Below are 57,671 nucleotides of genomic sequence, written 5' to 3' on the forward strand. Positions count from 1 at the left end.
ACCCATCCCGCCGAGACCCGCGGTCAGTGTGAGGGTGCCGGCCAGGGTGCCGCCGAATCGCTTGTCCGCCACCGCCGCGAACGTCTCGTAGGTGCCCTGCAGGATGCCCTGGGTGCCGATGTAGATCCACGAGCCCGCGGTCATCTGCCCGTACATGGTCAGGCCGAGCGATTCGAGCCTGCGGAACTCCGGCCAATTCGCCCAGTCACCAACGAGATTGGAGTTGGCGATCAGCACCCGCGGCGCCCACTCGTGCGTGCGGAACACCCCGACCGGCTTGCCCGACTGCACCAGCAGCGTCTCGTCGGTCTCCAGCGTGGTCAGCGACCGGGTGATCGCGTCGAAGCTGGCCCAGTTGCGGGCCGCCTTACCGGTGCCGCCGTACACCACCAGATCCTGGGGCCGCTCGGCCACCTCCGGATCAAGGTTGTTGTGCAGCATCCGCATTGCCGCCTCGGTCTGCCAATTCTTGGCAGTGAGCTGCGTGCCCCGCGCCGCCCGAACTATCCGACTCATAGAACCAACCTCCAATGAATTGCTACCGCGAACCAGACCCGGCCGCGGCAAAGTTCGACAAGCCCCGCTGTCACGATCCGTTGGACGAAACGAAATGGGGCGCGACCGCGCGGGTGAGCTCGCCGGAGCGGATGAGCGCCTCGGCGGCGGCGATTTCGGGAGCGAGATGACGATCGGAGCCGGGGCCCTCGACCTTGGTGCGCAGCAGGGCCAAGGCCGCGCCGGTGGCGGGCGCCGGACGCAACGGCGCGCGGAAGTCCAGTGCCCTTGCCGCCGTGAGGTATTCGACGGCGAGCACGGTGGTCAGGCCGTCCACCGCGGTGCGCAGCTTGCGGGCCGCGGACCAGCCCATCGACACGTGATCCTCCTGCATCGCACTGCTGGGGATCGAGTCCACCGACGCGGGCACGGCCAGCCGCTTGAGCTCGCTCACCACGGCGGCCTGGGTGTACTGGGCGATCATGTGCCCGGAGTCGACGCCGGGATCGGCGGCCAGGAACGCCGGAAGACCATGCGACCGTGCGACATCGAGCATCCGGTCGGTGCGGCGCTCCGCCATGCTCGCCACGTCGGCCACCGGGATGGCGAGGAAGTCGAGCACATAGGCGACGGGCGCACCGTGGAAGTTGCCGTTGGATTCCAGCCTGCCGTCGGCGAGCACCACGGGATTGTCTACGGCGGAAGCCAATTCGCGACCGGCCACCAGTTCCGCGTGCGCGACGGTGTCCCTGGCCGCGCCGTGCACCTGCGGCGCGCAACGCAACGAGTAGGCGTCCTGTACCCGATTGCAGTCCGGCCCACGGTGACTGGCCACGATCTCCGAGCCGGCCAGTGCGGCACTGATCCGCGCCGCCGAGCTGGCCTGGCCGGGATGCGGGCGCAAGGCCTGCAGGTCGGCGGCGAACACCCGGTCGGTGGCCAGCAGCGCCTCCACGCTCATGGCCGCGGTGAGGTCGGCGACGTCGAGCAGCATGTGCAGGTCGGCCAGCGCGAGCACCAGCATGCCGAGCATGCCGTCGGTGCCGTTGGTCAGCGCCAGGCCCTCCTTCTCGGCCAGCACGACCGGCTTGATTCCGTTAGCACTCAAGGCCGTTGCCGCGTCCGTCACGTTTCCGGCGGCGTCGGTGACCTCGCCCTCGCCCATCAGCGCCAAGGCCACCGCGGCCAGCGGCGCGAGGTCGCCGGAACAGCCGAGCGAGCCGTATTCGTGCACGATCGGGGTGATGTCGGCGTTGATCAGCGCGGCGAGCGTCGCCGCGGTCTCCGGCCGGATCCCGGTGTGGCCGGTCGCCAGGGTGCGCAGCCGCAGCACCATCAGCGCGCGCACCACCTCCCGCTCGACCGGGCGGCCCGCGCCCGCCGCGTGCGAGCGGATCAGCGAACGCTGCAGCGCGACCCGGCTCTCCTGCGGAATGTGGCGGGTCGCCAGCGCGCCGAAGCCGGTGGACACGCCGTAGGTCGGCACCGTCCCCGCGGCCAGCGCGTCGACGTGCGCGCGGGCCAGCGCCAGCCGGTCCTGCGTCGCCTCGCTGAGACGGACCTTGGCGCCGAGCCGCGCGACCGCGACGACCTGTTCCCCGGTCAACGGTCCGTCGAGTGCCACGGTGGGTAGCTGTGCAGTTTCGGGCATGGGGTCCATTCCACCGTCGCGGCGGGCAGTGGAGAATGAGGGTCGGTCCGAATCTGTCTGATATCCAAGACTTGCCGAGGAGATGGCATGGGAACGAGCAGTGACGTCCCGGCGTTGCGCCGAGGTTTGGCGGTGTTGCAGCTGCTCGCGGGGCGAGCCGGGCCCATCTCCGCCTCGACCATCGCGCGCGAGCTCGGCCTGCCCCGGTCTACCACCTATCACCTGCTCGGCGAGCTGGAGGCGGCCCGGTTCGTCACCCGACTACCCAGCGAGCGCCGCTACGGGCTCGGCATCGCCGCGTTCGAGCTCGGCTCGGCCTATCTGCGCCACGACCCGCTAGAGCGGCTTGCGGGGCCGTTGCTGCGCGAGTTGGTCGAGGGGGTCGGGCACAACGCGCACCTGGGCGTGCTGCACGGCAACGAGTTGCTGTACCTCATCAAGGAACGCCCGCTGCGCCCGGAAACCCTGGTCACCGGCGTCGGCGTGCGGCTGCCCGCGCATCTGACCGCCTGCGGCCGCGCGATCCTCGCCTACCTGCCCGCCGCACAGATCCGCGCGCTGTTCCCGTCGGCGGCCTCGTTCGTGCGCCGCACCGAGCGCGGCCCCCACTCGCTCGCGTCGCTGCGCACCATCCTGGCCACCGAGCGCACTCGCGGCTGGGCCTGCGAAGACGGCCACGTGACACCCGGCTTCGCCTCGGTCGCGTATCCCGTCTTCGACCACAATCAACGACCCATCGCGGCCATCAGCGTCACATTGCGGCATCACTGCGAGGCCACGCCGTGCCCCGCCGACTGGACGCCACTGGCCGGCCGGGTGCGGACGACCGCCGACAGCCTCACGCAGCGCATCGGCGGCCGGGCGACCTAGGGCTTGCGGCCGACGCCGCCCCACGCCGCGGAGGGTTCCTCGCTGGTGGATTCGGAGTCGGCCCGCCACTGGTTGACCGGCACGATGCCGGGCGGCACGAGCTCGAGATTCTTGAAGACCTCGCGGACCTGATCGACGCTGCGCACGTAGTACGGAACGGCACCGGTTTTGGAGTAGTAGTCCGACAACCGAACCAGCCGAGGGTCTTCGGTGGTTCCTTCGTACATCGCGAAATAACTTCCGGACGGAATGGCTTCCTGTAGCGCGCCGGTGATCCGGAGAACGTCGTCCCAGGTGCGCGCGTGACCGAGAACGCCCATGAACATTACGGCGATCGGCTTGTTGAAGTTCAAAATGTTGCGCGCTTCGGTGACCACCTGATCGGTATCGTGGAAATCCGCTTCGATTAGTGCGGTGACGCCTTCGTCGGTGGTATTGATCAGCAACGCGCGGGCGTGCGCGAGCACGAGCGGATCGTTGTCCACATAAACGATCTTGGCGTCCGGCGCGACGCCCTGCGCGACCTCGTGCGTGTTCTGCATGGTGGGCAAACCGGTGCCCACGTCGAGGAACTGCCGGATGCCCGCCTCCTCGGCGAGGTAGCGCACCACACGTATGAGGAACCTGCGCGATTGCCGGGCCATCGTGCCGATATCGGGATACACCGATATCCCCGACTCGCCGGCTATCCGATCGACTTCGTAAAAGTCCTGACCACCGAGCCAGTAATTCCAGATTCGTGCGGAATGGGGTACATCGGTGCGGATCAGCCGATCGCTTTCGCGGACCATGATGCGGCTCCTCGAGAGGTGGTACGTGCGGCTGACTGTACAAGCGTCCAACGGCCCGCGTCGGTGAATTCAGACATAAACACCGAAGAGTCAGATTGGACACGAGTCGCCTGTTCCGCGAAGGCACGGAAGTCGGTTCTCGCCAGCCCGGTGGGCTTCGACACTCTACATCCACCGACACCCCGGATTGTGACCGGGAACACCCAGTTGATCGGTTGTGCACAATATAGTTGCGGACTACGTTATTGGACATGACCGACCATCTGTCCCTCGATGAGCAGCTGTGCTTTCCGCTGTACGCGGCATCCCGGGCGATGACCGCGGTCTACCGGCCGAAACTGGAGCGGCTCGGGCTCACCTATCCGCAGTACTTGGTGATGCTCGCCCTGTGGGAGCGCGACGGGCGTAGCGTCGGCGAGGTGTGCCACGCCCTCGCGTTGGACTCCGGCACGCTGTCTCCGCTGCTCAAGCGGCTGGAGGCGGCGGGTCTCGTGCAGCGGCGCCGCGCGGCCGACGACGAACGACGCGTCGATATCCAGCTCACCGAACGCGGACAGGCGCTGCGCGAAGAGGCCCGCGGCATCCCGGCCGAAATGGCCGAGGCCTGCGGCCTTTCCGTCGGCGAATTCTTGGCGCTGCGGGCCACCCTGCGGCGATTGACCAGCGCACTCTCGGCACCACCGATCGAAGGAGAACAGTCATGAAGATCCTGTACACCGCGGAGGCCTTGGCGACCGGCGACGGCCGCAACGGGCACGCCCGCACCACCGACGGCAAGGTCGACGTCGACCTGGCCACCCCGCCGGAAATGGGCGGCAGCGGTGCGGGCACCAACCCCGAGCAGCTGTTCGCGGCCGGCTACGCGGCCTGTTTCCATTCGGCGCTGCGCCTCGTCGGCAAGCAGACCAAGGCGAACGTCGACGATTCCGCGGTCGGCGCGAAAGTCGGCATCGGCCCGAACGACGCAGGCGGCTTCGAACTCGCGGTCACCCTCGAGGTGTCGCTGCCGCACCTGTCCCGCGAGGACGCGCAGGCCCTCGCCGACAAGGCACACCAGGTGTGCCCGTACTCCAACGCCACCCGCGGCAACATCGACGTCAACGTCGTTGTCGCCGAAGACTGAACGAAGGAGCAAAGCATGCGTGCGGTAGTTATCGAAAGCTTCGGCGAACCGAAGAACGTACTGACCACGGCCGAACGGCCGCAACCCGAACCCGGCGAGGGTGAAGTGCGGGTCGAGCTGATCCTCGCGCCCATCCACAATCACGACCTCGCCATCGTTCGCGGCGTGTACGGATACAAGCCGCCGCTGCCCGCCATCCCGGGCACCGAGGGTGTCGGCCGGATCGACGCGCTCGGCGCCGGCGTGACCGGACTGACTGTCGGCCAACGGGTTACCGTCTCCGGCGCGCAGAATGTGTGGGCCGACTACTTCATCGCCAAGGCCGCTCAGGTGGTGCCGGTGCCGGACGCGGTGTCCGACGAGACCGCCGCCCAGTTGCTGGCCATGCCGCTCAGCGCGCTGATGCTGCTCGAGGATCTCCAGGTGGCCGAGGGCGACTGGATCGCGATCAACGCCGCCAACGGCGCGGTCGGCAGGCTGGTGAATGTGCTTGCGCGGCAACGCGGTGTCCACGTGCTGAACCTGGTGCGCGGGCCGAAATCGGTCGAGGCGCTGCACGCCGCGGGCTTCGAGCCGGTCTTCGACACCGAGGTCGAGGGCTGGCGGGACGCGGCCGTCGCCGCCACGTCGGGTGCGCCGATCGTGCGCGCCGTCGATCAGGTGGGCGGCCGCGCGGCCAGCGATGCGATGGCCTTGCTGGCGCCCAAGGGCGAGCTGATCTCCTTCGGTGCGCTGTCCGGCCAGCCGATGACGCTCAACCCGAGTGACCTCATCTTCAAACAGACTGTGGTCAAGGGCTTCTGGGGTTCCAAGCGGATCGAGGAGACCTCGCCCGAGGATCGCAGGCGGCTGATCGGCGAACTGGTGTCCGCGGCGGCGCAGGGCGTGCTGAGGCTCGACGTCGAGGCCGTCTACCCGCTGGACGCGGCGGCCGACGCGGCCGTGGCCACCGAAAGCCCCGGCCGCAGCGCGAAGGTCGTGCTGGCGCCGAAGGTCTGACGCGCTATAGGTCTGACGCGCTACGGGCGCGGTTCGAGTACGGCCATGGCGGCATTGTGACCCGGAATGCCGCTGACGCCGCCGCCTCGGACCGCGCCCGCGCCGCAGAGCAGGACATTGCGGTGCCCGGTCGCGACACCCCACCGTGCGGCCGGGTCTGTCTCGGAATCGTCCGTTCGATAGGGAAAAGCCAAGTCGCGATGGAAGATATGACCGCCCGGCAAACCCACTTCCTGTTCGAGGTCGAGCGGGGTCTTCGCCTCCAGGCACGGCTCGCCGTTCTCGTCCAGGGCGAGGCAATCGGCGATCGGCTCGGCGAGCACCGAATCCAGCTGGGCCATGGTCGCTTTCACGAGTTCGGCCTTCACCGCCGCCGGATCCTTGGCGAAAAGCTTTGCCGGTGTGTGTAATCCGAACAGGGTGAGGGTGTGTACGCCCTGCGCGGCCAGCTCCGGCGACAGGATCGACGGATCGGTCAGCGTGTGACAGTAGATCTCCGACGGCGGCGCGGACGGAATCCGGCCGATCGCCGCCTCGCCGTAGGCGCGGTCCAGCTGTGCGTACGACTCGCCGATATGGAAGGTCCCGGCGAACGCTTCGCGCGGATCGATAGAGGTATCGCGTAGCCGAGGCAGGCGATTCAGCAACATGTTGACTTTGAGTTGCGCGCCTTCGGGTTTCGCCTCCGACGTCTCGCCGAGCAGCCGCGCGAGCTCGTGCGGCGCGGCATTCACCAGCACATGGCCCGCACCCACCACACCACCCGAATAGCTCACTTCGGCTGCGCGACCATCGGTTTCGATCGCGGTGACCGTGCAATCGGTGACGATCTCGGCGCCCGCGGCGCGCGCGGCCTCGGCGAGTGCGTCCGTGAGCGCGCCCATACCGCCCACCGGCACATCCCAGTCCCCGGTGCCGCCGCCGACCACGTGATACAGAAAGCAGCGGTTCTGTCGCAGCGTCGAATCGTGCGCGTGCGTGAACGTTCCGATCAACGCGTCGGTCAGCACGACCCCACGCACCGTATCGTCGGCGAATTCCGACTCGACGATCTCCCCCAGCGGCCGCTCGAACAGGGCCGCCCAAGCAACCTCGTCGTCGATGATGCTCCGCAACTCCGGCCGCGACGGCAGCGGCTGCGTCAAGGTCGGGAACACGCGCTCGGCCAGCCGCCCGGTCATCGCGTAAAACCGTTGCCACGCAACGAAATCCCGATCTGATCCGGTCAATCGAACAAAACTCTCCCTGGTGCGCTCCGCGGAACCGGTATCCACCAGCAGCCCGCCCGCCCCGACCGGCGTATACGACGAAATCCGCCGACGCCGCGTCGCGAACGACAACCCCAACTCGTCGACGATCTGCCGAGGCAGCAAACTCACCAGATACGAATACCGCGACAACCGCGCGTCCACCCCGGCGAACACCCGCGCCGACACCGCCGCCCCACCGGTACCGGACTGCCGCTCCAGCACCGCCACCGACCGCCCGGCCCGCGCCAGATACGTGGCGGCCACCAATCCGTTGTGACCGCCACCCACAACCACCACGTCATACGACGACCGCGTCGGCTTCATCCGTCCTCGATAGCACGGATTCCTGCCGATCGACAGCCGAACAGGAACAAGACCCCGCCCGGTCGGGTAGACCGGACGGGGCCGAGTGTCCCCCAACGAACGCCGTTGGGATCTTCTCCACTACCTACTTGGCCGGGGGCGCCGGGGGCATAGGCGGCTGGGCGATAGTGGCGAAGTACTGAATGGCCGCACCGATGGCGACCGGGGCGGTCACCAGGATCTGGCCCGCGACGGTGCCCAGGGCGCCGACCGCGATGATGCCGCCGAGACAGCCGACAGCCGCGGCCGGGATGAACGGACCGAACATGCCGATGATGGTGGCAGCGGCGGCGGTGGCACCGAGGATGCCGCCGAGCACGCAACCGACGGCCGCGCCGCCGAGGCCACCGACGAGCGTGCCGATGGTGGCACCCATCGAGATGGTGCTCGTCATGCGGGTCCAGGCGGCCTGCTCACGGTCGTAGTCGGTCTTCCACGGCGCCTTGTCCTCGAACGGCAGAGCAACCGGCTTGTAGGTCGCCTTGTCCATCTCGAACTGCGGGGTCAGCGTCGCGGTGTGATCCGCGATATCGGCCACGATCGGGAACTCGAACTCGTCGACCCGGAACTTCAGCGGCGTGCCCGTGAGGGTGCTGCCGTTGGCGGCCTTGATCTTGAAGACACCGTCCTCGACGACCATCGAGCCGCCGTCGGTCTTGACGACGGTCTGGGTCGCGGTCGCGTTGGCGGTGAAATCGATCGCGTCCTCGCCGGCGGGCTGTGCCGCGGCCGTGCCGGCGGCGATGCCGACTGCGGCGGCCACTCCTGCAGCCACCGCAACGATTTTCCTCATCTATACCTTCTTCCTGTGGAGATTCGGCACGCCGAGCGTGCCGCATGCCGGTCGCGGATCGCGCCGACAAGTCAATGCCCGGCGGCCGGTGGCACACCGTGCGGACCGAGTCACAGATCCAGCACGAGCACATCCGATCTCGACCGCGAAACGCACAGCATCATGGTGTTGCCCCGCGCCCGCTCGTCGGCCGTGAGCAGCGAATCGCGGTGGTCGATATCGCCTGCGAGAACGGCTGTTTCGCAGGTGCCACACGTACCTTCGCGGCAGGAGGTGACGATACCGATGCCGGCCCGCTCCAGCACATCGGCGATGGACTGATTCGCGCCGACCTGGAAAGTTCTACCGCTGCTTGCCAATCGGACCTCGAAGGACTCGTTCGGCGCGAATTCCATTGGCCTGGGCACGAATCGCTCCAGGTGTACGGACAGCCCCTGCCTCGCCCCCTCGACCTCGACGGCGGCAAGCAACGGCTCCGGGCCACAGCAGTAGACCGCAGCATCGCTGTGCCCGGCCAGGATGTCGGCCAGCGGGAGCAGGCCGTGTTCGTCTTGCGGCAGCAACTCTGCGGCCGGGTACCTGTTCGCGAGGTCGTCGGCGAACGCCATGTGCGCGCGCGTGCGGCCGCCGTAGTACAGCGACCAGCGCGCGCCTGACGCATCGGCGGCGGCGAGCATGGGCAGGATCGGGGTGATCCCGATGCCGCCCGCCAAGAAAACATACCGCTCGCAATCAACCAGCTCGAAATTGTTGCGCGGCATCGACACTCGCAGCACAGTACCGGCAAGAGCGGTACTGTGCAGATGATGCGATCCGCCACGGCCGCTGGGCTCGTGTAAGACCGCGATGCGCCAGTGGCTCGACTGCGCCGGATCACCGCACAGCGAATACTGACGGACCCCCGCGGCACCCACAGCAACATCGATGTGCGCGCCCGGTGTCCAGCTAGGAAGCTCGCCGCCCGCCGCAGCGGCGAGCTCGAGAGAGAACACGCCCTCGGCTTCGTCACGGCGAGCCGACACCCGTACCGGAATTTCCGTCATCTCTGCCTTCTTTCGCGGGGTTGGTCGGGCCAGCTCACCGTCGCGGACATCCCCGGGCAACGCGCCAAGAGAAAGCGCAGTCGATTCGGGCGATCGACGTTGACTATCGCCCCGACTCAGACGGCCCCGCGGCCCCGAAACTGGCGCCATGACGACTGTGGGGCAATTGGTGGACAAAACCACCCAGTTCATTCGTGACCAGGTCGTTCCGGTGGAACGCGAGGTCATCGTCGACGGGCGGGTGATGGACGACGCGCTGCGCCTCGACCTGCAGAAGAAGGCCAAGGAGGCGGGCGTGTTCGGGCCGTTGTCGGACCCGAAGTACGGCGGGCTCGGCCTGGACACCCGCGCCCAAGCCCAGGTGCTGGAGGCGGCCGGCGCCAGCCTGCTCGGCCCGATCGCGGTCAACGCCTGGGCACCCGACGATGGCAATATCCATCTACTCGCCCACGTAGCCGATGCCGAGCAACAGGAGCGCTACCTCGCGCCGCTCGCGTCCGGTGAGGTGCGCTCGGCGATCGCCATGACCGAACCGGCACCCGGCGCGGGCTCCGATCCCGGCATGCTGCAGACGGTCGCCGAGGAGACCGACGACGGCTGGGTCATCAACGGCGCCAAGCATTTCACCACCGGTGCACAGGGTGCCGCGTTCACCATCTGCGTGGCCAGGACCGGTGACGGACCGACGATGTTCCTGGTCGACCAGGACAACCCAGGCCTGAAGGTCGGGCGCCGGATGCCGACCCTCGACCACACCAGCGCCCCCGGCGGACACTGCGAAGTCACCTTCGCCGACTGCGTCGTTCCTGATTCCGCCGTGCTCGGCGAGGTCGGCCAGGGACTGGTGCTGGCCCAGGTCCGGCTCGCCCCGTCCCGGCTGGTGTTCTGCATGAACTGGCTCGGGCTCGCGGTGCGCGCGCACCACCTCGCCATCGAACACATCAGCAGCCGAACCTCTTTCGGTGTGCCGATCGCCGAACACGGCCTGGCCCAGGGCATGGTCGCCGACAACGAGATCGACATCGCCGCCGCCCGCGGCGTCATCCGCACGGCGGCCGAGACCATCGACGCACAGGGACCCACGTCGTCGCAAGCACGCCACGACGCGTCGATCGCCAAAACCTTCGTCTCCGAGGCGGTGTGGCGGGTGCTCGACCGTGCGGTGCAGCTGCACGGCGGCCTGGGTGTCTGCGAGGACTACCTGGTGGCGCGGTTCTTGGTGGAGGCCAGGGCTTTCCGGATCTATGAGGGACCGTCCGAGGTCTTGCGCTGGTCGATCGCCCGGCGTGCGTTGCGGAATCGCTGAGGCCAGCATGCGCCACCGTGTCATCGCACCACCGCACCGCGCCGCCGCCTCGCCTCTCGTGAGAGCACCGCGACACCGCATTCCGACACAGCAGGGAGTACCGCAATGACCACGCGCGAGATCGCCGGCTTCGCCGCCGCCTACCCCGAACTCGACGGTGCCGCCGTCGACTACGAATACCTGCGGGCCGTGTCGCAGGACATGGTGCCGTTCGGCCGCCACGTCGGCACCCTGATCACCGAGATCGGCCCGGAGCGGGCCGTTGTCGAGATCCCCGCCGTCGACGGCGTCCGTAACCACATGGGCACCGTGCACGCGGGAGCGCTGTTCACCGCCGCCGATATCGGTGGCGCCGCGGCGTTCGTCGGTGCGGCCGCCCCGCGCCTGTCCACCATCGAGCGCCTGGTGCTGCGGGCGGGCACAGCGTCCTACCGCAAGCCCGCCATCGGCCGGATCCGCGCGATCGCCACGATCGACCGGCGCGAACTCGCCGAGGTGCTGAGCACCGGCGTGTCGAACCGATTCGAGTTGTCCGGCAAGGCTGCCCTGGTCGACGACGGCGATGTGGTCGTCGCCAAGTTCACCTTCGACTACGTCTGCGATGTGACGATTCCGGAGGCGGACCGGTGACCACCGCGGCACCCAAGAAGGGCTCGGAGTTCACCAGCCTCGAATCGACCACCGTGACGACCTCCGACGAGGTCACCTTCACCGTCCGCTTCCTGCCGGGCAAGAAGGCGGACGCGCCGGTGGTGCTGATCCTGCCCGCGATGGCGATGAAGGCGAAGAACTACCTGCAGCTCGCGAAAGAGCTTAACGCCCAGGGACTTTCGGTCGCCACCTGCGACCTGCGGGCGCACGGCGAGGCCAAGCCCGAGCTCGGGCTGCACCGCGACTTCGGCTATCGGGAGATGCTGGAAATCGACATGCCCGCGATCGTCACCGCTGTGCGGCAACGCTTTCCGGACGCGCCGATCCACCTGTTCGGGCACAGCCTCGGCGGGCAGGTGGCGCTGCTGTTCGCCGCCGCCGAGCCGGACCGTGTCGCCGGGGTCACCGTGATCGGCACCGGCACGGTGTTCTGGTGGGCGTTCGGCCCGCGGCGTTGGTTCGAGGCGCTGAGCCAGATCCAGTGGATCGGCCTTGTCGCACGCTGGAAGGGCCACTGGCCCGGCGGCGTGCTGATCCCCGCGCCGATGCCGGGCGGCGTCATGCGCGACTGGGCGATGCACTCGCTCACCAGCTACTACCGCCCCAAAGGCAGCGCGCGCCAGTACAACACGCTGCTGCGCACCATGACGGCGCCGGTGCTGGTCATCTCGCTGTCCGACGACGTGCTCGGCCCGAAGTCCAACGTCGACTTCCTGGTCGCCCGGATGCCGGAGGCACACGTCACCCAGTGGCACATCGACGAGGACTCGCCGGTCGAGCATCGCGATCACTTCACCTGGGTCAAGGATTCCCCGGCGATCGCGGCCCGCGTCGCGACCTGGATTGTCGCCGGCGAACTGCCCGGCTGAGGAGAACTGGTGGCAAGACTGCGAATTGACAAGGTGTCGAAGCAATTCGGCGCGACCTACGCAGTGCGCGAGGTGAGCCTGGACATCGCCGACGGCGAGTTCCTGGTGCTGCTCGGGCCGAGTGGGTGCGGCAAGTCCACGCTGCTGCGGATGATCGCGGGCCTGGAGGATCCGACCGGCGGCCTGATCCTGTTGGACGACAACGACATCACGCACCGGGCGCCGCAGCAGCGCGACCTGGCGATGGTGTTCCAGAGCTACGCGCTCTACCCGCATCTGACGGTGGCCAAGAACATCGGCTTCCCGCTGCGAGCCAGGCGCACGCCGCGCACGAAGATCGCCGAGCGAGTGACCGAGGTAGCAGGCATCCTCGGCCTCGGCGAACTGCTGCGTCGCAAGCCCGGCGCGCTGTCGGGCGGCCAGCGACAGCGAGTCGCGTTGGCCCGCGCCATGGTTCGCGATCCCGGCGCCTTCCTGATGGACGAGCCACTGTCGAACCTGGACGCCAAGCTCCGCAGCGCCACCCGCGCCGAGCTGATCGCGCTGCACCGCAGGCTGGGGGCGACGTTCCTCTACGTCACCCACGACCAGGTCGAGGCGATGACCATGGCCGACCGGATCGCGCTGCTCAACGAGGGGCAGGTGGAGCAGGTCGGCACGCCGACCGAGCTGTACGACCGGCCGCGCTCCACCTTCGTCGCCGGATTCCTCGGCGCTCCCCCGATGAACCTCTTCCCCGGCGTCGTCACCGAACGCGGCGGCAAGCTGTTCCTGGTGGCCGACGGCATCGACGTCGAATTGGCCATCACCGCTGCCGATTTCGGAGCCTCCGTAGACGTCATCGCCGGTATCCGCCCGGAGCAGCTTCGGCTCGACATCACCGCAGCCGACATCCGCGGCGAGGTGACCATGGTCGAAAACCTGGGCAGCGAGGAACTGATCCACTTCACCACCGGCGACCACACGCTCTGCGCCCGCGCACCACGGCCCGCCGAGGTGCACGCCGACGACAGCATCGGGCTGCGCGTCGATCCCGCCCACATCCACCTCTTCGACCCCGAATCCGGCCTGCGCATGACCTGGCAAGAGCCACAGCCGGATTCGCTACGCGAGGGCGCCGACGACGTCGTCGCCGTCGCCTGACTCGTGACAACGCTGTCCGACATCACCGAACAATGAGGAGAACACCGTGAACCGCACCGCGCCCATCTTGGGCATGGTGTTCGCAACCACCGTCGCGCTCAGCGCTTGCGGCGGACTCGGGAGCACCAGCACAGATTCGAACTCCAGCACCGCGCAGATCCCGGACTTGAAGCCGGATCAGCACGTGGCCATCGTGTTCGAGTCCTACAACTACGGACTCGCCGGAGCGTGGACCGATACCTTCAACACGCTCATCGGCGACTTCCGCAAGAAGTTCCCGAACATCACGGTGACCGCGCAGAAACCGCAGGGCAACAGCCCGAACCCGGCCACGGACACCATCTCCAGCATCCAGAACCAGACGGTCGCGGGCACCCCGCCGGACGTCGCCCAGCTCGGCTTCAGCGACCTCGACTACACCATCCATCAGCTCGGCGCCAAGCCACTGGACACGCTGGTCTCCAAGCAGGAGGTCCAGCGCAACTTCGACGGCGCCAAGTATCCGTTCGCGCCGAAGGCCCGCACCCTCGCCGATTGGGACGGCCACACCTACGGCGTGCCGTTCGTCTTCTCCACGCCGGTGCTGTATTTCAACGCCTCGCTGGTCACCGAGGCCGGGCTCGATCCGGCCAAGCCGCCGACCACCTGGCAGCAGGTCGCCGAAGCGTCCAGCGCGATCACCAGCAAGACCGGTAAGGGCGGTATCTACGTCGACTGCCTGACGAAGACCGCCAAGGACTGGTGCTTCCAGTCCTTGGTCCGGTCCAACGGCGGCCGGGTCATCTCCGAGGACCGCAAATCGCTCACCTTCGCCGACGCGCCCGTCGTCGAGGTCGCACGGCAGCAACAGCAGCTCGTCGAGTCGGGCAGCATGCCCAAGCTCAACCAGAAGCAGGGCTACGAGGCGTTCGCCCGCGGCGATATCGGCATGATCCTGGAGACCAGCTCGATCCAAGGCACCTTCACCACCGGCGCCAAGGACAAGTGGGACCTGCGGGCCGCGCCCATGCCGAGCTACGCCGGCAAGCCGACGGTACCGACGAATTCCGGTGCCTCCCTGCATATTCTGTCGAACGACCCGGCCAAGCAGCGAGCGTCCTGGGAGCTGATCAAGTTCCTCACCAGCGAAGACGCCTACACCAAGATCGCGCAGGGCATCGGCTACCTGCCGCTGCGCACCGGTCTGATGGATGACCCTGCCGGACTGAAGGATTGGTCCACGAAGAATCCGCTGCTGCAGCCGAATGTCGCCCAGCTGGCGAACATGGAGCCGTGGATCTCCATGCCGGGCACCAACTACCTGCAGATCCGCGACGGCATGATGGACGCGGTCGAGGCGATCGTGTTCCAGGGCAAGGACCCGCAGGCCACGTTGACCGAAGCGCGCGCGCAGGGCGCCAAACTGCTGCCCGCCTCATGAACGGACACAGCATGAACACGCCGGTCACGATCATCCAGCTGACCGACACCCACATCCGGCCCGCCGGAGAAAAGGTGCACGGCAAGGTCGACACCTACGAGAACCTCACCCACGTGCTGCAGCAGCTGCGGGCCTCGCAACAGCGGATCGACGCGCTGGTGCTGTCGGGAGACCTGACCGACAACGGGTCACCCGAGGCGTATCGGCGGCTGCGCGACGCGGTCGAGCCGGTGGCCGCCGAACTCGGCGCGCGGACGGTGTACGTGATGGGCAATCATGACGAGCGCGCGGCGTTCGGCACCGAGTTGTTCGGAAATGATGCCGCGGCAATCGATCCCGATATCACGCACGACAGTGTCACCGAGGTGGCCGGATTGCGGATCATCGCACTCGACAGCTCCACCCCCGGCCGGCACGACGGACGGCTGGAACCGGAACAGCTCGACTGGCTCGCCGAGGAACTGCGCCGGCCAGCGCAGCGCGGCACGCTGCTGGTGCTGCATCACCCGCCGATCCCGTCGCCGATCGCGACCACCGAGTACCTGAAGCTCGAACAGCCCGAGCTGCTCGACGAGGTGCTCTCCGGATCGGATGTGCGGCTGATCGTCTGCGGGCACAACCACCTGACCGGTGCGGCCGCGCTCGGCGGCATCCCGGTGTGGATCGGGCCCGCACTGTCGTATCGGATCGACCCGATCGCGCCGGTCGGCCGGCATCGCGGGCTGGTCGGATTCGGGTACAGCCGCATCGATCTGCTCGGATCGTCGCTGGTGGCCACGGCGATCGAGGCGACCCCCGCCGAAACCGTCTACGACAGAACGGAACAGGACGTGCTCGATCAGCTCGCCGCGTTGGCCGCGGCCGAGACCAGGTAGGTCGATGTTCGTCATCGAAACTCCGCGCGATGCCGAGGAAGTGGCCGAGCCGGTCACCTCCCCGGTGCCGCCGCCGCGCCGCCTCGCCCGGTTCCGCCGGGCGGGGCGGTTCGTGGTGCCGTACCTGTATCTGGCGCCCGCGCTGTTCCTGCTCGTGGTGTGGACCTACCGGCCGCTGGTGCAGGCGTTCGAATTGTCCACCTACTCCTGGAATCTGCTGCCGACCTCGCCGATGAAGCCGGTCGGTACCGGCAATTACGAACGGCTGATGGACCTTCCGGCGTTCTGGAATTCGATCGGCCGCACGGGTGCGCTGATACTGGGCATGCTGCCGTTCACCGTGGTGCTGCCGGTGCTCATCGCGCTGGCGAGCAAGCGGGTGCACGGGCGGGCCAGGACGATCTATCAGGCGTTCATCTTCGTGCCGTTCCTGGTGGCTCCCGTTGCGGCGGCGGCGGTTTGGCGATGGCTGCTGCATCCCGGCGCCGGGTTCATCGACCAGCTGCTCGGCTCGGATCGGAACTGGGTGTACGACGTGAGCACCGCGCACTTGGTGATCATCGCGATCACCGGCTGGCAGCTGCTCGGGTTCTCGGTGCTGGTGGTGTGGGCCGGATTGGCCGGTATCAGTGGCGATTACAACGAGGCGGCTCAGGTGGACGGCGCGAGTCCGGGGCAGATCCGGCGCTGGATCACGCTGCCGTTGCTGTCGCCCACCGTGATGTTCCTGGTGCTCACCACCGTATTGCTCAGTCCCGTGCTGACTTTCCCGCTCATCGACTCGATGACGCAGGGCGGTCCCGCACAGGCCACCACGAATATCTATTACCTGCTGTGGGACTACGCCTTCCACAGTTTCGATGCCGGGCTCAGCGCGGCCGCCGGAGTGCTGTTGTTCGCCGGATTCGGTGTGATCGCCGGGATCCTGGTGTGGATCTCGGAAAAGGTTGCCTTCCATGATGATTGATCGATTGCCCAAGACCGCGCAGCGACTGCAGAGCGCAGGCAGCCACGCTCTGCTCGCGGTGACGGCCGTGGTGTGTATTTTCCCGATCTACTGGCTGTTCGCCACCTCGCTGCGCAGGCCGGAGGACGTCACCTCGCTGTCGCCGATTCCGTGGCCGATCTCGTTCGCCAACTACACCGACGCGGCCGCGAAGGTCGACGTGGTCGGGCTGATCGGCAATACCTTCTTCATCGCGGCGCTGTCCGCGGTGGGGCAGCTGCTCGTCGCGCTGTTGGCGTCCTACGCGTTCGCGATGTACACGTTCCCGTTCCAGAAGATCCTGTATCTGGCGTTCGTCGGGACCTGGCTGGTGCCGTTCCAGGTGACCATGCTGCCGAACTATGTGCTGCTCACCCAGCTCGGATTGATCAACTCGCTGATCGGTGTCGTGCTGCCGACGCTGTGCTCGGCGCTGGCTGTGCTGCTGCTGCGTCAGCACATGGCGAGCTTCCCCAAGGAACTGGTCGCGGCCGCCAAGATCGACGGGCGGTCGTCGTGGTCGATCCTGTGGACCGTGGTCGTGCCCAATCTGCGGCCCGCACTGGCCGCGCTCGGCATCCTGCTGTTCATCAATGCCTGGAACGAGTATTTCTGGCCCGCGGTCGTGCTTCGCCAAGGCAACAGCGTGCTGCAGCTCGGGCTGCGGAGCTTCATGGGCACCGAGGGTGATCAGTGGGGACCGATGATGGCGCTGGCGAGTCTCGCCTGTTTGCCTGTTCTCGTGATGTATCTGTTGTTGCAACGCCACATCGTGAACGCCTTCGTAAGGTCGGGACTGAAGTAGTTTCAGGTGGTCGGTTACGAATCGGTGCGCAAACTGAGATTCCGCTCACTCGCCGATGCGGAGACGGCGATCACCGGACATCCTGATCTTGCTGGGAACGTCACGGGCCGGCGATTCGACCGGGCGCCATGGTGCGCAGGTGAATCGTTGACGCAGGGGCAGTGATGACGCGGGGATAGCAAACAGTGCGCAGCAGAGTCGAAGGAGCGAATGGATCGTGCGTCCGAAGAGGGCACTGACGTGGGTTTCTCTAGCCGCCGCCGCGGTGCTGATGGCCGCGAGTTGCGGGTCCTCCTCGGACACCGCCGCGGAGACACCGCAGAAGCCGGGCACGCTCCTCTCGCAGCGGCCGCTGACGAACGGCGGTCCGAAGATCTCGGCGGCAGCCGGTTCTGCGACGTACTTCCGGTACATTTCCACCTCTCCGGACAAATCGCCTATCGAGGTGTCGGGCGCGGTGTACTTGCCGAAAGGCACTGCACCCGAAGGGGGTTGGCCGCTGGTCGCCTATGGGCACGGCACCTCCGGCGTAGCCAATGACTGTGCGCCGACGAGCTCGCCCGAGCTGTTCGGCAATGACGTCACGGTGGCGAACCTGCTCGACGCGCACAAGGCCGTGGTGATGACCAATTACCAGGGTCTCGACGGCCCCGGCTCGGCACCGTATCTGCAAGCTGAGTCCTCGGGATACGACGTGCTCGATTCCGTTCGGGCCGCGCAGCAACTCGATCTGCCGGTCACCAAAGAGGTTGTGCTCGTCGGGTTGTCACAGGGCGGGCGGGCCACGGAATCCGCGGCCGAGACGGCCAAGACCTACGCGCCCGAGCTGAAGATCCTCGGCAATGTGCTGCTCTCGCCCGCATTGCGCAGCGAACTCGCCAAGGCCGCGGCAACGAACACGCTGACCGTCGGCCAGTATCTGCTACTGCCCTATCTGGTGGCAGCCGTTCGCTATGACCACCCGGACTACTCTTACGACAAGGTTCTGCACGGTGCGCTGCTCACGGCGGCACCGCGTCTCGAAGGACTCTGCACCGGCCAGACGACACTGCGAGACCTGGCCGTCGGCCAGGCCGCAACACCCGCCGCCGCGTCGTTCGTCGACGACGGTGCCCGGCAAGCGCTCGACGACTACGAATCCGGTGGCAACCTGCCCAAGGTCACCACCGACATCCCGACCTTCATCTCGCGCGGCGACAGCGACGACCTGGTGAACACCGCCTGGGGAAACCAGGCCGTCGCCGACATGTGCGGCCTCGGCATCAACCTCGTCGACCACGTGCTGCCCGGCGGCCACGAAGCCTGGCGCGCCCGCGGCGATCTGGTCACGGCGTGGATCAACGACCGCTTCACGGGTGCCCCCGTCCCGCCGACCACCTGCCGCCGGTGACCGCCCGCCTGAAAACCGGAGCGGCGCTGCTGATCCTGACGATCAGCTACTACATCGCCGAACTGATCGTCGGCAACCGCTGGCATGACGCGCACCCATACAGCTGGTCCGACAACATGATCAGCGACCTCGGCGTCCCCGAATGTTTCGGTGATATGGCGCAATACGGCGCGTCGACGCCCCGCTACATCTGTTCGCCGTGGCACGCGCTGATGTCGACCGAGTTCGTGCTGCTCGGCGTCCTCGTGCTTGCCGCAGCGCTGCTACTCACCCCACTACTGCCGAAAACCCGTGCTGGACGGGCGATTCCCTACCTCGCCCTGATCAACTGCATTGGCATTGTCCTCGTCGGCACTTTCCCAGGCAGCGCAGGCGAAGTCCCGGGCGGCAACCACCTGCGCGCAGTCCTGCACCCAACCGGCGCTTACTTAGAACTACTCTCCGGCCTCGCGATCATGATCATCCTCGCCCGCGCCTACCGAACCCACCGCGCTTATACCGCAACAACTCTCGCCCTGATCATCGTCACCATCATCGGCATGATCACGAGCCTCGCCCCGGACCACCTCGGCCTCGGCGCGGGCACCGCCGAACGCCTCGCCATCGATCCGTTCGTCGTCTGGCGAATCTTCACCGGCGTCGTCCTCCTCATCGTCTTGCCCAGAATCCAGCGCCAGGCCGACTGAGTGTCTCGCCCGACGTCGATCAACCTGCCACGATCGGCGTCAGGCGGCACCGGTCAACGGTTGCTCTAGTCGCAATCGCTCACGGTGTTGCCGCTCTTGCTCTTTCCGACGATGGACACGAGAGAGCGCTTCGGCGAGTAGTTCGCCGGGATGGTGGCGGTTATTGATTTGCGGTGTCCCACTGGGATCGATGTGCGGAGGTGCGATCCAGGCGACCCGGCCAGGATGCGGCGACTCCGGTCCCAGCACCACGGTTTTCCAGCCGCCGGGCCCGTCGTGGACCATGGCATGGCAGCTATCGCAGGCCAGGGTTTCGTTGCCGATGTCGGTGGGGCCGGATTTGCTCCAGTCAGTGACGTGGTGGCTGGCGCACATGCTCGCGGGAGCATCACAACCGGGGCGCGAGCAGCCGCGTATAGCGGCGATCAACGCCAATCGCTGTGCGGCAGAAGCAAAACGTTTGGTGGTTCCTAAATGCAACGGCTCGCCCTGGGCATCGAACACCATCAAGAACGGCTGTGCCTCTTCAGCCAGTTTCAACGCCTCGCTCATCGGGACCAAGCCCCCGGTCGCGGTGGTCGCAACCCCGGCGGCCTTCTCGACATCCGCGACGCTCATCGTCAAGATCGTCGAGACCGGCAGTCCGCGATGAGATCCCAGCTTCTCCGGTGCGACACAGTGCGTCAACAAGGCGACGAAACCATCATGGGTGCGTTGCGCGGCACTGCGAGCATCCCGCCGAGCCGCGGCAACGAGCTCGTCCCGATCGACGTATTCGCTACCACCGGACGGACTTTCCGGATCATCCGGGTTGTTCATGCCGGGACGAGCGAGCTTGGCCATGACCGCATCGAGCAGTGCGCGCAAGGTCGGGGTGATCTCACCTTTGATCGTCGACATCCCATCGGCACGCTGACGGCCGATAGTGATACCGCGCATCCGGGCACGGTCGGTGTCGTCCGTGCGCTCCCCGTCTGGGTCCAGATACGCCAGAATCGCCTCGCCCACCTTGGGTATGTCATCAGGTGAGCCGGTCCGCGCGAAATCGGCCAGCAGCTGTTCCGCTGCCTCGAATTCCGTATTCGCCGTCGAACCGGGGACACGCTTCATCACCGCCGCGATCTGCCGCGCATGATCGACCGAAATCGCACCGTCGACCTGCGCCGCCGCGGTCGCGGGCAGGCGTGCCTCGCACACCTCGCCACCCATGTCATGCCACAACCCCAACGACAACGCGGCCGCGACGCGCGCACCGGCCTCCGGGCTGGACAGCCTCAGGGTATGCATCAAGAATTTCTTCACCGTGCCGGTACCGGTCTGATTCGGCAGGTTTCGATCCGAGGCTTGCACGATCAACCGATGCCCCACGGCCGCCAGCATCCGAGTGGCCTGTTCGACATCCCGAAGCAGCTCGATGATCTTGTCATCGGACATGGGAGTCAACGACCGCTCGAGCAGATCGGACACAGCGCCGAGCAGTGGGTCGGCGACCCGTTCCTGCTGCGCGACGCTGCTCGAACTCATGTTCCAACCCTATCGAGCCACAGCCGCGAATTCCAGTAAAAACCCCATCTGATCTGCAAGTTTTCACTTCAAACGGTATGCGAAATCAAGACTTTCGAGCGCACAGCTCCGTGATCGAGCGAGGCCTGCCGATCAGCGCAGCGTGGTGGTCAGCGCGGCCGAGTCGCGCTTGGTGGCCTGGCGGGCGGCGATGCGATCACGTCGCTCCTCGAACTTGAGCATGTCTCGTTCGTACTTCGCGAGATACTCCGCGAGTTTTTCGCGGGTCTGCTCACCCGCGGCGGTGAAGTCGTTGCGCTCGAAGATCTTCCAGATACGCAGGACCGGCATCACGACGTCTTCGAGGTGCTGGCGCATGTCGTAGATGCCGTGCTTGGCCATCAGTGTGCCGTAGCGCCGGAAGTTCGGGTTCTCCGCGCCAGGCATCTGGAAGTTCATCAGAACGAGCGCGATGGCTTCGATGGCCTGGTCGGGGGCCAGGTCGAGGGCGGCGCCGCACATGTTGCGGTAGAAGATCATGTGCAGGTTCTCGTCGGCGGCGATGCGCTGCAGCATCTTGTCGGCGATCGCGTCGTTGCAGACTCGGCCGGTGTTGCGGTGGCTGAGCCGGGTGGCGAGTTCCTGGAAGGTCACGTAGGCCACGCCGAGCAGGAATCCGGTGTCGGGGACATCGCTGGGATCGATGGTGCCGTATTTGGCGACGGCCAGCGGATCGAAACCGGTGGTCATCGCGAGCATCCTGGCGTTTTCCAGTTCGACCGGGTCGACGCCGCGGGTGACCACCAGGTAGTCACGCATCACGATGCCGTGCCGGTTCTCCTCGGCGGTCCAGCGACCCACCCAGGTACCCCACGCGCCGTCCTGGGAGAAGTTCTCCGCGATCACCCGGTGATAGGAGGGCAGGTTGTCCTCGGTGAGCAAGTTGGTGATCATCGCGGCCTTCGCGACATCGGACAGCTGCGACTGGCTGGGGTCCCAGTCGACACCGCCCATCGCGGCGAAGTTGCGGCCCTCGTCCCACGGCACGTAGTCGTGCGGGTGCCAGGCCTTCGCCATCGACAGATGCCGATTGACGTTCTCCGCCGCGACCGGCTCGAGCTCGGTGAGCAGCTCGAGCTGGGTCAAAAGTCTCCCCATTTGCGTTACCCCTCAGACGTTTTGGCTCACAGTGCGCCGGCCCGAACAACGACCGCCGACGCGACAACCTCCGCGAGCCTACGGATCCGTAGGTGGCAATTCAACTGGCCGAACTTGTGCCCCCAGAACTGGTGGCTGTGCCGATCAAGGCGGTGTCGTGGGTGGCGGCGCGGAAACGCGGATGGTCGAGGATGTCGTGCAGGAACTCGGCCGTGGTGGCGATGCCGCTGCCGCGGATGCGGGTTTCGGCCAGCGCACGGCGCATGCGGGCGATCGCGGCGGGCCGGTCGGGCGCCCACACGATGATCTTGGCGAGCAGCGAATCGTAATGCGGCGGAATGGCGTAGCCGGGGGCCACGTGGGTGTCGATCCGAACGAACGGCCCGCCGGGCAGCACACATTCGGTCAGCGTGCCGGGAGCCGGCGCGAAGTCGCGGTTCGGGTCCTCGGCGTTGATGCGGCATTCGATGGCGATGCCGCGTGGGACGGCGGATTCCGTGGACAGGGTGAGCGGCAGTCCCGAGGCGATGCGCAACTGTTCGGCGACGAGATCGATGCCGGTGACCATCTCGGTGACCGGATGCTCCACCTGCAGGCGGCAGTTCACCTCCATGAAGTAGAAGCGGCCCTCGGGATCGAGCAGGAACTCGAAGGTGCCCGCACCGATGTATCCCACGGCCTCGGCACCGCGCACCGCGGCGGCGCCGATGCGCGCGACCAGTTCGTCGGACAGGCCGGGCGCGGGCGATTCCTCGACGAGCTTCTGATGGCGACGTTGCAGCGAGCAGTCCCGTGCGCCGAGGTGGACGACCGCGCCCTGGCTGTCGGCCAGGATCTGCACCTCGATGTGCCGAGCCGAGTCGAGGTAGCGCTCGACATAGAGCCTGCCGTCGCCGAAGACGGCGGTGGCGTTGGCCCGGGTCTCCTGCCACGCACCCGCGAAATCGGCCGGATCGCGCACCACCCGCATGCCGCGGCCGCCACCACCCGCGACCGCCTTGATGATCACCGGATAGCCGATGCTGTCGGCGAGAGTCTGTGCGTCTTCGGCGGTTTCGAGTGGATCGCGACTGCCGGGCAACAGCGGTAGGCCGGCCGCGTCCATCAGGGCACGCGCGGTCGACTTGTCACCGAGGTCGGCCATCACGGCGGCGGACGTGCCGACGAAGACGAACCCCTCGGCCTCACATACCTCCGCGAAATCCGGGTCCTCGGAAAGGAATCCGTATCCCGGGTGGATGGCGTCCGCACCGGTTGCCTTGGCCGCCTCGATGATCGCGGGGATGTAGGAGTAGCTGCGCTTGGCCGGACCTGGTCCGATCCGCACCGCCTGGTCGGCGAGCCGCACCGCCGCCGAATCCGCGTCGGGAGCCGAGTACACGGCGACCGTCTCGATGCCGAGCTCAGCGCAGGTGCGGATGACCCGCACCGCGATCTCGCCGCGATTGGCGACCAGCACCTTGCGGATCGTCCGGGTCGTCACCGCACCACCTCGAGCACCAGCAGTGGCGCACCGTGCTCGACCGCTTCGCCGTTGTCGACGAGGAACTCCGCCACCCGGCCCTCGCGGGTCGCGGTCACCGGGATCATCAGCTTCATGGCCTCGACGATGCCGATCTGCTGACCCGCGCGGACCGGGTCACCCTCGGTGACGAACGGCGCGGCACCGGGCTCGGACGAGCGGTAGAACACGCCGACGGTCTCGGATACGACGGTGAAAGTATTTACGTCCGAGGCTATTTCGACCGGATCGGCCTCGATTACAGCGACCGGCGCCGCGGCTACCGTTTCCGTCACGGACGACTCCGCATCCCAGCTGATCTGCAGCACCAGCGGCCCGTTGGCCACGGTCACCGACGTGGGCGCGGTCTCCGCACGCACGGACAGTGCATGCCGGGAGAGCACAGTCAGCGCACGATCGGCATCGGCCGCGGTCAGCGCGCGGCCGACCGGCTCGGTGGTCAGGGACTCCGTCATCACATCTCCTGATGGTTCGTCGTGCGAGGCAGACCGAAGGCACGGAACCGGTTGTGCCGCTGGTCGAGTAGTTGCCGGACCGACAGTGCGCCGAGACCGGAAATGGCGTGCCGGAGCGCCCGGCGCAGGTGTGCCGCAGCGGCGACCGGGTCGCGGTGCGCGCCGCCGTCCGGCTCCGGTACCACCGCGTCGGCCACGCCGAGTTCGAGCAGGGAGGTCGAGTCGACGCGCAGCGCGGCGGCCGCACGCGGGGCGGCAGCGGCGTCTTTCCACAGGATCGACGCGCATCCCTCCGGACTGATCACCGAGTACACCGCGTTCTCCAGCACCAGCACCTGATCGGCCACCCCGAGCGCGAGCGCTCCCCCGCTGCCACCCTCGCCGGTCACCACGGCAACCACCGGAACAGGCAGTCCGGCAAGCAGTTTCAACGACTCGGCGATCGCTACCGCCTGGCCCTGTTCCTCCGCGGAAATCCCGGGGTAGGCGCCAGCTGTGTCGATCAAAGTGATCACGGGTATGCCGAGCTTCGCGGCCAACCGCAGCACCCGCGCGGACTTCCGATACCCACCCGGTGTCGGCATCCCGAAATTGCGCTTGGACAGCTCTGTCGCGGTGTGGCCCTTCTGTGTTCCGATCACCACCACCGGCGCGCCGTCGAGGCGGGCGAGCGCGGTGATCATCGCCGGGCAGTCGGTGGACAGCCGATCACCGTGTAGTTCAACGAACTCGTCGAACGATGCCGCCAGATAGTCCAGGGTCGTCGGACGACCCAATTCCCTTGCCGCACGAACGCTTTGCCACGCGTCACGGACCGGCAGCTTCGCGGGGTCCGTGCGTACCGGCGGGGTCGATTCGGCGAAGTCGATCCGCCGCGGACTGTCGGCCGCCATGGCGAGCAGCCGAGCCAACCGGTCGCGCAGTGCGGAGCGATGGCAGATCATGTCCACCACACCGTGTTCGAGCAGGAACTCCGCCGTCTGGAAGCCGGCGGGCAGCGTCTCGCCGATGGTTTGCTGGATCACTCGCGGGCCTGCGAAGCCCAGCCGGGCACCGGGTTCGGCGATGATGATGTCGGTGGAGGTGGCGTAGGAGGCCGCGACGCCGCCGTAGGTCGGGTCGGTGATCACCGAGACGGTCAGCACGCCCGCGTCATCGAGATCGCGCAGTGCCTGGCTGGTCTTGGCCATCTGCATCAGCGCCAGGATGCCCTCCTGCATGCGCGCACCGCCGGAAGCGGTGACCAGCACCAGTGGCACGCGAGCGGACAGCGCGGTCTCCGCGGCGGTCGTCACCGCCTCACCCACCGCGACACCGAGACTGCCGCCGAGGAACCGGAAATCCATGACCGCCAACACAACCGGCGCACCGCCGATGGCCGCGCGAACACAGCCGATGCCGTCGGTCATGCCGGTGCGCTGCCGCGCTTCGGCGTGCCGTTCGACATAGCTTCGAGAGTCGCTGAATCCCAACGGATCTCGCACCGTCACGGCGGGCTCGATGCGCTGCGCGGAGTCCGGATCGACCAGCGCCTCGATACGCTGGTCGGCGGTCAGCACGCCGTGGCCGTCGCAGTCCGGGCAGACTCGGCCGGCCCGGTCATAGCGCTTGGCGTAGATCATGGTGCCGCAGGACGGGCACACCATCCAGGAGGTCTGGGTATCGGGACCGGTCTCCAGTGTCGTCATCGGTGCTCCATCGGTCGCGGAACGAATCGAGTGCAGTCGGCGGGCAACCGGGCACCCGCGGTGCGTAGCTGGGCGATTCGGGTGAGATACGCGGCGCCGAGCATCATCTGATCGGCGATGTCGGCGACATGCCGGTTGCTGAGCGCGGCCAGGTAGGTCCCGGCGACCCAGTTGTTGAAGCCACCCATCGCGGGCCCGGTCCACACCTGGTAATCGGCGACCCGGTCCGCTTCGCCGCGGATGCTCCACCCGGACGACAGGCCCAGGTACCACCGGAACACCAGCGCCATCTTGCGTTTCGGGTCTTCGGCCGCGCCGACCAGCTGCGCCGGGTCTCGTTCGGTGAAGTAGCTGACGCAGTCCTGCCACACGGTGTCGAGTGGCCGCCGGAACAGCGTGGCTTCGAGGTCCCGGCGCAGTTCCGCTGGGATGTCGTCGATTCCGGCGTACGCGCGGTAGGTGTCGTACAGCCGTTGCGCGCGAGCCGCGAACATGGTGCCGCGGCGCAGCACCTGCACCTGCACGCCGAGTTCGAACATGTCGGAGGACGGCGCCATCGTGCAGTCCGCGAAATCCGCTTGGGCCAGTAGCTGTTTGGTGGTGTCGCACTGTGCGGCCTCGCGGGTGGCCTGGTTGATCGAGCCGGTCACCACGTAGGCGGCGCCCAGCGCGAACGCGGCAGCCGCGGCAGCGGGTGTGCCGATACCGCCTGCCGCGCCGATCCGCACCGCTGCCGCGGCGGCCAGGGTGCTCCGATCGCGGGCGGCGATCAGTTCCGGCAGCAGCACCAGCAGCGGCCTGCGGTCGGTGTGACCGCCGGAATCCGCCTCCGCGGTGATGTCGTCGGCCATCGGCACCTGCTCCGCCAGCCGCGCCTGCTCGGCCGTCACATCGCCCGACGCGACCAGCTGACGCAGCAGATTCGCCGGTGCCGGGCGCAGGAACGGCTCGGCGACCTCGACGCGGGAGACCTTGGCGATCAGCCGGTTCCGCACCTCGAGCTGTCCGCGCCGATCGACGCCGAGCCCGGCGACCCGGTAGCGGACGACCTCGGCGGTGAGGCCCATGAACGCCGAGGCCTCCACGCAGCGCACCTGGTGCCGCAGGCAGGAATCGACGATCGCCCGTTCCAGCGCCGGTTCGGACGGGCTGTGAATCAGGTTGCAGGCGAAGGGCTTGCCCGGCAGGGTGGCGCTGAGCTCCGCCAGCGCCGCATCCACCGCCGCAGGCGTTACGCCCGCCGCACCGTACGAGGCAAGGTAACCCGCCCGAGCCATCGCCGAAACCAATGCCGGAGAGGCGATCCCATTGGCCATCGCGCCCGCCGCGTAAGCGGCCCGCACACCGTGGGTGGCGTGGAACTGCTTGTCGCCGAGCAGTTCCGGCGGCAGTGGGGCGACCGCGGTGAGGACCTCCGAGCGGGCCACGATGCCCGCATCGGAGGTCGCGCCCACCTGGCCGTCATGACGCACGAGCCACACCGGCTGCCGCACATCGAGCAGCAACGCGCTGATGGCGTCGGCCGTCTGCGCGACAACGCTCATCCGGGACGTGGTCATCGGCCGTCCTCTCGCTCGACGAGTTCGACCGCGAGGTCGATGAGTTCGTAGATGCGCAGGCCCGGCTTCCACAGCGAGCCGTCCACGATGACGGTGACGCCGTTCGGCCCGCGCCGGACCTCCTTGATGTGCGCGTCCAGCTCCACCGTGCCGTCGGTGGGCAGGAACTGGCCGCGGTAGCGCCAGCTGAACGGCAGGTCCGCGGGGATGCGGAAGACCGGATCGCGCAGCGAGTCCGCGAATCCGGCGTCGAGCATCCATTCCTGCACCGCGTGGATCACCGATTCGACGCCCAGCGAACCGGGAATCACCGGGTCGAGGTGGAAGTGGCGGTCGAAGTACCAGTCCGACGGGTCGATCGCACGCAGCGAATGCAGGTAGCCCGCTTGGTATTTGCCGCCGCCGTCGACCACGTCGATGTGGTCGATCAGGGCCAGGTTCCGGCGGGCGCACAGTTCGGCGTTCGGGTCGGCGCGCCGGGCGGCGACGTCGATGGTCCGAGTCGGTGCGTTCGCGTGTTCGTCCAGCCAGGTCGGCGCGGCCCGTCCCGCGTCGAGGCCGGTCTGGTTGGCCAGCGCTTCGTCGCTGAAGTAGCCGAACATGGTCTCGCCGGTGTAGAACGGTTCGCCGTCGACGCTCAGGGTGTAGTCGAACGTCTGCAGTGACGAGCCGGGCAGGATCGTGGTCGACAGCAGCCGTGACGATTGCTCGATCGTCTTGTCCCGCAGGTCGGCTTGCCGCAGCACCGTCGCGGTGCCACCGAGATTACGCAGGCTCAACGTGACGCCCGGCTGGGTGAGTGTCGGCCCGGCGTAGTAGCCCATCAACAGCGCGGCCTGCAGCGAGGTTTCCATGTAGACGAAGTGCGGCATGGACTCGTTGGCGGTGTCGCCGTAGTACCAGGAGTCGGCGGGTGAGTCGTACTCGGTGGTGTACGCCGCGCCATCCAATCGGCCACGCGCACCGTCGAATTCGATGACTCGGTCGACGAGCAGCAACCCGCCGGTGGGCAGGCGGGTTGCCCGGACACCGGTGTATTCGGCGAATTCCGGCCCCATGGCGATGCTTTGATCGCCGCGCGCCAGGTGGGTCATGTGGAATTCGTTGAGCAGCAGGCCCGGTGCGGCTTCGCCCGGTCCCACGCCCGCGCCGACCGCTTCGACGACGGAGACGGTGACCTGCAACTCTCCTTGCGTACCAGCGATACTCGCTGTCGCGCTGATGTGCGGCCGAGGCACCAGATCGATGTCGGTGACAACCAGCTCCAACGTCCCGCCGGTGCCGCCCTGAATCGAGCCGCTGACCGGCGCTGCGGCCAGCGTGCTCCCCGAGAGGCACAGCTGCATGCCACAGAAGAGCGCGAACACCTCCGCCGCCTGCACCGCTGCCGCACGCGGATCGCCGTCGAACCGTGCGACCACGCGTCCTCGTCCGGTGCCACCGCGCAACTCGATCGTTGTGATCTCGGTGAGTACCAGCGGCCCGGAGGCGGCGAGGCGGGCCACCGATACGACGCCGGAGCGCTGATGACCGGTTCCGAATACGCTGACAACGTCGCCCTCGGTGAGACGAACCAGGGCAGCGTGGTCCAGACGGTCGCGCCGAGTACGAGCCAGCGCCTTGAATGCCGACTCGGCTGCGGCGGCCACCGGCTCGGCGGTCGTGACAATCACCGGCGCGGCCATGGCAGTCACCGGCTCGGCGGCCGTGGCACCAGCGGCACCGGTGCCATTCGAGAGGCTTTCGCGAACCGCTCGCTCGCCGCGAGCGGCAAGGGCGCCACCGTCGCCGGGGACGTTGCCGCCGTCGCTGACGCCAGTCGCGGCCGCCGCAGGATCAAGGCTCGCCACTCGGGTGGAAGTCGCCGTGCGCAACGTCCGCTGCCAGGCTGCCCGCTGTAACGCCACCTGAGCGGTCAGCGCCGCACGGTGTGCCGCCACGACGCCGGATCGAATCTCGCTGAACGGCTGCGAGACTCGTGTGTCCTCGCCCGCATCGGCGCCGATCAGCCGCCCGGTCGCCCGGTACTGTTCCCGATCGGCCGCAACGCCACCGTTCTCCGACCTGAGGGCCACCGCCTCGCCACTCGGTCGGTCACTTCGCGCCGACGCGACCGGGTTCCCCCGGCCACCTGCTGTCGCCACATCGGCCGCTTGATCCGTCTGCACTGCCGATGTCACAGCCACCACCGGCGAACCTGCCACCGGATCGAACGGTATTCCGTCGAACTCCAGGACTGTCATGCCATCCACCGCCTCACCGAGGTCTGGAACTTCTCTGTCAGATCCGGTGTCGTCACCACGGTGACGTCCGAGAATCTTTGCAGCACTGTGCCGTCCGCCGTAGTGGCGGTGGCGTCGATGCGGGCATCGACGCGTCCCGCTCGCGGGTTGTCCACGGTGAGCAGGAAGGTCTCGTCCGTGGGCAGCGGCCGGTAGTAGTCGGCCTGGCCGACTCCAAGGGGCAGGCAGGCGCCGCCGAGCAGGCGGTAGCCGAGCACCGGTGGACCCTGCAGGATCAGGTCGGCGAGGACCGGGTCGTGCAGGCGGCCCGCGTAGGCGCCGTTCGCCACTCGTGTTGCCGGAAGCGAGCATTCGAAGACGATGGCGTCGTCGGAGGCGGCCCGCACCAGGTGCAGACCCTGCAGGGCCGGCGCGTGGAACTGGATGGCATCACGGTAGATGTCGGCGTCGCTGGCCGATCCGCTCGGAATCAGCTTGTTCGGCGCGTCGTCCACTCCACCGGCCAGCAGCAGCGTGGCCCGGAAGTGCAGCACGTTGCCGCCGCGGATGTTCGCTTCGACCAGGGTGCGGCCGTCGGCGGACGCGCCGGGGATCAGCTCGAGTTCGAGTTCGTCCACGGGATGGTCGAACACGATGCCCTTGAGTACCTGGAAGTCCCTGGCGCCGACCACGGTCCGCCCGGTCAGACTGCGTTCGGCGAGGTTGATCATCGCGCCGAGGCCGAAAGTGGCCGGTAGCACGATGTGTTCGCCGATGCGGTGGGCCTGGATAACCGGTTCGTCGGTGAGCCCGGTCAAGACCCGCCGTGCGCAGACGGCGCCCGGCTCGACCCCGCTGGCACCGGACAGTCCGTTCGCGGGACCGATGAGGACGACGGTGTCCTCGCGGTGCTCCGCCGTGAACTGTTCGGTGAAGGCCGCCGCGCCCATCTCGGGATCGAGCAGCGCGATACCGCGGGCCAGGAAGTGGCCCCGCAGCGCGGGAGTCACCATGCCGCCGTCCCAGGCGCCCCAGTCGATCGCGGTGACGTGACAGTCGGGATGATGCCGCCGCCAGCTCACCGCGAACCGGGACAGCGCCTCGTTAGCGGCCGCGTAGTCGGCCTGACCCGCGTTGCCGAACAGGCCCGCCACCGAGGTGAACAGCACCATGTGCCGCAAGTGACCGAGTGCGGCGAGCACGGTGGCCAGTCCGGCGATCTTGGGCTCGAGGACGCGCCCGATCGATTCGGCGGTCTTGTCCGTGATCATCGAGTCGGCCAGCACGCCGGCCCCGTGCACGACACCGGTGATGCTGTCGCGCCAGGGCTCGACTGCGGTCCGCACCGCGGCCTCGTCGGTGGCATCCACCGCGAGATACTCGGCCCGCGAACCCAATTCGGCCAGCGTGGCACGGATCTCCCGGGCAGCGAGCACTCCCGAGCACGCACGCTCGATTTCCCGAGGCTTGACTCCCGTGCTCGCCAAAGCGCGTACCGCTGCGGGCTTGAGGTCCGCATCGGAAACCCCTGCCGCCCAGTCGGGTTCGGGAGTCAGCTCGGATCGACCGAGCAGGACGAACCGCGCCTCGCTGCGCTGAGCCAACGCCTTGACACACGTCGCCGTGACCCCACGCGCGCCGCCGGTGACGAGCAGTACGTCTTCCGCCGTCAGCAGACTCGGCTGCTGCTCGGCACCGGGTCGCACGATGGTGACAGAACTGGCGGCCGCATACGCGCTGGGCACCAGCGCCCGCCGCTCCCCTACCGCGTCGATCCCGACCTCGAGGGTGTCTCGTGCCGCATCGAACAATTCAGCCGTCACGAGGTCGGCCAGCGTTTCCGGTGCAACACTCCGGTCGATATCCAATGCCCGGCAGAACAGCGACGGCTGTTCGGCGGCAAGCGTTTTCACGACGCCGCCGACGCCACCGAGCAGAGCGCTCACCGGATCAGCGGTACCCGCGAAGCCGAGGTGGCCGTCGAGGCGAGTGATCGTGACGAAACTTGCCCGGTCGTCGGCCTTCTGCAGCAACGGCACCGCCTGACCGGCGGCGAGAATGGTTTCGCCGAGCCACCGCTGTGCCGAATCCCATTCGGCCGAAGCGCTGCCCACGATCACGAGGCACACCTCGATGGAGCCGAGCTCCGACAGCTCGGCCGGACCGGTGACGCGGTGGACCACCCACCCGAGCCCGGCGAACGCGGATTCGAGTGCGGCACAGTCCGGTTCCGACTCGCCGGTGAGATCCAAGAGCGCGACTCCCGCGCCCGCGCGATAGGGCGCGACGGCCCGGTCCAGCGCGGGCAGGGTGATCAGTTCGACGGCGTGCCGCGGCGTTTCGGCCGCGGCCTCAGCTTTTGGGTGGACATCACCGCCCACCGACGTGGCGAGCTCGTCGACGATCTGATCCAGGGTGCGTAGCGTGCCCAGTTGCTCCGGGCCGAGGCTCGGTAAGTCCGGAAACCGTTCCCGCAGTGCACCGATGACCTGCACACGTTTGATGGAGTCGACGCCGAGGTCGGCCTCCAGATCCATCGACGGGTCCACCATCTCGACCGGGTATCCGGTCTTCTCGGCGACGACCTCTTGCAGTGCGCGTCGCAGGGTGTCACCGGTGGGTGCGCCCGCGTCGGCCGGTTCGGAGCTGTTGGACGAAGCCGTTCCGTTCGGAGCCGCATCTACCCCGTTCGGACTGACAGGGGCCCCATTCGGCACAGCCGCACCCAGCAGGTCAGCGATCTGGTCGAGCGTACGCAGCGTGCCGAGCTGTTCCGGGCCGAGGTTCGGCAGGTGCGGGAACCGTTCCTGCAGGGCACCGATGACCTGCACTCGCTTGATCGAGTCGACGCCGAGATCGGCCTCCAGATCCATCGACGGATCCACCATCTCCACCGGGTAGCCGGTCTTCTCCGCCACGACCTCCTGCAACGCCCGGCGCAGCGCGTCGGCCGACACCTGGTCGTCCACTTCGGCGACCGGCGCATGAGATCCGTTGCCGTTCGTCTGCGCCTCCGCAATAACCGGTGCCACAACGGTTTCCACGGGTGTTACCGGCTGAGGCTGCTGGACGACCGGAGCCGTCGTCAGCGGCCGACGCTCCGGCGCCGGCTCGATCGCCGGCTGCCGCGCCGACTCCACCCGGCGGGTGGCCGGAGCCGCAGGCCGGGCCGCCGGTGCGAATCCGCTTTCCAGCTCGGCCAATTGCGCGAGCACATCGCTGGCCCGCGAATGACTCTCGCTGATCGCGACACCGTGATCCTTGACGGCCTCGATCGCCCGCACCATCGCGTCGTCGAGCGATCCGCCGCTGAGCACCCCGGCCAGCCCGCGGGCCATATCCAGCTGTCCGTCGAGGAATTGGCGGTGCGTCTGCAGATGCTGCACGAGCGCGCTGTCCAGCGCGTCCGCTCCCGGGTCGTAGGACTGCGGTGGTTGATACACGGTGGTCTCCGTTGCTTCGGTGAAAGGTGGGGCCACGGCGGCTATTTCGGGCCGGCGATCGACCACGGTGTCGACAGGGGTGGTAGCGGCAGCGACCGGCGCCGCCAGGCTCACCTGGTATCCGTCGTCCAGCACGGCGGCATACGCCGCGCGGCGACTCTCCGGCACGTATTCGGGTGCCGACATCGTCACGGTCATCGCGCGACTCGGCTGGTGCCGTACCGCGGACGGGGCCGCGTGCCGGTTGATCTCGTGCAGACCGAAGCCGAGCACGGCCAGCCGGACAGCGGCCCGCGCCAACGCGAGATCGCTGTTGCCGATCGGCCCCGAATCGGTGGGGATGGCGACCACGTCGTCGCCGAGGGTGCGCCGCACCAGCGAGGTCAGCACCTGCTTGGGACCGAACTCCACGAACACCGTGCAGCCTGCCGCCCGCATCGCCGTCAGTGCCGACGCGAATTCCACTGGCTTGCTGAGCTGTTCAGTGAGCAGGTCCCGATTGGCGGCGACGTCACTGCCGTAGTGCGCGTCGGGTGTGTTCGCGTAGACGGGAGCGTCTGGAACACCGATCGACACCGTGGCAGTCGCTGTCGCGAACGCCGCCACCGCATGCGCGACGTACGGCGTGTGGAACGCGCCGGACACCGGCAGCGCCCGGGTCGCCACGCCACGCTCGGCACTGCGCGCGACCACCGCGGCAACGCCCTCGGTGCCGCCACCGATCACGACCTGATCAGGCGCGTTGTGATTGCAGATCCACACATCGTCGACACCGTCGACCAGTTCCTCGGCCGTCTCCCTGGAGGCGCCGAGCGACACCATCGTGCCCGCTTCGACACCGTCCTCCGGCGTCATCGCCACGCCGCGCGCCCTGGCGAGCTCGAAGTACTCCTCGGTGCCCAGCGCACCCGAGGCCCACAGCGCGGTCAGTTCACCGAAGCTGTGTCCGAGGTAACCGTCGGCTCGGAACCCGTACCCGCGCAACACCTCGAACTGTCCCGCCGACAGCGCACCGATCGCGGGCTGCGCGAATTCGGTACGGCGCAAAGCGGTTTCCTGCTGCTGCGCGGTTTCCTCGTCGAAGGCCGGCGGCGGGAACACCACCGACGACACCCGCACCGGCGCACCGGCGAACGCGGTGTTGGCCGCGTCGAACGCCGCGCCTACCGCTGGATTGTTCAGTGCCGCATCTAGTCCCATATCGACGTACTGGCTACCCTGTCCGGCGAACAGTGCGCCGACCTTGCGGTCCGGCAGTGCGGCGGCCCGGAAGTACACGCCCTCCGGGTGATCCCACGTCGCGGCGTCCGGCCGGCGAACCAGCTCATCGACGGCGAGGGTGCGCAGATGCTCGGCACTCTCGTCGTCCACCGACACGAACCCGATGCGCGCGTGGTCTTCCGGAATATCGCCACCGTCGACCGGATCGACACTGCGCACCGCGTCCACCAATCCGGCGACATCGGGCGCGTGCCAGAGGTGGGCGCGCGCGGTCCGGTGCAGCACCGGCTCATCGCGAGAAGCATCAGCCTCTTCCAGCACGACGTGAAAGTTGGTGCCGCCGAAGCCGAATGCCGAGGCGGCGGCCCGGCGCACCGGTCGCTGCGGATCACGGATCCACGGGCGGGTACGCGTGTTCACGTAGTACGGCGCGTCCTCCGAGGCGATCTCCGCATTGGGCGCCGACACATTGATGGTGCCGGGCAACACCTTCTGGTGCAGCGCGAACGCCAGCTTCATCAGACTCGCCGTACCCGCGGCACCCTTGGTGTGCCCGATCTGTGACTTCACACTGCCCAGCGCCGCGAAGCGCGGCTCCGAAGTCGCGTCGGCCAGCAGCCCTTTCAGCGCGGTCAGCTCGGTCTTGTCGCCGACCGGCGTGCCGGTGGCGTGCGCCTCGATCAGCGCGACATCGGCGGGCGAGCACTCCGCGTCGGCGTAGGCCCGATCGAGTGCGACGCGCTGCCCACTGGCCCGCGGCGCGTAGATGCTCTTGGCCCGCCCGTCACTGGACGAGCCGAGCCCGCGGATCACCGCGTAGATCCGATTGCCGTCGCGCCGTGCGTCTTCCAGCCTGCGCAGCGCGAGCATGGTGATGCCCTCGCCCAGCAGCGTGCCGTTGGCGTCCGACGCGAACGGGCTGATCTGCCCGCTCGACGACAGCGCGCCCACCTTGCTGAAGCACATATAGATGAAGATGGTGTTCTCGGTGTCCACGCCGCCGGTGATCATCATGTCGGCCCGGCCGTCCTGCAGCTCGGCGATCGCCGTCCGCAATGCGGCCAGCGACGCCGCGCAGGCCGCGTCGACGGTGCAGTTGATGCCGCCGAGGCCGAGCCGGTTCGCGACCCGGCCCGCGGTGATGTTGGCCAGCAGGCCGGGGAACGAATTCGCCTCCCATGGCGCGAACGCCGCGACGAACTTGTCCGCGATCGCGTCCGCGTCGGTATCGGACAGTCCGACCGAGCGCGCCGCCTCCTTCAACACCGGCGTGGACAGCCGCGCTGCTAGGGGGTGCATCAGCGGCACCGGCCCGGTCGTGCCGAGTACCACGCCCGTCCGGCCCGGGTCGTACCAGGTCGAATCCACCGCACCGGCGTCGATGAGCAGGTCGCGGGCCACGCCGAGGCTCAGCGTCTGCATGGTGCTGGTGACCTCGAGCTGGTTCGGCGGCAGCCCGAATTCCAGTGGGTCGAACTCGATATCGGGCAGGAAGGCGCCGCGACGCGAGTACGTCTTGTCCGGGGCGTCCTGATCGGCGTCGAAGTAGTCGTCGAGGCTCCATCGGGACGTGGGCACCTCGGTGGTGCAGTCCACGCCGTCGACGATGTTCTGCCAGTACTCACGATGGTTGTGCGCGTTGGGCAGCAGCCCGGACATCCCGACGATGGCGATCGGGTTGCGCGCCAGGCGTCTGTCGTCTGTCACGAAAGTTCCTCTCGAACCGGATGGAGAAAGATCAGGCGGCGACGGTGGTCGCGGTACGCGACGCGATGAGCTCGGCCGCGCCCGCGGCGAACATGTGGTGACCGAGCGAGCTCGGGTGCAGGCCGTCGGCGGTCCACACCTCGGGCAGCGCCCAGTCCGGCTGGGTCGCGATGTCCAGCAGCAGCGTCCCGGTGTCGGCGGTGACCTCGGCGAGCACGGCATTGGCGAAGGCGAACCGCTCACGCAGCAGGCCGCGGAATCCGTCCGGGACCGGCAGCCGCGCCGGGATGTCCGGGTAGCTGGCGGTGAAAACCGTGGCACCGCCGGCCCGTAACGCGCCGAAGATGGTGCCGAGGTTGCGTTCGAATCGGCTCTCGTCGAAATCGCTGACCAGATCGTTCACGCCGACCACCACGCCGTAGAGGCCGGCCCGGGCCGACACCGCCAGGCGCAGTTGCTGTTCCACCACGACGGTCGTGGTCGCGCCGTGCACGCCGAAGTTGCGCACCGCGGCGGGCCGCAGGCCGAGCTGCCCGCCGAGCCTGGGCACCCAGCCCCGGTACCCGCCCCCGGCCGCGGCATCGCCGCGGCCTTCGACGAAACTGTCCCCCACTGCCGTTAGGCCGGGGAGCCTCATGCCGAAACCCCATCCTTGGTGACATGCCGTGCGGCCGCCGGGAAGTCGACCTTCTCGTACAGATCGGCCAGTTCCTGCTCGCCGAAGTACTTCTCCGGCGAGTAGATTCCGGCGATCAGCCCGAAGAAGCCCTTGGTGTACTCCGCGTCGTAGCTGGTGGCGCGGAACACCGAGTCGTAGTACGGCGTCAGCGACAGCTCCGAAATGCTCAGCGTCAGTTCGAAAGTGCTCGCGCTCTGGATGTCGCGCTCGCGCTCGTATTCGGCGAGCACCTCTTCCATCGGACGGCCGCCGGACAGGCCCTCGTGCACCAGATCCGAGAGCAGCTGCGCCGACTTGAACGCGTCGGTGATGCCCCAGCCGGTGAACGGATCCTTGTGGTAGCCCGCGTCACCCACGAGCGCCCAGCCGGGGCCGAAGGAGCGGCGACGGTAGTTGTCCGGGTACAGCATCGGCCGGAACTGCTCGACGCGCTTACCCGTATCCCGCAGGCGCGCACCGAGTTCCGGGTCGATCTGGGAGACGATCTCCTGCACGCCGGCATCGGGGTCGGTGCGGAACTCGCGGAACCGGTCCCGCTTGCGCATCACCGCGACGAGCGAAAGCCCGTCGTTGGTCGGCCAGGCCGCGAACTGCTGCTCGCCGAAACCGGTGCGGTGCTGCATGCCCCAGTCGACGCCGTCGTAGTAGGAGTAGTAGATGAAGCAGGCCGCCGGGGACCCCTCGTAGACCTCGGCGCCGACCGCCTTCGCGACCGTCGAGTTCGAGCCGTCCGCGCCGATCACCAGCTTGGCCCGGAACTCCTGCTCGGCGCCCTCGCCGACCTGGCTGCGGATGCCGACCACCTGGTCGCCGTCGAAAACCAGCTCGTTGACGGTGAATCCGTTGATCACCTCGACGCCCGCGTTGCCCGCGGCGTCGACCAGGATCTTGTCCAGCACGGTGCGGCGCGGGCAGTACACGGCGTCGATGCCGTCGGCCGACACGTCGGCGAAGCCCTTGATCACGATGTCGGTGTAGGAGAAGTTCAGGTGCCGGATCGCCGGGGCACCGGAGGCGACCACCTGGTCCAGCAGGCCCCAGGACTGCAGCAGGCCGAGGCCGGCCTGGTGGATGTAGTGGGTGGACGGGGTGTCACTGGGGAAGGTGGCGCGGTCCACGGCAAGAACCCGGTAGCCCTTCCTGGCGAGCAGCATGGCCAGCGGGGAACCCGCGACCCGAGTTCCGACAACGATGACGTCGTACATGTTCGCATCACTTTCCGGTAGTCGAATTCTGAATTCGAGTCTGTGGCCGCGCCGGGGCGGGAACCACCGGGCGCAGCCGTAATTCATCGGGCGATTGGCACGGCCTATCTACCCAGTCCGGCGTCGACCCGGGTAGCGCCGATGCAGGCCTTATAGCGCGGGCTGCCGAGCCCGATAGAGAACGTCGATATCCGCGGCATACGCGGCCGCGATCGCGGCCCTGCGCAATTTCCGTGACGAGGTCAGCAATCCGTCCTCGACGGTGAAATCACCGTCCACGATCCGGAATGCTCGAATCGACTCCGGCCGGGAGACAAGCGAATTCGCGTCGTCCACCGCGGACTGGATGGCGGCCGACAGGTCGCCCTCGGGGCTGCCGTCGCGCCAGCGCAGCAGCTGGATCGGATCCAGGGTCACCAAGGCGGTGACGAAGTCGCGGCCGTCGCCGACCACCATGCAGTTGCTGACCAGCGGATGCAGCCGCAGCCGGTCCTCCAGCGGCGCGGGCGCGACATTCTTGCCACCCGAGGTCACCAGGATTTCCTTCTTGCGGCCGGTGATGCGCAGGTAGCCGTCGGCGTCGAGTTCACCGATATCGCCGGTGCGCAACCACCCTTCGTCGTCCACGACGGACTGATCGGCCGCCGCACCCCAGTAGCCGGGCGAAACGTGCGGGCCACCGACCAGCACCTCGCCGTCGCTGGCCGCGATCGCCACCGACGTCCCGGGGATTGGCCTGCCGACCGTGCCGAGGCGGTTGGTCGCCGGCGCGCTGACGGTCACCGCGGTCGCCGCCTCGGTGAGTCCGTAGCAGTTCAGCAGCACCACACCGAAACCCGCGAAGAAGCCGCTGGTCGAATCGTCGAGCGAGGCGCCGCCGGAGATGACGTAGCGCAGCCGGCCGCCGAGCGCCGCGGCCACCGGATGCGCCGAGAGTTCCGGAGTGCCTTGCGCGCCAAGCAGTTCCAGCCCGCGCGCCACCGCCTCCTGCTCCTCGGTGCCGGACAGCATGGTGCGGCAGTATTTGCGAATCTTCTCCAGCCCGAACGGAATCAGCGCCAGGAAGGTCGGGCGCAGCGCCGGCAGCACCGGCACCAGATCGGGAATGCCGGGCAGCAGGTGGGTCTGGCTGCCGCCGGCCAGGCAGGCGAACAGGATGGTCTGGCCGAACACGTGCGACAGCGGCAGGGCGAGCACGGTCGTCCCGTCGAACATGGTGCCGGTCTGGCGCACCGTGTTGGCCGAGGAGACGAACATGTTGCGGTGAGTGATCAAGCAGCCCTTGGAAACTCCGGTGGTGCCGCTGGTGTAGACGATCATCGCGAGGTCCTCGGCGCGCACCGCGGCGACGCGATCCGCGAGACCGGGGGCGATCTCGCCGCCCGCCCAGGTGGCGAGCTCGGCGAAGGTCCATACCGCTCCTGCGCCCGCGGCCTGCAATCGTTTGGCATCGGCGTCGTCCTCGGCGGCGAAATACGCACTGCCACTGTCGGACAGGATGTGCTCGATCTGCGAGGCCGAGGAGGTCGGGTATACCGGGACCACCACTGCGCCGAGCGCGAGCAAGGCGCAATCCAGCAGCGCCCATTCCAGACTGGTGCGGCCGAGGATCGCGACCCGATCCCCGGCCGCCACCCCACGCGCCGCTAAGGCCGAGGCGAGCGCGCGGGCCTGCCGATCGACATCGGCACACGTGAGTTGCGTTCCGTCCGCGCCGCACAGCGAAAGCCGTTGCGGGTGTTCGGCGGCCGCTCCGGAAATCACCGAGTACAAACTCGCGTCGTCCGGAAGGTCGATTCCATTCTCGGTGCTGGACACCGCGGTGACAGACACTTTGTTCACAGTGTCGAATTCTGGTCGCCCGCAGCTAATTACAGCCCGGTCGATATCGCGGTTCCTACCGCGCGAATGTCACAGCCTATCGACGAGACTAGGCCGACACCGCGCGGGCAATATCGATGCGTGCCGACTCGGGTGATTCCACGCACTCCAGGAAAAGCGATACCGCCGGATTCGACTCGTCCGCACGCCACACCGCGTACAAATCCAGAGTCGGCACCGGGTTGAGCAATTTCACTGCCACCGAACTACTCCCCGGCGCACCCATACCCATCGAAATCGCGCGCGGCAGCGAGGCGAACCCCACCAGCGGCCGCACCGAAACCATGTGCGCGGTGGCGCCGGGATCGTCCGCGGTCTGTGCGACCGAGAGGGTGATCCTGGTGTCCGCCGCCGCGCGGAAGATCGAGTCGTACATAGCCGGACACTGTTCGCGCGCGAACAGCACACACTCCTGGCCCTCCAATTCCGAGAACGGCACGCCGGGCCGGTCGGCCCACCGGTGCCGCCTGCCGACCACCGCCACCAGCGGAACCCGGTGCAGCAGACGCCGATACCGGAAATCGGTGGTACTCGGGTGCCCGTATACCAGGGCCAGGTCGAGCGAGCCTTCGGAGAGCGCGGCCAACTGTGGCCCGGTGCGTTTCTCCCACAGCGACACCACGATGTCGGGGTGCTGCTCGGTCATCTTCGTCAAGGCCTCCGGCAGCACATGTCTGCTGGCCGGCAGGTTGTAGCCGATATTGAGCGTGCCCGCCCGCCCCTCCGCGGTCGCCTTCGCGACCTGGGCGGCTCGGTCCATCTGAGCCACGATGATCCGGGCCTGACTCTCGAACTCCCGTCCCGCCGGGGTCAGTTTGACCTCGTGCGAGTTGCGTGCGACCAGTTGCACGCCAAGCGATTTCTCCAGCTTCTGTAGCTGGGCACTGAGACTGGGCTGCGTGAGATGCAAGCGCTGCGCTGCGCGGCCGAAATGCAGCTCTTCGGCAATCGTGATGAATGAAACCAGATGTCGGAACTCCATGCCGCCGGCTCCTTTTCCGCGTACCCCGAAAGGTAGGCCGCGTCGGGTAACCCCGGATGAACCGCGATCGCACGGATGTTGCCGGGACCGTTGCGGGCGGGTGAACTCGCCCCGGTCCGGCGGCGGAATGTGCTAAGCCGAATCCCGTGACCATCCAGCATCCCCGATCGGGCATCGCAGGGCAAGCCCCCAAGTAGCCGGGAGCGGCCGGAAAACGTTGCGGGCCAGGCACAACACCGTCGGCGATGCCGTTCCGGCACGCGCGTTTCCCGGCCGTGGCTCGCACCGATCACCACGTTCTCTCGGTACCGTGTGGGTGGTGTCGTGTCGGGAGGAGGGGCTATGACCGAGGGTCGCGCGCAATTCGGCGTGCTCGGTGCGGTGGAGTTGGTGATCGACGGTGTCGGGCAGGCTCTCGGTGGGCCCAAGCAGCGGGCGGTATTGGCGTATTTGGTGATCAACGCGAATCGGCCGGTGTCGGTGGAGGCGCTGGCGCAGGCGGTGTGGGAGGACAGCCCGCCGCCGGATATCCGGGTCAGCCTGCACACGATCGTCTCTAATCTGCGAAAGCCGTTGCGTGACAACGGCATCGATGCGCGTTCGATATTGGCGCAGGTCGGTCCGGGCTATCGGGTCACGGTGGCCGAGGGTGCCAGCGATGTGCAGCGGTTCCGGGAGCGTAAAGAAGCAGGGTTGCGCGCCCTGAGCGCGGGGCAATTCCGGATGGCCAGTGAGTTGCTGACCAGTGCGCTGGGCCAGTGGCGCGGGCCGGTGCTCGCCGATCTGCGCGGGCTCGGTTTCGCCGACGCGTACGCCACGGTGCTCGACGACGACCGGCTCAGCGCCATCGAGGCGCGCGCCGAGGCTGATATCGCGCAGGGCCGCGCCGATGTCGTCGTGTCCGAACTCGCGCTGCTGGTCGGCGAATACCCGCTGCGCGAACCACTCTGGGCACAATTGATCACCGCCCTGTACGTGGACGGCCGCCAGTCCGACGCGCTCGACGCGACCCGCAGACTGCGCGCTACCCTCGCCGACCAGCTCGGCATCGATCCGAGCCCGCCGATCCGCGAGCTGGAAGCGCGGATCCTGCGCCAGGATCCCCTCGACAGCCGCGTGCAGGCCGCCGCGGCCTCGATCGGCGCGACGACCATCGTCGAGCAGAGTGCCGGCGAGCAAACGGCGTTGCTGCGCGAACGCTCCGGCCAGACCTACACCGTCTCCGGCACGGTCACCCGCGTCGGACGGCTGCCGGACAACGACATCGTGCTCGAGCACGGCAAGGTCAGTCGGCATCACGCCGCGATCATGCACAACGGGATCACCTATCTGATCAAGGATCTGCTGTCCTCGAACGGGATTTACGTGGACGGGATGCGGATTGTCGACGCCGCCGTGCTGATCGACGGGGCGGTGATCCGGATCGGAGACTACGAGCTCACGTTCACGCTGGTGCCGTTGGATTCGGCGGGCTGAGAGTCGGCCGTTGGTGGGTCGTTAGTGGACCGTTGGTCAGTGGGGCGAGAGTTGGTCTCAGCCGAGACCGGCTGGTCAACACCTGGACCGCAGACATGGTCTGCACCCCCGTTCCTCGCCCCCAGCGCGCACTGCCCGTGCGCTGGGAATCCGCGGCGGTGGTCGGTTTCGGCGCTCTCTTTTATGGACGGCTGTTCAGCGCAGCGAGGTGGGGCGCGCGGACGGCGAGCTGGTTTGCGTTGGGCGGGTTGGGGTTGGGGTGGTTCGAGTCGGGGTTGTGGCTGTGGTCGGCGGTGTTGTTGTTCGCTGGGTGTAGGGCTGGACCGTTGTCGGGCGGCAGGACACGGACGGGCGGGGCGGCGACGTCGAAGTGGTTGGGCGGGTGGTGACGGTTGACTGCTTCGAGGTGGAAACTGTTGTCGGGGTGGGGGTTCGGGGTGTGGTCGTCGGCGACACCGATACGGTCGGGCGCGGGCTGGTGGTCGGTGTCGGCGTGGTTACGCAAGGGTCTGAAATCGGCGATGGCGATGGCGATGGCGATGGCGATGGCGATGGACAGAACGTCGCGCATGGGAGCGGCGTGCGGCCGCCGATATCGATCGTCACCTCGATCGATACCTCGATCTTCGGTGGCGGCGTTGTGTACGAGGGGGTCGGCACGTCCGTTGTGTACGTGGGCGTCGGCAGGTCCGTCGTGGTGGTAATCGGCGGGTCGGTTGTGATGGGCACGTCAGTCGTGATCGGCGGGTCAGACGTCACCGGCGGGTCGGCCGTGATCGGCGGGTCCGGAGCAGGCGTGGTGTCCAACGGCTCTGTTATGGGCGCCGCCGGGTCCGGTGAGTCCGTCGGCGGCACGGGGTCCAGCGGCACGATCGGCGGATCGAGGGGAGTCGTCTCCGCACCGGGCGTACTCGAACCGGGATCCACCGGAGCAGCATCCCCGGTCGTAGTCGGCACCGCCGGAACAAGCTCAGCCGATTGGTCGCTCGTCGGGTCAGGCAGGCTGATCGAGAGCGCCGACGAGTCACCGGTCGTGTTCGGATGCGCTGTGGTCTGCGCCGCCGACCCCGAAATCAGCAGCCCGGCCACCACTACCAGCGATCCGGTGATCGGGCCGGATCTGCGCATGGTTCGGGCCGACAGCCACCACTTTCCGAGCTCTTCCTGAATTCCGAACACCGTGTGAAGCATGGCACGATGGACGGCACCCGGCGCTCCCCAGTCGATTGGGGAACTGGCCCGTCACGGGGTGACGATGGCGAAGTTCGGGTCCGGCTTGTCGAACAGATCCTTGAGTCTCTTCAGCGCCATGATGTCGCCCTCGACAGCGATGTCACCCTTCAGCACGGCCGCTTGAAAATCTTGACCGGCCAACAGAGTTCGCGCCAGCGCTCCCCTGGTCAGCGTGATCGTCGCGTCGGCGGCGGGTAAGCCGTCGTTCGGGCTGCGGTCGTAGTGGATGAGCACACCGTTGCGAAGTTCAGCACGGTGCAGGCGATCGTTGTCGTCGCGGAAGCGCCAGTCCGACGTGATGGTGGCGTCCCACGCCTGGGGGCCGTTGATGCGCAACGACATCGCGTCGAAAGCCTGGTCGACGGTGAGCGCCGCGAGCAGACCGGCCGACGAGCCCGAGGTCGGTGTGCCGAAGGGACCGTTGCGCAGTTCTGTGGCACCGCTCAGGTAGAAGTTGCGCCAGGTGGCGTTCTCCGAGCCGTAGGCGAGCTGCTCGAAGATGCCGGCCTGCAAGCGTTTCGCGGTGTTGTTCTGCGGGTCGGCGAAGATCACGTAGTTCGCCAGTTGCGTGGCCCAGCGGTAATCGCCTGCGTCATAGGCTTTTTGCGCCTTGTTCAGCACATCGACGGCACCACCCATCGCCTCGACATGCCGTTTGGCCGACTCGACCGGCGGATGTTCCCACAGATGGGCGGGATTGCCATCGAACCAACCCATGTACCGCTGGTAGATGGCTTTGACGTTGTGGCTCACCGAACCGTAGTAGCCGTGCGTGGACCAGGATTTCGTGATCGCGGGCGGCAGCTGCAGCATCTCGGCGATCTCGCTGCCGACGTAACCTTGGTTGAGCAGACGCAGCGTCTGATCATTCAAGTAGGCGTACATGTCTCGCTGAACAGACAGGAACTCGACGACCTTGTCGGTGCCCCAGATCGGCCAATGATGCGAGGAGAACACCAGATCCGCGTTCCGGGCGTACAGGTTGATCGATTCGGTCAGATATCTGGACCACACGTGCGGGTCGCGCACCAGCGCACCGCGCAAGGTCAGCAGGTTGTGCATGGTGTGCGTCGCGTTCTCGGCCATACACAGGATCCGGCGGTCCGGGAAATAGAAGTTCATTTCCGATGGCGCCTCGGTGCCCGGCGTCAGCTGGAACACCATCCGCACACCATCGATCGTCTCCTCCTGCCCCGTCCGGGTGATATCGCGCGTCGGTTCGAGCAAGGTGATCGTGCCGACCGAGGTGGTCTGCCCCAGCCCCGCCCCGATCTGCCCCTTCGGCCCGCGCGGCAGGGCGGCTCCGTACATGTACGCCGCACGCCGCGCCATCGCCGTCCCCGCGTAAATGTTCTCCGACACAGCATGTTCCAGGAATCCTGACGGTGCCAGCACCGGACAACGCCCCGCCGCCACGTCCTCCTTCGTCGTGACCCCGAGCGTGCCACCGAAGTGATCGACATGCGCATGGCTGTAGATCAGCCCGGTCACCGGCCGATCGCCACGATGTTTCCGATACAGCGCCAGCCCCGCGGCCGCCGTCTCCGTCGACACCAGCGGATCGATGACGACGACACCCGTATCACCTTCGACCAGCGTCATATTCGACAGATCCAGCCCGCGAATCTGATAGAAGCCCGGCGCGATCTCGTACAGTCCCTGCTTGACGGTCAGCTGCGATTGCCGCCACAAACTCGGATTCACCGACAGCGGACAGGGTTCCCGCAAGAAGCCGTAGGAGTCGTTGTCCCACACCACTTTCCCCGTGGCATCTTTGACGACTCCCGGTTCGAGCGAGGCGATCCATCCGCGATCGGCATCCGCGAAATCGGTGACATCGGAGAACGGCATCGCCCCCGCGATCGCCTTGTTCGCCGTGGCGATATGCCCGCTCGGCTCGACCGGCGTCGCCGACGGATTCAACTCCGCCGAATCCCCGCATCCACTCAACCCGGCCCCGGTCCCCGCCACCGCCAACGCGGCCGCCCCGACACCGAACACACCACGCCGGGAAACCCGCGCTACCGAGCCTTTCTCTTGCTCACCGTCCACGTTCGCGCTCCCATCTCAGACTCGCACGACAGATCGACCGCCGCCGGGCACGGCCGACCCTACCCACTATTGCAGTCAGACTGCAATAGTGGGATCATGTGATGGGATGAACCCCATGAGTGAGGCGATCCGACCGCGGCGGCGACGCAACCCTGAACAAACCCGTCGCGCCATCGTCGACGCCCTCCTGTCCCTCGTCATCGACAGCGAAACAGACCCCACCACCAAGAGCATCGCCACCCGGGCAGGCGTCTCCGAACGCAGCATCTTCGTGCACTTCCCCGGCCGCGACGACCTCCGCATCGCCGCCGTGGACCAGCAATCCGCCGACGTCGAAGCCCTCATCGAACACCCCGACCCAACCCTCCCCCTCGCCGAGCGCATCGACGCGGCGGTCCGCCAGGGTGCGGCGATCTTCGCACTCCAACGCAATCCCCGCGTCCTGGGCCTACTGGAATCCCAACGCATCCCAGCCATCGACCAACGAATGCGACTGACAGACAACCGAATCCGCGATGCCCTGGCCCAAACCTTCGCCCCCGAACTCCCGCACCACGACCCCCGACTCGACCTCCTCGAAGCCACCCTCGCCTGGCCCCTCCGCCACCACCTGATCGATCGCCGAGGCCGCTCCCCCGAGGCGGCCTCCGCCGCTATCCGACAAGCCGTCCAAGCCCTACTGACCCAGCCACATCAGCCCTGAACAACAGCGCCGATCAGTTGCGTGGACGGAGGTGGTGGCGGCAGGTAGGGTCTTGCCATTCTGATGAGGAGATCGGGCATGAAAATCGTTGGGTTGCTGGCTATTGGGGTTGCATTGGTGCTTTCCGGATGTAGTTCGTCGGGGGGTTCGGACGCGAAACCGAGTAGTCCTCCGTTGAATGCGGAGGTGCGCGGAAAGTCGTGCCAGAACTATCTGCCGGTGCTCAGCAAGCTGAAGGAAGTCAGCCAGGAGTCGGCGAATAAGACTGCGGAGGAGACGATTACGATGCTGCCGCAGTCGGCGCAGTGGTCCGCACTGAGCGAGGTAGACCGGCAATCGACGATCGCCGGAATCCGGGACGCAGCCACGGGGAAGTGCTAGCGCACGGCAGAAGCACGGTTCTCAATTTCGCGCACCGAGAATCGCATACGATTTACGGTGCGGGAAATCAGAAGGCGTGCGGCGGGTTAGTGGGAGCCGCCCTCACGGCCATGCGCGCGCCGGTGCAATGCCAGTTGGATTTCCAGTAGCAGGCGATCGGCAGGATCGGTGAGGTCTATGCGGAGGATCTCTTCGACCCGACGGATGCGGTAGCGCAACGTGTTCGGGTGGATCTGCAGGGCGGTGGCGGCGTTGCGGACGTCGCCGTGCTCGCGCAGATAGCTGTCGACGCTCTCGCGCAGATTCGCCGAATGCTTGCGGTCGTAGTCGGAGAGCGCGCGCAGCCGAGGGTCGTGCAACTCGGGCCGAGTACCGACGAGGTCGAGGATCTCGCCGAGCAGCACGGCGGTGCGCGAGTCGGCGAGGGTGGTGACCCGCCCGCGTGGATAGGTGGCGACGGTGCTGTCGAGCACGCGGTCGACCTCGCGCCGCGCGTCGGCGACACCGCTCAGGTCGGGCACCGGACAGGCGATGGCCGCCCGAAGTGCCAGCGCGCGTTTGGATTCGAGCTGCTCGACCAGTTGGCGCGTCCACGCGGTGACAGCATGCGCGGCCTTATAGCTGGGCAGCAGGACATAAACGCGGTCACCGAGCGTGGCCGTCACCGAGTCGTTCCGAAATGAGCTGGCACGCAAGCGAAGCATGTTGCCCAGCGCGGAAGGCTCAGTGGCGGGCGCGGTTTCGGTGGCGGTGAGCGCGAACCCGACCACGGCGGCCGGACCGGTCAGCGGCAGGTTCAGCGCACTGGCCACCGATGCGACATCGACCGAACCGCCCGCACCGAACAGTCGCTGCACCAGCAACGCCTCGGTGGACGGCGCATCGAGACTGCGCGAAATGAGCCGAGCCGCAATGGCCGACGCCCCGCGCAGGATCTCGGCGGCATCGGGTTTGAACGGCTGATCCCCCTGCTGCAACCAGATGGTGCCGAGCACCCGCGGCGCCCGCGCGGCACCGTCGGCGGGATGCCGGACGCTCACCGCGAGCCTGCGTTTGATGTTCAGCTCTTCGGCCGCCGGCACATCGATCACCTCGTCGGTGCGCCGCAACCGGTCGAACACCCCCCACTTGCGCAGCACCGCCAGGTACTCGCGCGGCCCCTCCCGGCCCAGGATCGACATCACCCGCATCTGGTCCGCCGCCTCGTCCGAGGCGGAATACGCCAGCACATGCGACTGCGGGTCCTCGATCGACACCATGCCACCCGCGTTCTGCGCCACGATCTGCGCCAAACCGAACAGGTCGATGTCCGCGGCAACAAGCCCACTATCAACAGCCACGACTACGCCTTTCGGCCAACTCGACAACACACTCATCCCATCTTTGTCCTTTTAGCCCATTTCCCGCGTACTTTTCCGGTGTTGACTTCGGCTCACCTCAGTTTCAGAGCGCTTGCGAGCCACGAATGTGCGAGGCCGCATTGCCACATCCAGCAGGAGGAACTATGGACGCCATCGTGTCCACACCGCGGCCGGTCAACGAGCCCGTCGGCACGTTCGCCCCCGGTAGTGCGGAACGTACACGGTTGCAGGCGAAACTGGCCGAGCTCGGCGCGACCCCGACCGAGGTGCACCACGTTATCGCGGGCGAGCACCGGCGCAGTTCGGGCAAGACGATCAAGGTCGTGCAACCGCACAAGCATGCCGCCGTGCTCGGCACCCTCACCACCGCGAAGCCCAGCGACGTGCAGGACGCGATCACCGCGGCCACCGACGCGGCCCCCGCGTGGCGCGCACTTTCGTTCGAGGACCGGGCCGCGGTGTTCCTGCGCGCCGCCGACCTGCTGGCCGGCCCGTGGCGCGAAACCATCGCCGCCGCAACCATGCTCGGCCAGTCGAAGACCGCGTACCAGGCCGAGATCGACAGCCCGTGCGAGCTGGTCGACTTCTGGCGCTTCAACGTGCATTTCGCGCGGCAGATCCTGGCCGACCAGCCGATCTCCTCCCCCGGCGTGTGGAACAAGGTCGAATACCGTCCGCTGGACGGCTTCGTCTACGCGATCACCCCGTTCAACTTCACCGCCATCGCGGGCAACCTGCCCACCGCACCCGCGCTGATGGGCAACACCGTGGTCTGGAAGCCCGCCATGACCCAGTCGGTCGCCGCGTACTGGACGATGAAGCTCCTCGAGGCGGCCGGTCTGCCGCCCGGTGTCATCAACCTGGTGAACGGCGCGGGCCCCAAGGTCTCCGACGTCGCGCTGGCGGATCCCCGCCTGGCCGGCATCCACTTCACCGGCTCCACCGCGACGTTCCAGCACCTGTGGCGCTCGGTCGCGGCGAACATCACCGACTACAACTCTTACCCGCGCCTGGTCGGCGAGACCGGCGGCAAGGACTTCGTCGTCGCGCACAGCTCGGCCGATCCGGAGGTGCTCACGACCGCGCTGATCCGCGGCGCGTTCGACTACCAGGGCCAGAAGTGCTCGGCCGCCTCGCGCGCGTTCATCCCGAAGTCGGTGTGGGCCAAGATGGGTCGCGAGTTCGTCGACAAGGTCGCCACGCTGAGCTACGGCGACGTCACCGACTTCAGCAACTACGGTGGCGCGCTGATCGACAAGCGCGCCTTCGACAAGAACGCCGAGGCCATCGCCCGCGCGAAGGCCACGCCGAGCCTGTCGATCGCCGCGGGCGGGCACGCCGACGACTCGGTCGGCTACTTCGTCGACCCGACCGTGCTGCTCGGCGAGGATCCGGCCGACGAGGCGTTCAGCACCGAGTACTTCGGCCCGATCCTGTCCGTGCACGTCTACGACGATTCGGCCCGCGGCTCCTTCGAGCAGACCCTCGACCTGGTCGACAAGGGCTCGCCGTACGCGCTGACCGGCGCGATCATCGCCGACGACCGCACCGCGATCGCCAAGGCGACCGAGGGCCTGCGTTTCGCCGCGGGCAACTTCTACATCAACGACAAGCCCACCGGCGCGGTCGTCGGCCAGCAGCCGTTCGGCGGGTCGCGCGCCTCCGGCACCAACGACAAGGCAGGCTCGCCCCAGAACCTGCTGCGCTGGACCTCCGCTCGCACCATCAAGGAAACGTTTGTCCCGGCGACCGATCACCATTACCCGCACCAGGAGCTCTGATGGCCTTCTCTGCTCTGCTGCGCCCGGCAATGCTGGCCGCGTCTCGCTCGCCGCGCATGGAACGCACTATCACCAAAATGCCGGCGACCAAGAAACTCGTCGACCGGTTTGTCGCCGGTGACTCCGCCGATCAGGCGGTGGCCGCGGTCGAGGCGCTGCTCGGCTCCGGCCGGTACGTCACCATCGACTACCTCGGCGAGGACACCACCGAGATCGAGCAGGCCCGCACCACCGTCACGCACTACCTGCACATGCTCTCCGCACTGGCCGACCTCGATGTCAGGGCAGAGACAGAATCCGTTCGGCCGCTGGAGGTTTCGCTCAAGCTGTCGGCGCTCGGCCAGTCGCTGCCGCAGGACGGGCACGCGATCGCGCTCGAGCACGCGCACCGGATCTGCGCGGCGGCGGCCGAGGCGGGCGTGTGGGTGAACATCGACGCCGAAGACCACACGACCACCGACTCCACCCTGGGCATCGTGCGCGAACTGCGCCGCGACTTCCCGAGCCTCGGCACCGTGTTGCAGGCGTACCTGCGGCGCACCGAGGGCGACTGCCGGGACCTGTCGGGCTACGGGTCACGCATCCGGTTGTGCAAGGGCGCCTACAAGGAACCGGCCTCGGTCGCGTTCCAGAGTCGTACCGAGGTCGACTCGTCGTATCTGCGCTGCCTGCGCGTCCTGATGCTCGGCGACGGCTACCCGATGGTCGCGACGCACGATCCGGCGCTCATCGAGGCCGCGCAGCGGTGTGTCGAGACGACGCACCGTAAGCCGGACGAGTTCGAGTTCCAGATGCTGTACGGCATCCGCGACACCGAGCAGCGCAGGCTGGTCGAGGAGCGGAACCATCTGCGGGTCTACGTGCCCTACGGCGACCAGTGGTACGGCTACTTCATGCGCAGGCTGGCCGAGCGTCCGGCCAATGTCGCGTTTTTCCTGCGCTCACTGAAGCCGGGTAGCCAGCGGTGACGGACGGCGGCCGCACCGCATAGCGCGCGGCCGCCCGTCCGGTTGGCCAAGCACGCTGAACAATATTTGGCCAACTCGCCGATCACAGTCGTGCTGTGGTCGTATTTAGTAACCACAGCTCGAAGTGTGATCTGCGTTACGCATTGTCGCGTGGCGCGGAGGACGAAAGGAACAACATGTCCATCGCGGAGTTGCGCGGCCAAATGCTGCGCCGCAAACCCATGGGGCAGGTCGATGACGAGGGCCCTGCCGATGAACAGCTGTCGCGGTCGCTCGGCCTGTGGCAGCTGACGGCGATCGGCGTCGGTGGCATCATCGGCGCGGGCATCTTCACGCTCGCCGGCGCGGTCGCGCACTCCGTCACCGGTCCTTCGGTGCTGATCTCGTTCCTGATCGCCGGTGTCGCCAGCGCCGCGGCGGCGCTCTGCTACGCCGAGTTCGCCGGGATGGTGCCGAAGGCCGGTTCGGCCTACACCTACGGGTACGTCTCGCTGGGCGAGATCGCGGGCTGGTTCATCGGCTGGGATCTGCTGCTGGAGTACATCGCGGTGGCGGCGGTGGTCGCGATCGGCGTATCCGGCTACTTCCGCTTCCTGCTCGGTCAGGTGGATATCACGCTGCCGGACTGGATGATGGGCGCGCACGGCACCGGAAACGGCCACGTGGTGGACGTTTTCGCGATGCTGTTCTGTCTCGGCACGGCGTGGCTGCTCTCCCGCGGCATCAAGAGCGTCGGCCGGTTCGAGACCGTCGCGGTGGGCATCAAGGTGGCACTGGTGGTGCTGATCGTGGTGCTCGGCGTGTTCCACATCGACAGCTCGAATTACACGCCGTACTTCCCGTTCGGCCAGGGCGCGGTGTGGACCGGCGCGGCCACCGTGTTCTTCGCGGTGTTCGGTTACGACGCGATGAGCACGGCTGCCGAGGAGTCGACCGACGGCAAGAAGCATCTGCCCAAGGCCATCCTCTACTCGCTGGCCATCGCGATGGTGCTATACGTGCTGGCGACGCTGGTGCTGACCGGCATGCAGAAGTACACCGAGATCAGCCCGACCAGCGGCTTCTCCACCGCGTTCGAATCCGTTGGCATGCCTGGCATCGCGAACATCATCGCGATCGGCGCGATCGTCGGCATCGTGACCGTGGTGCTCACCTTCATGCTCGGCGTGACGCGCGTCTGGTATGCGATGAGCCGCGACGGGCTGCTGCCGGAGTGGTTCGCCAAGACGCATCCGGTGCGCAAGGTGCCGACCAGGGTGACCTGGATCGTCGGCATCGGCGCCGCGGTGATGGCGGGTCTGCTGGATATCACCGTGGTCGCCGAGCTGACCAATATCGGCATCCTGATGGCCTTCATCGTCGTGTCGGTGGCCGTGATCGTGTTGCGGCGCACCAGGCCCGACGAGCCGCGCGAGTTCAGGCTGCCGTTCATGCCGGTGGTTCCGCTGATCGGCATCGGCTTCTCGCTGTACCTGATCTGGTCGCTGCCGTGGCAGACCTGGGTGCGGTTCCTGGTCTGGCTGGTGGTCGGGTTGGTCGTGTACTTCACCTACTCGCGCACGCATTCCAAGCTGGAGCGCACGGGTTCGGCGGATACCGCCGAGGTCGCCTGAGGAATTCCGAGGGGCACTGACGCCAGTCCCTCGGGCCGGTTGGGTGGGTTGGCCGAATGGCCGACCCACCCAGCCTTGTTTCCGGGCAGAAAGTGATACTCGGCTGGCATCAGTCGATATCGAAAGGGTGTTGGACAGGCATCAGTCCAGCGCCTTAGCCTTCTGACACGTCACACGGAGAGTGATCCACCCCACACTCGCCGCTGGACACAGGAGGACTGATGGTTCGAATTCTGATCACCGGTGCGGGCGGCGGCATCGGCACACTGATGCGGCCGCGACTACGTCGCCCCGATCGCATCTTGCGCTTACTGGATCTGACCGAACTCCCCGCTCCCACAACCGATGAGCAGGTCGAGATCGTCACCGGGTCACTCACCGACGCTGACACCATGGCGGCGGCCTGCCGGGATGTCGCTGCGATCATCCATCTCGGCGGGATCAGTCGCGAGGACAGCTGGGAGCGGGTGCTCGCGGCGAATATCGATGGGACACATACGGTTCTGGAGGCCGCCCGGCAGGCAGGCATCTCGCGGGTCGTGCTGGCGTCGAGCAATCACGCAGTGGGATACCGAGCGGTCGGCGAGGCCGGACCGGATGGCATTGCGGGCGAAGCACCCTCGCGGCCGGATACCTACTACGGGTTCAGCAAAGCGGCGATCGAATCGCTGGGCAGTCTCTATCACTCCAGGTTCGGCATGGACGTGATCTGCATCCGGATCGGGTCGTGCTTCGAGCGGCCGAATGATGTTCGCGGACTGTCGATGTGGCTGTCGCCCGACGACGGCGCGCGATTGTTCGAGGCGTGCCTGAGCGCGGAAAGTCCCGGCTTCAAGGTGATTTGGGGCGTGTCGAAGAATACTCGCGCGGTCGTGTCATTACAGGAGGCCGAGGCGCTCGGCTACCGCAGTCTGGACGATGCCGAGAAATTCGCGGCGGATATCCCCGGCGGCGTGGCGCCGGCATTCATCGGCGGCGCATTTCTCGACACTCCGCTCGGCACACCGAATCCGCTCTGACAGCGGAGCTCTCTGCTGTGGCACCGGTACTCGAAACGCATAGCGCGATACCGAGTTCGCATCACGTTTCCCCGTAATACCGCCCGCTCAGCGTGTGACGCTGAGGGCACTTGCTCGACCGCGAAAGAAGCGCAGCACAATGCCAGATAAATCCACGGTGCAGGCCCGGAAATCGGCCCTCGGCACCAATGTTCATTTCCTCTATTTCTTCGGCGCGCTCGGCGGCATCCTGTTCGGCTACGACCTCGGTGTCATCTCCGGAGTGCTGTTGTTCATCAAGGACGCCTGGGAGCTGACCTCGGTGACCAAGGGCGTGATCGGCGGCTGCCTGGCCGCGGGCGCGATCATCGGCGCAGCCATCGCGGGCCGGATCACCGATCGGCTCGGCAGACGGCGCACCATCATGATCGCCGCGGTGGTGTTCGGTATCGGCGCGCTGGGCTGCGCGGCGGCGCCGAATGTGACGGTGCTGGTGATCGCCCGGTTCATCACCGGAATCGCGGTCGGTTGTTCCTCCGCGACCGTGCCGACGTATCTGTCGGAGCTGGCGCCGACCAGGGCGCGGGGCGCGCTGTCGACCTTGAACCAATTGATGATCGTGTCCGGCATTCTCATCGCGTACATCGTCGACTGGGCGTTGTCCGGATCGGGGAACTGGCGCTTGATGTTCGGTCTCGCCGCGATTCCCGCCGTGGTGCTGTTCGTCGGCCTGACGGTGCTGCCGGAAACCCCGCGCTGGCTGGTGAAGGCGGGCCGCGAGGACGAGGCGCGTGCCGTGCTGGCGGGCACCCACCGGTCGAACGAGATCGACGCCGAACTCAACAGCATCCGCGCGGTCAACCAGTTGGACGTGCAGCAGAAGGGCCGCCTGCGCGACCTGTGGGCGCCGTGGGCCAGGCCCGCGCTGGTCGTCGCGCTCATTCTCGCTGTCGGCCAGCAGTTCTCCGGCGTGAACGCGGTAAACCTCTACGCGCCAACGATGTTCACCGATCTCGGCTTCGGCAACTCGACCTCGCTGCTGGCGGCCATCGTGCTTGGCGTGGTGAAGGTGGCGTTCACCGCGTGGGTGATCTTCGTGGTCGACCGGTGGGGTCGTAAACCGCTGTTGCTGCTCGGGAATGTCTGTATGGCGTTGTCGCTGTTCCTGCTCGGCGTCATCGTGCTGACCGTGGACAATCACACGGTCACCGGGCTGACCACGCTGATCCTGCTCAACGTCTACCTGGCCGGTTACGAACTCGGCTGGGGTGCGGTGGTCTGGGTGATGATGGCCGAGGTCTTCCCGCTGCGCGTGCGCGGCGTCGGTATGGGTGTCGGCAGCGTGGTGTTGTGGAGTTCGACCTTCGCCATCACCTTCCTGTTCCCGGTGATGAACGACCATCTCGGCCTGGCCAAGTCGGCCTGGTGCTTCGCCGGTGTCAGCGTGGTGTTGTTCGTGCTGGTGCAGCGGTTCGTGCCGGAGACCAATGGGCGCAGCCTGGAGCAGATCGAGCTCGATCTGCGGGCCAGGGTCGGCGGGCGCGCCACGGAACAGGCGTGATTCGGGTGCACACGGCCGAGATGTCCAGCGTTGTCTATGTATCCAATGCCGACAGTCGCGAGATCTCGGTGCTGCGGCTCGACGCCACCGGCGTGCTCACGCCGGTGGGGTCGGTCCCGGTGGACGGGACGGTGATGCCATTGGCGATCAGCCCGGACCGCCGGTTTCTCTACGCCGGACTGCGCTCGGAACCGTTCTCGGTCACGGCTTTTGCCATCGACCCGGCGACGGGCTGGCCGACACTGCTGTCCACCACGCCACTGCCGGACAATATGGCCTACCTCGCCACCGACCGGTCCGGGCGGTTCCTGCTCAGCGCTTCCTACGGCGGCGACAAGATCGCGGTCAATCCGATCTCATCGAACGGCACGGTGGCGGCACAACCGTCCGAGGTCATCGGCACTGCGCCGCACGCGCATTCGATCGTCGCCGATCCGTCCAATCGCCAGGTGTTCGTTGCGGTGCTCGGCGGGGACCACATCCTGCAGTATCGGTTCGACGCCGCCTCGGGCAGGCTGATGCCTCACCACCCCGCGGCTGTCGGAACCGAACTCGGTGCGGGACCACGACATATCGTCTTCCACCCGAGCGGCCGCATCGCCTTCGCGACGAACGAGCTGGACGGAACGCTCAGCAGCTACCTGTTCGATCCACCGACCGGCACACTCACCCCGATGTCTTCGATATCTGTACTGCCAGAGGGCTTTTCCGGCAGTCCATGGACCTCGGACGTGCACGTCACGCCGGACGGCCGCTATGTCTATGTGTCCGAACGAACTTCGGACACCCTCGCCGGATTCCGCGTCGACGGCACACCCGGCGCGCTCGAACTTCTCGGGCACACCCCCACCGAGACCCAGCCACGCGGCTTCGCCATCGATCCGCACGGCCGCTTCCTGGTGGCGGCGGGCCAGAAGTCCCACGCGATCACGAGCTACGCCATCGACCACGACACCGGCGCGCTCACGGCACTGCGGCGGGTCCCGGTCGGCCGCAACCCCAACTGGGTCGAGATCATCGACCTGCCCGCCGCATGACCCGGCATGTCGATGACGCCCGCCCGTGGCTGCGCGATTACCCGCATCATCGCCCCGAGGCGGGCAGGCTGGCAGCCATGGTCTCACTGGAACAGGTGCGCGGGTTCGTCATGGTCGCCGACGAGGGCAGCTTCCGCCGCGCGGCGGAGCGGCTCCGGATGACCCAACCGCCGTTGAGCAGGCAGATCCAGAAGCTCGAGCGTGATATCGGGGTCGAGCTGTTCGACCGCAGCCAGCGGCAGGCGCAGCTGACCCCGGCGGGCGAGGTGTTCCTGATCGAGGCGCGCAGGCTGCTCGCGCTCGCCGAGGGCGCGCCGGGCACCGCGCGGCTGGTCGCGGCGGGCGGCGCGGGCACGGTGCGGATCGGCTTCACCGCGGCGTCCGGTTTCGGCTTCCTCGGCCGGTTCCTCAATCATATCGAACAGGGCCTGCCCGGTGTCGAGGTGGTGCTGCGCGAGATGGTCAGCTCGGATCAGTTCGAGAACCTGCGCAGCGGCAAGCTGGACCTGGCGCTGGCCCGGCCGCCGTTCGATCGCACCGAATTCGACTGTGAGCTGGTGCATTCCGAACGACTCATGCTCGCCCTGCCCGACGCGCATCGGCTCGCCGCCGACGGCCCGATCGCGGTCGAGGAGCTCGGCGGCGAAACGCTGCTGGTGTACGCGCCGGGACCGGCCCGCTATTTCGCCGATCTGGTCGCGGGAATCCTTGCGGCCGTGCCCTATACGTCGACGCACGAGCTGACCCAGGTGCACACCATGCTGGCGCTGGTCGCCGCCGGCCGTGGCCTGGCACTGGTGCCGGAGACGGCCAGTCATCTCCATCCCGATGGCGTGCGGTTCCGGCCGCTGGACAGCGTCGACGATCCGGTTGTCCTGTACGCGGTGTGGCGGCGCACCTGCGCGAACCCGGCGTTGCCGCGGGTCGTGCGGTTACTCGACTCGCTACCTCCCGCTCAGTGAAAGGCATCCGCTCAGTGAAAGGAACAGAATGTCCCATCTATCCGCTGAAGAACTAGGGCCCGCACTGGGCCGAGGGCTGTTGTCGTTCCCCGTTACGCATTTCGACGCGGACCTCGCGTTCGACGAGGCCGCGTATCGCAAGCACATCGCCTGGCTCGCGCAATACGACGTCGCCGGATTGTTCGCCGCGGGCGGCACCGGCGAGGGTTTCTCACTGACGCCGTCCGAGATCGATCAGGTGGTGCGGGCGGCGGTCTCCGAGACCGGCGGCCGAGTACCTGTCATCGCGCCCGCCACCGCGGGCACAGCAGCCGCCGTCGAGCAGGCCCGAGCGGCGGAAGTGGCCGGGGCCGAGGGCATTCTGCTGCTGCCGCCGTATCTGACCGAGGCAGGCCCGGAAGGCCTGATCGAACATGTCGCCACGATCTGCGCGGCCACCTCGCTCGGCGTCATCTTCTACAGCCGCGCCAACGCCACCTGCAACGACGTGACCTTGGCGCGAATGGCCGAGCGCTGCCCGAACCTGGTCGGCTTCAAGGACGGTGTCGGCAATATCGAGACGATGACCCGGATCTACGCGCGGCTCGGCGACCGGCTCACCTACATCGGCGGGCTGCCGACCGCGGAGACCTTCGCCCTTCCATACACCGAAATGGGCGTCACCACTTACTCTTCCGCGATCTTCAACTTCATGCCCGAGTTCGCGCTGGCATTCTACCGCGCCGTGCGGGCACGGGACCGGGACACGGTCTATCAGCACCTGCGCGAGTTCGTGATCCCCTATCTCGACATCCGCGATCGGCGGCCTGGTT

Annotated in this window: 47 protein-coding genes (2 of these 47 cut by a window edge); 26 read left to right on the forward strand and 21 right to left on the reverse strand. The window is 67.4% G+C overall.

What is annotated here, in order from left to right:
- Positions 1–516, reverse strand: the start of a protein-coding gene (gene hutU / locus ACFWF1_RS06925) for a urocanate hydratase (protein WP_379286099.1). The gene continues 1,137 nt to the left of window position 1, outside the view; only the first 516 of its 1,653 coding nucleotides appear in the window; its start codon is at positions 514–516; its stop codon lies beyond the left edge, outside the window.
- Positions 517–586: 70 nt separating this feature from the next.
- Positions 587–2,146 carry a histidine ammonia-lyase gene (hutH, locus tag ACFWF1_RS06930; protein WP_379286101.1) on the reverse strand — a complete coding sequence of 520 codons (1,560 nt, stop codon included), beginning with the start codon at positions 2,144–2,146 and terminating at the stop codon, positions 587–589.
- Positions 2,147–2,233: 87 nt separating this feature from the next.
- Here hutH and ACFWF1_RS06935 point away from each other — a divergent pair, with 87 nt between their 5' ends.
- Positions 2,234–3,016 carry an IclR family transcriptional regulator gene (locus tag ACFWF1_RS06935; RefSeq protein WP_379286102.1) on the forward strand — a complete coding sequence of 261 codons (783 nt, stop codon included), beginning with the start codon at positions 2,234–2,236 and terminating at the stop codon, positions 3,014–3,016.
- Here the strand turns inward: ACFWF1_RS06935 and ACFWF1_RS06940 are convergent.
- A complete protein-coding gene (locus ACFWF1_RS06940) occupies positions 3,013–3,807 on the reverse strand; it encodes an SAM-dependent methyltransferase (RefSeq protein ID WP_379286103.1) in 795 nt (264 codons plus the stop codon). The genes ACFWF1_RS06935 and ACFWF1_RS06940 overlap by 4 nt on opposite strands.
- Positions 3,808–4,058: 251 nt before the next feature.
- On the opposite strand from ACFWF1_RS06940, the gene ACFWF1_RS06945 reads away from it, so the two are divergent.
- From ACFWF1_RS06945 to ACFWF1_RS06955, 3 genes are read left to right on the forward strand one after another with little or no spacing between them, the layout of a single operon-like run.
- A complete protein-coding gene (locus ACFWF1_RS06945; protein WP_379286105.1) occupies positions 4,059–4,511 on the forward strand; it encodes a MarR family winged helix-turn-helix transcriptional regulator in 453 nt (150 codons plus the stop codon).
- Positions 4,508–4,930: an organic hydroperoxide resistance protein gene (locus ACFWF1_RS06950; RefSeq protein ID WP_379286107.1), complete on the forward strand. Its 423-nt coding sequence runs from the start codon at positions 4,508–4,510 to the stop codon at positions 4,928–4,930. Before ACFWF1_RS06945 ends, ACFWF1_RS06950 begins: the two co-directional genes overlap by 4 nt.
- A gap of 15 nt (positions 4,931–4,945) precedes the next feature.
- Positions 4,946–5,929 carry a zinc-binding dehydrogenase gene (locus tag ACFWF1_RS06955; RefSeq protein WP_379286109.1) on the forward strand — a complete coding sequence of 328 codons (984 nt, stop codon included), beginning with the start codon at positions 4,946–4,948 and terminating at the stop codon, positions 5,927–5,929.
- A gap of 20 nt (positions 5,930–5,949) precedes the next feature.
- Here ACFWF1_RS06955 and ACFWF1_RS06960 read toward each other — a convergent pair whose 3' ends face one another.
- From ACFWF1_RS06960 to ACFWF1_RS06970, 3 genes are all read right to left on the reverse strand, one after another.
- Positions 5,950–7,503 (reverse strand): phytoene desaturase family protein, encoded by a 1,554-nt coding sequence (locus ACFWF1_RS06960; RefSeq protein WP_379286110.1) that lies wholly within the window; start codon positions 7,501–7,503, stop codon positions 5,950–5,952.
- A gap of 124 nt (positions 7,504–7,627) precedes the next feature.
- Positions 7,628–8,335 (reverse strand): hypothetical protein, encoded by a 708-nt coding sequence (locus ACFWF1_RS06965; protein ID WP_379286112.1) that lies wholly within the window; start codon positions 8,333–8,335, stop codon positions 7,628–7,630.
- A gap of 110 nt (positions 8,336–8,445) precedes the next feature.
- The gene (locus tag ACFWF1_RS06970) at positions 8,446–9,378 is read right to left on the reverse strand and encodes a PDR/VanB family oxidoreductase (protein WP_379286114.1); all 933 of its coding nucleotides are present in this window, start codon (positions 9,376–9,378) and stop codon (positions 8,446–8,448) included.
- Between the two features lie 148 nt (positions 9,379–9,526).
- On the opposite strand from ACFWF1_RS06970, the gene ACFWF1_RS06975 reads away from it, so the two are divergent.
- The 10 genes from ACFWF1_RS06975 to ACFWF1_RS07020 all read left to right on the forward strand — a co-directional run bounded on the left by ACFWF1_RS06975 (position 9,527) and on the right by ACFWF1_RS07020 (position 19,508).
- Positions 9,527–10,684 (forward strand): acyl-CoA dehydrogenase family protein, encoded by a 1,158-nt coding sequence (locus ACFWF1_RS06975; RefSeq protein WP_379286116.1) that lies wholly within the window; start codon positions 9,527–9,529, stop codon positions 10,682–10,684.
- A 105-nt stretch (positions 10,685–10,789) separates the two neighbouring features.
- Positions 10,790–11,314 carry a YiiD C-terminal domain-containing protein gene (locus ACFWF1_RS06980; RefSeq protein WP_379286117.1) on the forward strand — a complete coding sequence of 175 codons (525 nt, stop codon included), beginning with the start codon at positions 10,790–10,792 and terminating at the stop codon, positions 11,312–11,314.
- Complete coding sequence (locus ACFWF1_RS06985) at positions 11,311–12,204, forward strand: alpha/beta fold hydrolase (RefSeq protein ID WP_379286119.1); 894 nt, start codon at positions 11,311–11,313, stop codon at positions 12,202–12,204. Before ACFWF1_RS06980 ends, ACFWF1_RS06985 begins: the two co-directional genes overlap by 4 nt.
- Before the next feature lie 9 nt (positions 12,205–12,213).
- The gene (locus ACFWF1_RS06990) at positions 12,214–13,347 is read left to right on the forward strand and encodes an ABC transporter ATP-binding protein (protein WP_379286121.1); all 1,134 of its coding nucleotides are present in this window, start codon (positions 12,214–12,216) and stop codon (positions 13,345–13,347) included.
- Positions 13,348–13,393: 46 nt separating this feature from the next.
- A complete protein-coding gene (locus tag ACFWF1_RS06995) occupies positions 13,394–14,767 on the forward strand; it encodes an ABC transporter substrate-binding protein (protein WP_379286122.1) in 1,374 nt (457 codons plus the stop codon).
- 11 nt (positions 14,768–14,778) lie between these two features.
- Positions 14,779–15,642 carry a metallophosphoesterase gene (locus ACFWF1_RS07000; protein WP_379286124.1) on the forward strand — a complete coding sequence of 288 codons (864 nt, stop codon included), beginning with the start codon at positions 14,779–14,781 and terminating at the stop codon, positions 15,640–15,642.
- Positions 15,643–15,646: 4 nt separating this feature from the next.
- Positions 15,647–16,609: a carbohydrate ABC transporter permease gene (locus ACFWF1_RS07005; RefSeq protein ID WP_379286126.1), complete on the forward strand. Its 963-nt coding sequence runs from the start codon at positions 15,647–15,649 to the stop codon at positions 16,607–16,609.
- Positions 16,599–17,432, forward strand: a complete 834-nt coding sequence (locus ACFWF1_RS07010; RefSeq protein ID WP_379286128.1) for a carbohydrate ABC transporter permease — start codon at positions 16,599–16,601, stop codon at positions 17,430–17,432. Before ACFWF1_RS07005 ends, ACFWF1_RS07010 begins: the two co-directional genes overlap by 11 nt.
- Positions 17,433–17,649: 217 nt before the next feature.
- Positions 17,650–18,822 (forward strand): lipase family protein, encoded by a 1,173-nt coding sequence (locus ACFWF1_RS07015; protein ID WP_379286130.1) that lies wholly within the window; start codon positions 17,650–17,652, stop codon positions 18,820–18,822.
- Positions 18,819–19,508: a DUF998 domain-containing protein gene (locus tag ACFWF1_RS07020; RefSeq protein WP_379286132.1), complete on the forward strand. Its 690-nt coding sequence runs from the start codon at positions 18,819–18,821 to the stop codon at positions 19,506–19,508. Before ACFWF1_RS07015 ends, ACFWF1_RS07020 begins: the two co-directional genes overlap by 4 nt.
- Before the next feature lie 39 nt (positions 19,509–19,547).
- On the opposite strand, the gene ACFWF1_RS07025 is transcribed toward ACFWF1_RS07020, so the two are convergent.
- From ACFWF1_RS07025 to ACFWF1_RS07080, 12 genes are all read right to left on the reverse strand, one after another.
- The gene (locus ACFWF1_RS07025; protein ID WP_379286134.1) at positions 19,548–21,032 is read right to left on the reverse strand and encodes a DUF222 domain-containing protein; all 1,485 of its coding nucleotides are present in this window, start codon (positions 21,030–21,032) and stop codon (positions 19,548–19,550) included.
- 132 nt (positions 21,033–21,164) lie between these two features.
- Positions 21,165–22,169, reverse strand: coding sequence for an acyl-ACP desaturase (locus ACFWF1_RS07030; RefSeq protein ID WP_379286136.1), 1,005 nt, complete (start codon positions 22,167–22,169; stop codon positions 21,165–21,167).
- A gap of 100 nt (positions 22,170–22,269) precedes the next feature.
- Positions 22,270–23,652: an acetyl/propionyl/methylcrotonyl-CoA carboxylase subunit alpha gene (locus ACFWF1_RS07035; RefSeq protein WP_379286138.1), complete on the reverse strand. Its 1,383-nt coding sequence runs from the start codon at positions 23,650–23,652 to the stop codon at positions 22,270–22,272.
- A complete protein-coding gene (locus ACFWF1_RS07040) occupies positions 23,649–24,146 on the reverse strand; it encodes an acetyl-CoA carboxylase biotin carboxyl carrier protein (protein ID WP_379286140.1) in 498 nt (165 codons plus the stop codon). The genes ACFWF1_RS07035 and ACFWF1_RS07040 overlap by 4 nt, the downstream gene beginning before the upstream one ends.
- Positions 24,146–25,834 carry an acetyl-CoA carboxylase carboxyl transferase subunit alpha gene (accA, locus tag ACFWF1_RS07045; RefSeq protein WP_379286142.1) on the reverse strand — a complete coding sequence of 563 codons (1,689 nt, stop codon included), beginning with the start codon at positions 25,832–25,834 and terminating at the stop codon, positions 24,146–24,148. Before accA ends, ACFWF1_RS07040 begins: the two co-directional genes overlap by 1 nt.
- Entirely contained in the window at positions 25,831–27,393 is a 1,563-nt protein-coding gene (locus ACFWF1_RS07050; RefSeq protein ID WP_379286144.1) for a PfaD family polyunsaturated fatty acid/polyketide biosynthesis protein, read from the reverse strand. Before ACFWF1_RS07050 ends, accA begins: the two co-directional genes overlap by 4 nt.
- On the reverse strand, positions 27,390–29,636 hold the full coding sequence (locus tag ACFWF1_RS07055; RefSeq protein ID WP_379286145.1) for a beta-ketoacyl synthase: 2,247 nt from the start codon (positions 29,634–29,636) through the stop codon (positions 27,390–27,392). The genes ACFWF1_RS07050 and ACFWF1_RS07055 overlap by 4 nt, the downstream gene beginning before the upstream one ends.
- Entirely contained in the window at positions 29,633–35,986 is a 6,354-nt protein-coding gene (locus ACFWF1_RS07060) for an SDR family NAD(P)-dependent oxidoreductase (protein ID WP_379286147.1), read from the reverse strand. The genes ACFWF1_RS07055 and ACFWF1_RS07060 overlap by 4 nt, the downstream gene beginning before the upstream one ends.
- Before the next feature lie 31 nt (positions 35,987–36,017).
- Positions 36,018–36,623, reverse strand: a complete 606-nt coding sequence (locus ACFWF1_RS07065; RefSeq protein WP_379286148.1) for a GDSL-type esterase/lipase family protein — start codon at positions 36,621–36,623, stop codon at positions 36,018–36,020.
- Positions 36,620–37,870, reverse strand: a complete 1,251-nt coding sequence (locus ACFWF1_RS07070; RefSeq protein WP_379286150.1) for an NAD(P)/FAD-dependent oxidoreductase — start codon at positions 37,868–37,870, stop codon at positions 36,620–36,622. The genes ACFWF1_RS07065 and ACFWF1_RS07070 overlap by 4 nt, the downstream gene beginning before the upstream one ends.
- Positions 37,871–38,020: 150 nt before the next feature.
- Entirely contained in the window at positions 38,021–39,712 is a 1,692-nt protein-coding gene (locus tag ACFWF1_RS07075) for an AMP-dependent synthetase/ligase (protein ID WP_379286152.1), read from the reverse strand.
- 88 nt (positions 39,713–39,800) lie between these two features.
- On the reverse strand, positions 39,801–40,733 hold the full coding sequence (locus tag ACFWF1_RS07080; protein ID WP_379286154.1) for a LysR family transcriptional regulator: 933 nt from the start codon (positions 40,731–40,733) through the stop codon (positions 39,801–39,803).
- A gap of 342 nt (positions 40,734–41,075) precedes the next feature.
- Here ACFWF1_RS07080 and ACFWF1_RS07085 point away from each other — a divergent pair, with 342 nt between their 5' ends.
- A complete protein-coding gene (locus ACFWF1_RS07085) occupies positions 41,076–42,209 on the forward strand; it encodes a BTAD domain-containing putative transcriptional regulator (protein ID WP_379286156.1) in 1,134 nt (377 codons plus the stop codon).
- Between the two features lie 181 nt (positions 42,210–42,390).
- Here the strand turns inward: ACFWF1_RS07085 and ACFWF1_RS07090 are convergent, their stop codons facing one another.
- Positions 42,391–42,780: a hypothetical protein gene (locus ACFWF1_RS07090; RefSeq protein ID WP_379286158.1), complete on the reverse strand. Its 390-nt coding sequence runs from the start codon at positions 42,778–42,780 to the stop codon at positions 42,391–42,393.
- Between the two features lie 9 nt (positions 42,781–42,789).
- Here ACFWF1_RS07090 and ACFWF1_RS07095 point away from each other — a divergent pair, with 9 nt between their 5' ends.
- On the forward strand, positions 42,790–43,377 hold the full coding sequence (locus ACFWF1_RS07095; protein ID WP_379286160.1) for a hypothetical protein: 588 nt from the start codon (positions 42,790–42,792) through the stop codon (positions 43,375–43,377).
- A gap of 74 nt (positions 43,378–43,451) precedes the next feature.
- On the opposite strand, the gene ACFWF1_RS07100 is transcribed toward ACFWF1_RS07095, so the two are convergent.
- Entirely contained in the window at positions 43,452–45,293 is a 1,842-nt protein-coding gene (locus ACFWF1_RS07100) for an alkyl/aryl-sulfatase (protein WP_379286285.1), read from the reverse strand.
- Positions 45,294–45,609: 316 nt separating this feature from the next.
- On the opposite strand from ACFWF1_RS07100, the gene ACFWF1_RS07105 reads away from it, so the two are divergent.
- A complete protein-coding gene (locus tag ACFWF1_RS07105) occupies positions 45,610–46,197 on the forward strand; it encodes a TetR/AcrR family transcriptional regulator (RefSeq protein WP_379286162.1) in 588 nt (195 codons plus the stop codon).
- A 186-nt stretch (positions 46,198–46,383) separates the two neighbouring features.
- Complete coding sequence (locus tag ACFWF1_RS07110) at positions 46,384–46,578, forward strand: hypothetical protein (protein WP_379286164.1); 195 nt, start codon at positions 46,384–46,386, stop codon at positions 46,576–46,578.
- An 86-nt stretch (positions 46,579–46,664) separates the two neighbouring features.
- Here the strand turns inward: ACFWF1_RS07110 and ACFWF1_RS07115 are convergent, their stop codons facing one another.
- On the reverse strand, positions 46,665–47,918 hold the full coding sequence (locus ACFWF1_RS07115; protein WP_379286165.1) for a PucR family transcriptional regulator: 1,254 nt from the start codon (positions 47,916–47,918) through the stop codon (positions 46,665–46,667).
- Between the two features lie 164 nt (positions 47,919–48,082).
- Here ACFWF1_RS07115 and pruA point away from each other — a divergent pair, with 164 nt between their 5' ends.
- The 8 genes from pruA to kdgD form a co-directional block, all read left to right on the forward strand.
- A complete protein-coding gene (gene pruA, locus ACFWF1_RS07120; protein ID WP_379286167.1) occupies positions 48,083–49,720 on the forward strand; it encodes an L-glutamate gamma-semialdehyde dehydrogenase in 1,638 nt (545 codons plus the stop codon).
- A complete protein-coding gene (locus tag ACFWF1_RS07125) occupies positions 49,720–50,688 on the forward strand; it encodes a proline dehydrogenase family protein (RefSeq protein WP_379286169.1) in 969 nt (322 codons plus the stop codon). The genes pruA and ACFWF1_RS07125 overlap by 1 nt, the downstream gene beginning before the upstream one ends.
- 176 nt (positions 50,689–50,864) lie before the next feature.
- Entirely contained in the window at positions 50,865–52,301 is a 1,437-nt protein-coding gene (locus ACFWF1_RS07130; protein WP_379286171.1) for an amino acid permease, read from the forward strand.
- 221 nt (positions 52,302–52,522) lie between these two features.
- Complete coding sequence (locus ACFWF1_RS07135; RefSeq protein WP_379286172.1) at positions 52,523–53,320, forward strand: NAD-dependent epimerase/dehydratase family protein; 798 nt, start codon at positions 52,523–52,525, stop codon at positions 53,318–53,320.
- 139 nt (positions 53,321–53,459) lie between these two features.
- The gene (locus tag ACFWF1_RS07140) at positions 53,460–54,860 is read left to right on the forward strand and encodes a sugar porter family MFS transporter (protein WP_379286174.1); all 1,401 of its coding nucleotides are present in this window, start codon (positions 53,460–53,462) and stop codon (positions 54,858–54,860) included.
- On the forward strand, positions 54,857–55,897 hold the full coding sequence (locus tag ACFWF1_RS07145; RefSeq protein WP_379286176.1) for a lactonase family protein: 1,041 nt from the start codon (positions 54,857–54,859) through the stop codon (positions 55,895–55,897). Before ACFWF1_RS07140 ends, ACFWF1_RS07145 begins: the two co-directional genes overlap by 4 nt.
- Complete coding sequence (locus tag ACFWF1_RS07150) at positions 55,894–56,859, forward strand: LysR family transcriptional regulator (protein WP_379286178.1); 966 nt, start codon at positions 55,894–55,896, stop codon at positions 56,857–56,859. Before ACFWF1_RS07145 ends, ACFWF1_RS07150 begins: the two co-directional genes overlap by 4 nt.
- Positions 56,860–56,887: 28 nt before the next feature.
- Positions 56,888–57,671 carry the 5' portion of a 5-dehydro-4-deoxyglucarate dehydratase gene (kdgD, locus tag ACFWF1_RS07155; RefSeq protein ID WP_379286179.1) on the forward strand. 146 nt of this gene lie beyond the right edge of the window, so 784 of the gene's 930 nt are visible here — the first part of the coding sequence; its start codon is at positions 56,888–56,890; the stop codon falls past the right edge of the window.

This window comes from Nocardia sp. NPDC060255, from assembly GCF_042727395.1.
In the GTDB taxonomy this organism is placed as follows: Bacteria; Actinomycetota; Actinomycetes; order Mycobacteriales; family Mycobacteriaceae; genus Nocardia.

What these genes read in the sequence shown, in the direction of transcription:
- ACFWF1_RS07085 (WP_379286156.1), top strand. Translation starts at nt 41,076, where the DNA reads ATGACCGAGGGTCGCGCGCAATTCGGCGTGCTCGGTGCGGTGGAGTTG.
- ACFWF1_RS06965 (WP_379286112.1), bottom strand. Translation starts at nt 8,335, where the DNA reads ATGAGGAAAATCGTTGCGGTGGCTGCAGGAGTGGCCGCCGCAGTCGGC.
- ACFWF1_RS06975 (WP_379286116.1), top strand. Translation starts at nt 9,527, where the DNA reads ATGACGACTGTGGGGCAATTGGTGGACAAAACCACCCAGTTCATTCGT.
- ACFWF1_RS06945 (WP_379286105.1), top strand. Translation starts at nt 4,059, where the DNA reads ATGACCGACCATCTGTCCCTCGATGAGCAGCTGTGCTTTCCGCTGTAC.
- pruA (WP_379286167.1), top strand. Translation starts at nt 48,083, where the DNA reads ATGGACGCCATCGTGTCCACACCGCGGCCGGTCAACGAGCCCGTCGGC.
- ACFWF1_RS07000 (WP_379286124.1), top strand. Translation starts at nt 14,779, where the DNA reads ATGAACACGCCGGTCACGATCATCCAGCTGACCGACACCCACATCCGG.
- ACFWF1_RS07090 (WP_379286158.1), bottom strand. Translation starts at nt 42,780, where the DNA reads ATGCGCGACGTTCTGTCCATCGCCATCGCCATCGCCATCGCCATCGCC.
- ACFWF1_RS07105 (WP_379286162.1), top strand. Translation starts at nt 45,610, where the DNA reads ATGAGTGAGGCGATCCGACCGCGGCGGCGACGCAACCCTGAACAAACC.
- ACFWF1_RS06960 (WP_379286110.1), bottom strand. Translation starts at nt 7,503, where the DNA reads ATGAAGCCGACGCGGTCGTCGTATGACGTGGTGGTTGTGGGTGGCGGT.
- ACFWF1_RS07055 (WP_379286145.1), bottom strand. Translation starts at nt 29,636, where the DNA reads ATGACAGTCCTGGAGTTCGACGGAATACCGTTCGATCCGGTGGCAGGT.
- ACFWF1_RS07135 (WP_379286172.1), top strand. Translation starts at nt 52,523, where the DNA reads ATGGTTCGAATTCTGATCACCGGTGCGGGCGGCGGCATCGGCACACTG.
- ACFWF1_RS07150 (WP_379286178.1), top strand. Translation starts at nt 55,894, where the DNA reads ATGACCCGGCATGTCGATGACGCCCGCCCGTGGCTGCGCGATTACCCG.
- ACFWF1_RS07005 (WP_379286126.1), top strand. Translation starts at nt 15,647, where the DNA reads ATGTTCGTCATCGAAACTCCGCGCGATGCCGAGGAAGTGGCCGAGCCG.
- ACFWF1_RS07100 (WP_379286285.1), bottom strand. Translation starts at nt 45,293, where the DNA reads ATGCCGTTCTCCGATGTCACCGATTTCGCGGATGCCGATCGCGGATGG.
- ACFWF1_RS06970 (WP_379286114.1), bottom strand. Translation starts at nt 9,378, where the DNA reads ATGACGGAAATTCCGGTACGGGTGTCGGCTCGCCGTGACGAAGCCGAG.
- ACFWF1_RS06950 (WP_379286107.1), top strand. Translation starts at nt 4,508, where the DNA reads ATGAAGATCCTGTACACCGCGGAGGCCTTGGCGACCGGCGACGGCCGC.
- ACFWF1_RS07070 (WP_379286150.1), bottom strand. Translation starts at nt 37,870, where the DNA reads ATGTACGACGTCATCGTTGTCGGAACTCGGGTCGCGGGTTCCCCGCTG.
- ACFWF1_RS07010 (WP_379286128.1), top strand. Translation starts at nt 16,599, where the DNA reads ATGATGATTGATCGATTGCCCAAGACCGCGCAGCGACTGCAGAGCGCA.
- ACFWF1_RS07130 (WP_379286171.1), top strand. Translation starts at nt 50,865, where the DNA reads ATGTCCATCGCGGAGTTGCGCGGCCAAATGCTGCGCCGCAAACCCATG.
- ACFWF1_RS07040 (WP_379286140.1), bottom strand. Translation starts at nt 24,146, where the DNA reads ATGACGGAGTCCCTGACCACCGAGCCGGTCGGCCGCGCGCTGACCGCG.
- ACFWF1_RS06980 (WP_379286117.1), top strand. Translation starts at nt 10,790, where the DNA reads ATGACCACGCGCGAGATCGCCGGCTTCGCCGCCGCCTACCCCGAACTC.
- ACFWF1_RS06940 (WP_379286103.1), bottom strand. Translation starts at nt 3,807, where the DNA reads ATGGTCCGCGAAAGCGATCGGCTGATCCGCACCGATGTACCCCATTCC.
- ACFWF1_RS06955 (WP_379286109.1), top strand. Translation starts at nt 4,946, where the DNA reads ATGCGTGCGGTAGTTATCGAAAGCTTCGGCGAACCGAAGAACGTACTG.
- ACFWF1_RS06935 (WP_379286102.1), top strand. Translation starts at nt 2,234, where the DNA reads ATGGGAACGAGCAGTGACGTCCCGGCGTTGCGCCGAGGTTTGGCGGTG.
- ACFWF1_RS07065 (WP_379286148.1), bottom strand. Translation starts at nt 36,623, where the DNA reads ATGAGGCTCCCCGGCCTAACGGCAGTGGGGGACAGTTTCGTCGAAGGC.
- ACFWF1_RS07140 (WP_379286174.1), top strand. Translation starts at nt 53,460, where the DNA reads ATGCCAGATAAATCCACGGTGCAGGCCCGGAAATCGGCCCTCGGCACC.
- ACFWF1_RS07050 (WP_379286144.1), bottom strand. Translation starts at nt 27,393, where the DNA reads ATGACCACGTCCCGGATGAGCGTTGTCGCGCAGACGGCCGACGCCATC.
- ACFWF1_RS07125 (WP_379286169.1), top strand. Translation starts at nt 49,720, where the DNA reads ATGGCCTTCTCTGCTCTGCTGCGCCCGGCAATGCTGGCCGCGTCTCGC.
- ACFWF1_RS07025 (WP_379286134.1), bottom strand. Translation starts at nt 21,032, where the DNA reads ATGAGTTCGAGCAGCGTCGCGCAGCAGGAACGGGTCGCCGACCCACTG.
- accA (WP_379286142.1), bottom strand. Translation starts at nt 25,834, where the DNA reads ATGACGACACTGGAGACCGGTCCCGATACCCAGACCTCCTGGATGGTG.
- ACFWF1_RS07030 (WP_379286136.1), bottom strand. Translation starts at nt 22,169, where the DNA reads ATGGGGAGACTTTTGACCCAGCTCGAGCTGCTCACCGAGCTCGAGCCG.
- hutH (WP_379286101.1), bottom strand. Translation starts at nt 2,146, where the DNA reads ATGCCCGAAACTGCACAGCTACCCACCGTGGCACTCGACGGACCGTTG.
- ACFWF1_RS07080 (WP_379286154.1), bottom strand. Translation starts at nt 40,733, where the DNA reads ATGGAGTTCCGACATCTGGTTTCATTCATCACGATTGCCGAAGAGCTG.